This window comes from Bradyrhizobium macuxiense (genome assembly GCF_007993935.1).
Classification (GTDB): Bacteria; Pseudomonadota; Alphaproteobacteria; order Rhizobiales; family Xanthobacteraceae; genus Bradyrhizobium; species Bradyrhizobium macuxiense_A.
This window is the reverse complement of the sequence record NZ_VITY01000010.1, coordinates 1-57,431: the sequence shown is the minus strand read 5'-3', so window position 1 is coordinate 57,431 and position 57,431 is coordinate 1. Positions and strand designations below refer to the sequence as shown.

The window sequence follows — 57,431 nt, the reverse complement described above, 5'->3', positions numbered from 1 at the left end:
CAGCTGGAGTGGAAGGCGACGCCGGCGAGAACGACGATGGTTCCGGGAATCGGGCCGATCGAGGCGCGGTCCCAGATTGCGCTCATCTCGGTGAGTGGCAAAGGATGGATCGCCAGCTTGCCGTAATAGGCGATGGCCTGGATCGCGAAGATCCAGCCATAGGTTCGGCGCAGCCGCCGGCCGACCGCGCGGGCAAAGCTGATGTGGTAGCTGGGGCGGCGATAATCGTTGGCCAGCAGCTCGGTCCAGGCCGCATTTGGCGATGGATCTTCGCCGCGGATCATCGGCGCGTAGAAATCGGTTTCGAGCAGCCGGGCGCGAGCGCGCCAGACATTGAAGTAGCGGTAGCGCCGCGCCTCGAACAGCAGGAAGACGGTGACCAGCAGGCCGACCAGCACCATCGGCAGGGGCGAGGCCTCCGCGTTGCTGTAGGTGGCCGACAGCGCGATTCCGGTGGTGACGACAGCCCAGTTGGTCGAGCTGTCGAGGCGGGTGCGCCAGACCGTGCTTCGGTAGACCTCGCCGCGATAGAGGTGGGCGAGCGCGCCGATCTCGGCGGCAGTGAATTCGAGCCTGCCGGCCTGTGCCGGCTCCGGCTCGCGCGGCTGGGGCGACGGCATGGCGGCCTCCGGCGAAGCTGGCTTGCGATCGCAGAGCATAACGCCAAATCAGCGCGGCGTGCGAGTCCGTTACGCTGCAGCGCTTGCCCGACTGGATCAGCGCCACCGGCCGCATCGCTGGGCTCAGACGATCCGCGAGGTCTTGTTGCCCCAATAGCGGTCGCGCAGCAGGCGCTTGTAGAGCTTCCCGGTCGGCAGCCGCGGCAGCTCGGCCTCGAAATCCACCGAGCGCGGCACCTTCTGGCGCGACAGCGAGCCTGCGCAGAAGGCGATCAGCTCCTCGGCCAGCTCCGGCCCCGGCGCGATGCCCTCGGCCGGCTGCACCACCGCCTTCACCTCCTCGCCGAGATCGACATTGGGTACGCCGAACACCGCGGCATCCGCGACCTTGGGGTGGGTGATCAGCAGGTTCTCGCATTCCTGCGGGTAGATGTTCACGCCGCCGGAAATGATCATGAAGGTGGCGCGATCGGTGAGATAGAGGAAGTTGTCGTCGTCGACATAGCCGACGTCACCGACCGTGCTCATGCTGCCGTCGGCCGAGCGCGCCTCGCTGGTCTTGGCCGGATCGTTGAAATATTCGAACGGCGTGGCGGTCTTGAACCACACCGTGCCCGGCGTGCCCTTCGGGCAAGGCTGCATGTTCTCGTCGAGGATATGCAGGTCGCCGAGCAAGACCCTGCCGACGGTGCCGCGATGCGCGAGCCATTCCTCGCTGTTGCAGGCGGTGAAGCCGAGGCCCTCGGTCGCGCCGTAATATTCGTGGATGATCGGGCCCCACCATTTGATCATGTCGTCCTTGACCAGCGCCGGGCAGGGCGCGGCGGCATGGATCGCGATCTCGAGCGTCGACAGGTCGTAGCGGGTGTGCACCTCCTCGGGCAGCTTCAGCAGGCGCGAGAACATCGTCGGCACCAGCTGGCTGTGGGTGATGCCCCATTTCTCGACCAGCGCCAGATAGCGCTCGGGATCGAAGCTCTCCATGATGACGACGGTGCCGCCCATCCGGATGGTCAGATTGACTGCGGCCTGCGGCGCCGAGTGATAGAGCGGCGCCGGCGAGAGGTAGACCATGCCCTCGCGGTAGTGCCAGAGCTTGGTCAGGAAATCGAACAGCGGCAGGTTCAGCGACGGCGGCTGCTCGGGCAGCGGACGCACGATGCCCTTGGGTCGGCCGGTGGTGCCGGAGGAATAGAGCATCGCGGTGCCGGCATATTCGTCTGCGATCGGCGTCGACGGCAGGCCCGCGGTGGCCTGCAGCAAGCCGACGATGCGATCACTTTCACTGTCGCCGTCGACCACGATGCAGAGCTCGACCTGCGGGCACTCCTTCAGCGCCTCACGCGCGATGTCGAGCTTCAGCTTCGAGGTGATCAGGATCCGCGACTGGCTGTTGGTCAGGATGTAGGCGAGCTCACCGGCGGTGAGGTAGGAGTTGACGCAGGTATAATAGAGCCCTGCGCGCTCGCCGGCGCCGCAGGCCTCGAGGTAGTGGTTGTTGTTCTCCATGAAGATCGAATAGTGGTCGAGCCGTTGCAGGCCCTGCTTGCGGAACAGATGTGCGAGACGGTTGTTGCGCGCCTCGAGCTCGCGATAGGTGACGATCTCGCCGGTCCCGGCCATGATGAAGGCGGGTTGCAGCGGGCGCAGGTAAGCATGCTTGCCGGTGTACATTGAGCTCTATTTCCCCCTCACTCGCGACTCGATTTTGTTCTAGGCGGCCATCACCAGAATCTCGCGGACCTGGGACGGGCTGTCGATCTTGCGCGGATTGCGCGGCACCCAGGGCGTGCGCATCGCTCCCGCCGCGATGCGGTCGAAATGTTCGGCGCCGACCTGCACCTCCTTGAGGCTGCGCGGCATGCCGAGGTCGCGGATGAAGCGGTCGAGCACGTCGCCTGCGTCGGCGCCCGGATGGCCCATCGCGGCCGCGACCAGTGCCTGGCGGTCGGTATTGTCGCGCTTGTTCCAGCGCATCACCGCCGGCAGCATCACGCATGAGGTGTAGCCGTGCGGCACGTCGAATTCGGCGCCGAGCACGTAGCCGATGCCGTGGCTCGCGCCCATCGGCACGCCGGAGGCGAGCGGACCGGTCGAGAGCCAGGTGCCGATCTGGCAATCCATCCGTGCTGAAATGTCCTTCGGGTTGGCCTTCACCCGCGGCAGGCCGGCCGCCAGCATCTCCAGCCCCTTGATCGCCTGCGCATCGCCGTAAGGATGCGCCTCGCGCGAGCAGATGCCCTCGACGCAATGATCGACCGCGCGGATGCCGGTCGACAGGAACAGCCAGTCCGGCGTGTGCACCGAGATATCCGGATCGAGGATGGTGGCGCGCGGCATCACCAGCGGATGGCGCAGCATCTCCTTCTGCCGCTTGGCCTCGTTGGTGACACCCGCGATCGACGAGAACTCGCCGCCCGCGATCGTGGTCGGCACGCTGATCTGGCGCACGGCCGGCGGATTCATCTCGGGCGAGACGCCGCCACGGGTGCGGATCGTATCGATGCCGTCGGATGTCGTGACATTGTTGGCGAGGCATAGCTGCACGGCCTTGGCGCCGTCGGTGATCGAGCCGCCGCCGACGGTGACGATCAGGTCGGCCTTCGCATCGCGCGCCTGTTCGGTTGCCGCGATGACCGCGGCGCGCGGCGTATGCGCCGGCATCTTGTCGAAGGTGCCGACGCAGCGGGACCCAAGCGCCTCGCGGATTTTTTCGATTTCGTCGGTCTCGCGGTTCAGCGTTCCCGATACCATCAGGAAGGCGCGCTGTGCGCCTAACCGGTCCAGTTGCTCGACGATGGCCTCACGGGCGGGCCGCCCGAACACGACCTCGTCCATGGCGCCGAATACGACACGGCCTCGATGCACGCGCCTCTCCCTCAAAATGGTCCGCCTTGCCGGCGGTCGTTTGGGCGGAGGTTAGCGGAGGAAAGCGGGGCCGTCATCAGGGACCTCGGTTGCACGGTCGAAGGCTCCGCATCCACCGCCGTCGTCCTGGCGAAAGCCAGGACCCATAACCACCGCGTTCGGTGATGAACGGGATTGTGGCTCCAGCGTCGCGCAGCGATGCTCGGTTGGGGTAATGGGTCCTGGCTTTCGCCAGGACGACGCCGAGTTTGTCGCACCGCCGGTGAATCATACGTCCGGATTCTCGCGACATGATTTGCCTGAGTCTTGCGTTTACTTGTCCTCTCCTCTCGCAGAGGGCGCAAGGAGAGCCGGGTGCCGATCGCGCATGACGGCGCGAGCGGGCGTCCGGCAGAAACCTTGACCGCATCGTCACGACGTGTGTTACACGTCGACAGCAACAGGGACGTGCGCATGACCACCGTCGATCTCGCGAAGCTGCATATTGATGATTTCACCCCGCACCAGGATGCCGGGTTCGAGATGCAGGCGGCGGATCGCGTCGTCGAGTTGAAGCTCGCCAAGGTCGAGCCTGCGGGCAACAGCGGCCGGCCGGGCGGTGCGTTCTCGCTGCTGTTTGTCGGGCCGAAGGGCGCATGGCTGCCGCAGGCGATCTATCCGGTGCGGCATCCCGCGCTCGGGGTGATCGAGATCTTCCTGGTGCCGATCGGCCCGCTCGGCGACGGCAACGGCTATCAGGCGATCTTCACCTGACGCTCGGTTTCTCGGCCTGCACGCCAGCGCATCAGATCGTAGACGCCCTTGTCTTCCTCGGTGACGAAGCCGAGCCGGCGGTAGAGCCGCATCGCCGGGTTGAGCTTCTCGACATGGATCGAGACGTCCTTGCCGGCATAAGCCGCCTCGTCGATCGCATCGCGCAGCAACGCCTCGCCATAGCCCTTGCCGCGATGCGCCGGCATGAAGGCGATGTCGATGATGCGGTGCTGGCTCGGCCAGCGCTCGATATAGAATCGGCCGATGTCCTCATCCGCGCGCGCGATCACCAGCCAATCGGCGTTCGGATAATATTGCTGGTAATGCGCGTGCTGGGCGCGGAATTGCTGGTCGAGAAAGGCCGCCTTGTCCGCCTCGCTCCACGGCACCGGCGCCAGTTCCTCGATGCGTGTCGAGGCATAGAGCCGGCCGAGGAACGGCAGATCGGCCTCCGCCAGGCGGCGAAAGCAGCAACCGGAGTTGGCCGCACGCGCCCAGCCGAACGCAGGTGCTGCAGACGCGGCTACGGGCACCTCGAACGCCAAGACGGCCTCAGCTTCTCGGCGGGTAAACACCCTGCAGCGCAATGCAGAAGTTCAAGGTAAGGTAAGGCTGCATGTTGTTGTGCGGCTGGCTGTTGCCGGACAGCCCCACTTCCTGCGCAGACATGGTGACCGTATTTGCGGGGGCCGTATAGGCATTGCCCTGCGCAGACTTGCCGAATGAATTGTTGGTGGGAATGTCGGAGTTGGCCGGGAGGTTGGCCGGCACACTCTGAACCGTGTGGGTATGGCTGGGGATTTCCGTCTGCAGCAGGCTGACCGTTTCCTCGCCGCCGGTCTCGCCGAGGTCATGGAGTGAAAGGCCGGGGCCCTGACCCGGATGCATCGGCGCTCTTCCGGCCATGTTGGGCAGGGCGAAGTTGCTCTTGCCGTCACCTCCATAGGTGGTGCCGAGCAACGAGAACAGCGCGGTGTTCTGCGAGATCGGCAGAATCTGTCCGGCGCAGAATGCCCAGCCCACTGGCGCGAAATTGAAACCGAAAATGCGGATCTCGGCGACGAAGGGATCAGCCATGTTGTCGCGCTCCTAGGTCTGGCTCGGGAATATGCCGAAAAGCGAAATGATGAAGTCGACGCATAGATAAGGCTGAAAATTGTCGTGCGGCTGACTGCCCCCCGTGCTGGCGAGGAACTGGGTTGCCATCGGCACGGTGGGAGTGGCGCTGATAAACACCTTCTCCTGCGGAGACCTGCCCACGACGTTGTTCGCGGGATTTGGCGAGTTGGCGGTGCCGGTCGAGCCGAGGAAGGCGTGGCCGTGCTGCGGGATCTGACTGACCGTCAGGGTCACATTCTCGGCGCCGCCGCTCGCCGCGATCGGAAAGCCCGAGCCGATATGGATCGGAACGCGTCCGCGCAGATCCGGCAGTGCGAATGTATTTTGGCCGTCGCCACCGTAAGTGGTTCCGATCAGATTGAAGAGCGTCTCGTATTCCGAGATCGGCAAGAGGTTGCCGTCGCAGAACATCCAACCGGCCGGCGCGAAATTGCCGGCGAACATGCGAATTTCGCCCACATATGGCTGTGCCACCAGCGCCTCCTCAATTCTGGGACGGGAAAATGCCCTGCAGGGCGATGCTGAAATTGATCGTCAGGTACGGCTGCATGTTGAGATGCGCCTGACTGCCGCCGACATTGCTGATGGTCGCCGGATTCAAAGCGGACAGGTTCGATGCGGGGCCGTAGAGCAGGTTCGGCGAGGAATTGCCCAACAGATTGCCGCCCGGCAAGTCGACTCCTGCAGTGGTGCTGGATCCGCTCGCCAGGTGCGTGTGCTGCGCCATCTCGCCGAGCGTCAGCGTATGCGACTGCTCGCCTGCCTTCTCGCCGAGCGTATGGCTTCCCATGCTGATCGGAACGCGACCTTGCAGATCGGGTAGCCCGAAGTTGACGCGTCCATCTCCGCCGAAGGTCGTCCCCAGCAACGAGAACAGTGCCTGATTCTGATTGATCGGGAGCAGCTGCCCGTTGCAGAACGCCCAGCCCTTGGGCGGGAAGTTGAACGACATCATGCGGATTTCGGCGAGAAACGGGTCGGCCATAGGTCCTCCGCCAATATGTCTTACGATTTGTGAAAAATTCGAGAGAATGACGTCGCGTCGATAAGGTCTGCACGATAGCGTGTTTTGCAGCAAGTGCAACCTCAGCGATTGTCGATCCTTTGCGATTTTTTTGTTTGCTGCGTGAGCCGGTCGCGGCAATCGACGCAGCGGCATCGCTGGCACGAATCGGACATGAGGAGCGCGGGCATCATGATTTGGTGATTGACGCCGTTCTAGTCTGAATGTTTCTGCAAGAATTTCAGCAGCAAAAAGACGACGCCTGCCGAACAGGTTCGGCAGGCGTCGTTGTCGTCGGCAGGATGCCGGATCAGATCACCAGGTCATGATGCGTATGATTGTCGATCGTTCCGCCCATGGCCGCCAACACCGTCTCGTGGCCGGTCCACCACGGGGTGGCGGCATCGGAATGTTGGCTGAAAAGATCCGACAAGGTCTGCGTGTTCGCGCCGAGACCCAACTGCCCTGAGCCGCTTTGCGACGTCGAAGTCAACGACGAGAAGTCGAAGCTGTCGCGATTGTTGATCGCCGGTGCGCCGGTCCCCTGCTGATTCGCGGATGTAACACTTTGCGTCGGCATCGTGAGCTCCGAGGCGGCGCTGGCCCTGGCGGCGTCCGCGGCGGTCGGCAACAGCCGTACGCCTGTCTCCAGGAAGGCGTACATCAGCGTGCCTTGATCGCTCGGAGCAAACTTGTCCTCCAGACCAAGCTGCTCGCCCATTTCATGGATAACGGTGGTGAGCAGGTCCATATGACCGGCAGCCGCCGTGGTGGGATCGGTGACCAGTGTGGACGCGGATATGGCGTGAGCGAATTCGAAATTGTCACCCGGAGTTGGATCGACGAACCAGCCGTGCCCGTCAGCACTGATGTCAATGGTGACGTGCCCGGCCGTCGACTGGCCGAGCCAGCCCGACGTGATGTCGGCGACGTCGTAGGTGACATGTTGCAGCTGGGCGACCTTGTCGGGAGAAAGCCCGGCGGCGGCCCAGTCGGCGATCGCGGCGGCGACAATCTTGTTGAGTTCCGCCTGGGTGAGATTCATCTCGCCCGTGCTGCCGTTCGCGCTCGCCACGCCGCCGGCCGCGGCGAACAGCGCGGTGGGATTGGACGGCAGGATCGTGTGCCCACCATTATGGCCGATGGGAATGACGCCGGAACCGGGCGAGTTAGCCTCGAGCGTGGAGTTCTGCGGCGTGTTGCCGTTGGCGTTCCAGGTCGTGTTGGTGTCGGTCGTGAATCCCTCGAGATAGAGGTGTGAGCCGGCGCCGCCGGTGTTCTCGTTGACGAAAGCCACGTTGCCGTTGGGGCCCGTGATTCCCGTCACCGTATTGTTGTGGATGTTGGCGGTGATGGTGGTGGCGTCATTGGCGTTGGCGCCGGGCACCAGCAGGATGCCGTCGTTGAACGAATTGGCGTTGAGGTTGGCGCCCGTCATGGCGATCAGGTTGTTCGCCAAGGTGAGGTCGAGCGAAGCCTTGTTGTTGGTGGTGCCGCCATCGCCTTCCGCGAACGCGACGATGCCCGCATCCTGACCGGCGTTGTTGATGGAGTTGCCGCTGGCTTCGATCGACGCGGTGGCGTTGTCCTCGATGTCGAAATCGAGCGGGCTGCCGGCCCGGTTGGTGGTGCCGTTGTTGGCAATGTTGGTGTTGTTGTCGACATGGCCGTTGATCACGGCGCTGTTGATGCCGAAAATCTCGACGACCGGCCCGCCATAGCCGACCAGGTTGGTGTTGCGGTCGATGTTGAAGTTCAGATGCGCGGTATCCTGGGCGTTCAGTCCGACGGCGCGGCTGGCCACCGATCCCGGCGTGAAGCTGTTGCCGTCGCCCGGCACGCCGCCATCGGTGATGTTGACGTTCATCGTTGACGTGCCGCGGGCAAAGGTGTCGATGCCGGCCGTTTTCAGGTTGGTGAACGTGCTGTCCGAGACGTTGAGATTGATGACCGCCGAACCGGTGCTGGTCATCTGCAGGCCATCCGACCCGTTGGTGGAGTCCGCGGTATTGTGGAACGTGCTGCCGGTGACGTTGAGCGTCAGGGTGCCGGTGTTGTTGCGGATATCGACCAGATTCTCGCCCGCGGTGGCATCGCCGGGCACGAAGCCGAAGGTCGAGTTGGTGATGTTGGAGGTGCCGCTGAGGTTGAAGAGCCTGACATTGCCTTCCTGGACCTCGTCGCCGAAGCCCACGACCGAGCTGTTGCTGATCGTCAGATTGGAGACGTTGATGCCGTTGATGCCGGTCTGGACGCCACCGGCGCCGCCATTGCCGTTGACGTTGAGGTGGTCGAACGTCACGCCCGACACGCCATTCATGTTGATGCCGGCATCGGCTCCACTGTTGAACGTCGCGTCGTCGGCATTGTTCACCGTTCCCTCGCCGCTGTCGGGATTGGTGAAGTTCATGTAGGACAGCGACAGCGCCTTGGTGTTGGTGAACAGCGCGCCCTGCACGTTGTTCTGAATGGTGCCGCCTGAACCTGCGGTCGAACCGTCGCCGGTCACGGTCAGGCCGCCATTGCCCGCGCCGGTGCCGGTGTTGTTGAGGATGATGCCGTTGGCCGCACCGTTGGCGGAGATGTCGTGGAAGGTGAGGCCCGAGCTGCCGATGTTCGTGTTGACGACGTCGAGCGCAGTGCCGGTCGTCGACGTGATGGAGTTGGAGGTGCCGGTGACGGTGATGGTGCCGCCATGGGTGAAGTTCATGCCGGCGCCGCTGGCCGTCTTGATCACGATGTCGGACATCGTGACGGTGCCGACATTGTTGCCGTCGTCGCTGATGCCGATGCCAGTACCGGCCGAGGTGTCGATGCTGACGCCGGTGATGGTGTGGCCCGACGTGCCGAGCAGGTCGATGCCGTTGTCGGCGCCGGTGACATGGATCACCGGATCGGTGCCGGAACCGGTGTTGGCGGTGACCACCTGCCCGGTCACCGGATTGGTGAATTGCAGGGTGTGGCTGCCGCCGATCAGATTGACGCCGTTGGCGAGATTGATGCCGTTGGCTTCGCTGTAGGTGCCGGTGCCATGCTCCAGCACGACGTAGTCGCCGGAGCCGGCCGGATTCGCCGCGTTGAAGGCGGCGATCGAGGTGTAGGGGTCGGCCTGGGTGCCGAGGTTGTGGCTGCCCGCGGCCGAGTTGTCGATGTAGAACACTTGGGGGACGACACCGACATGGAAGGTCTGATTGCCCGATGAGAGCGGCCCGCCGGTACCGGTGTGGCCGTTATCGTTGACATTCAGCGTGACGGTGTCGGTGCCGGTGAAGCCGTCGTCGCTGTTGTAGGTCAGCGTTGCCAGCGCGGTGTTGACCTGTGCGATGGTGCCGGTGAGCGTGACGGTGTGGCTGCCGTTGTTGGTGAAGCTCGAGAGCCCCGAAGTATCGAACGACAGCGCCGCATGACCCGAGCTTATCGTCGCGGTGACGGTGCTGGGGTCGGAATCGACGTCGGCGACCGACAGGCCTGATATCGCGAGATTGGTGTGCGAGATCGCGGTGCCGATCGAATTGTCCGCCGGCACCGTCGCGGTCGGCGCATCGTCCACCGCGGTGACGCTTCCGGTCGTCGATCCCGTCCCGGTGTCGTTGCCTCCATTGGCGGTGCCGCCGTCGTCGTGCACGGTCAAAGTATAGGACCGCGCGGTGGTGTCGGGATTTTCGCTGGTGTTGTTGAACTGGATCAGGTCGAGCGCCGCATTGTAGTGCGCGAGCGTGTCGGTGCCGGTGAAGCTGATCGTCTCGGTGCCGGCCGTGCTGGTGATGTCGAAGTGGATTCCGCCGATATCGCCACTGCTGCCGGCATGCCCCGCGATCGAGAGCGCGTCCAACGGCTTCAGATTGTTCAGCACGAAGGTCGCATCGGTCAGGTTGTTGCCTTCGGCGTCGGTGATCGTCAGGTTCGGTGTGATCGTGACCGGCGTCGAGTTCGCCGCCGGCGTGCCGTTCGGCGGCTCGGTGAAGCCGGTGATGGCGCCGAAGGAAATCACCGGCGCGTCGTTGACCGGCGTGACGTGGATGGTCGAGGTCGAAATATTGCTGTCCAGCGAGCCGTCATTGACCGTGAAGCTGACGGTGCGATCCGCCCCGGAGGGGTTGTCGCTCGAGTTGAAATAGGTGATGGAATCGAGCGCGGCTTTGTAGTTGGCGACGCTCGAGGAGCCGGTCAGCGTCAGCACGCCGATCGCGGCATTGTACGAGCCGGTGATGCCGTTCTGGTTGACGAAGCCCAGCACGTCCTGACCCGCGGCGAAGCCGCCGGTGATCGCTACTGTCGCGCTGCTCATGTTGGCGCTATCGACGTCGGTGACGTTGACCGATGCGTCGATCACGCTCGCGGCCTGGTTCTCGATGTAGTTCAGCGTGCCGCCGGCTGATGTCACCGGTGCATCGTCGACCGGGGTGACGTTGATGGTGTCGGTGACTGCCGTGGAGTTCGCCGAGCCGTCATTGGCTGTTATCGTGACGGTGCGGGCCAGGCCCGACGGGTTATCGCTGGTGTTGAAATAGGTCACCGAGGCCAGCGCGGCCTGGTAGTTGGCGACGCTGGAGGTGCCGGTCAGCGTCAGCGTTCCGGTCGCGGCGTCGAACGATCCCGTGATGCCGTTCTGGTTGGTGAAGCCGAGCACGTCCTGGCCGTTGGCGTAGTTGCCGGTGATCTGCACCGTCGCGCCGGCCAGCGTGGTGTTGTCGACGTCGGACACGGTGATCGCCGGGTCGAACGCGGTCGCGGCCTGGTTCTCGGTGTAATTCAGCGTGTGGCCGGCCGTGACCACGGGCGGGTCGTTGACCGGCGTGACGTTGATGGTGTCGGTGACCGGCGAGCTGTCGAGCGTGCCGTCATTGGCGGTGATCGTGACGGTGCGCGGCGCGCCCGACGGGTTGTCACTGTTGTCGAAATAGGTCACCGAGGCCAGCGCGGCCTGGTAGTTGGCGACGCTGGAGGAGCCCGTCAGCGTCAGCGTGCCCGTCGCGGCGTCGAACACGCCGCTGATGCCGTTCTGGTTGGTGAAGCCGAGAATGTCCTCGCCGTTGATGTAGCCGCCGGTGATCTGCACCGTCGCGGATGCCAGGTTGGCGTCGTCGGCGTCGGTCACCGTGATCGTCGAATCGATGACGGTCGCAGCCTGGTTCTCGGTGTAGTTCAGCGTGTGGCCGGCGGTGACGACCGGCGCCTGGTCGACGACGACGCTGATGGTGAAGGTCTGCTGGCTGTGCAGCGTCCCGTCGCTTGAATCGACCGTGACGTCATAGGAGGGGCTGGCGGGATTGAAGACGATCTTGCTGGGATCGGCGACCGTGACCTTGCCGGTGTTCGGATCGATGGCGAAGCCGCCGCCGGAGGTGTCGTTGACCAGCGAATAGGTCACGGCTGGGCCGTTCACGTCGGTCGAGGACGCCGTCAGGTGGACATAGCTGCCTGCCGGAGCGCCGACCGCGACCCGGTTGGCGCTGACGTCGCTGTCGACCGGGGTCGACGGTGCGACGTCGGTGACGCCGATCGTGAATGTCTGCGAGCTGGTCAGCGTGCCGTCGCTGGCCGTCGCCGTCACGGTATAGGCATGGCCGGGAGCGGTTTCGTAGTCGAGCTTGGTGGAGTCGGCGACGGTGATCACACCTGTCGTTGCGTTGATGGTGAAGCCGCCGCCGGAGGTGTCGCCGGTCAGCGCATAGGTCACGGCCGGGCCGTTGACGTCGATCGCCGACGCGGTGATGCCGACGGTTGAGCCGTTGGCGGCGCCTTCGGCGATCGAATTGGGGGCGACGTCGCTGTCGACCGGGGTCGACGGCGCGACGTCGGCGACGGCGATGGTGAAGGCCTGCGAGCTCGACAGCGTGCCGTCGCTGGCCTGCGCGGTCACCGTGTAGGTATGGGTTGGGCCGCTGCTCTCGTAGTCGAGCTTGGTCGGATCGGCGACGGTGATGACGCCCGTTGTCGCGTTGATGGTGAAGCCGCCGCCCGAGGTGTCCCCGATCAGGGAATAGGTCACGGCGGGACCGTTGACGTCGGTCGACGATGCGGTGACGCCGACCGTGGTGCCGGCCGCCGCGCCTTCGACGACGCTGTTGGCGGTGACATCGCTGTCGATCGGAGTCGACGGCGCGGCGTCGGTGACGGCGATGGTGAAGGTCTGCGAGGTCGCGAGCGTACCGTCGCTGGCCTGCGCGGTGATGGTGTAGCTGTGGGTCGCGCCGCTGGTCTCGTAGTCGATCTTGGTAGGATCGGCGACGGTGACGACGCCGGTGGTGGCGTTGATGGTGAAGCCGCCGCCCGAGGTGTCGCCGACCAGCGAATAGGTCACCGCCGGGCCGTTGATGTCGATCGCCGACGCAGTGATGCCGACGGTGCTGCCCGCGGCCGCGCCTTCAGTGACCGTGTTGGCGCCGACGTCGACGTCGACCGGGGTCGACGGTGCGACGTCGGTGACGGCGATGGTGAAGGTCTGCGAGCTGGCTTGCAGGCCGTCGCTGGCCTGCGCCGTCACCGTGTAGGAATGGCCGGCGCCGCTGGTCTCAAAATCGATCTTGGTGGGATCGGCGACGGTGATGACGCCGGTCGTGGCATTGATGGTGAAGCCGCCGCCGGAGGTGTCGCCGATCAGCGCATAGGTCACCGGCGGACCGTTGACGTCGGTTGAGGACGCGGTGACGCCGACCGTGGTGCCGGCGGCGGCGCCTTCGGCAACTGCGTTGACGGTGGAATCGGTATCGACCGGTGCCGACGGCGGCGCATCGGTGACCGCGATGGTGAAGGTCTGCGAGCTCGTCAGCGTGCCGTCGCTGGCCTGTGCGGTCACGGTGTAGGAATGGCCTGGGGCGCTGGCCTCAAAGTCGAGCTTGGTCGGATCGGCGACCGTGATGACGCCGGTCGTGGCGTTGATGGTAAAGCCGCCGCCGGAGGTGTCGCCGGTCAGCGAATAGGTCACGGCCGGACCGTTGACGTCGGTCGACGATGTGGTGACGCCGACCGTGGTGCCGGCAGCTGCGCCTTCGACTACGGTGTTGGCGGCGGCGTTGCTGTCGACCGGGGTCGACGGCGCGACATCGGTGACGGCGATGGTGAAATTCTGCGTGCTGGTCAGCGTGCCATCGCTGGCTTGCGCGGTGATGGTGTAGGCGTGGCCGGGTGCGGTTTCGAAATCGATCTTAGTGGGATCGGCGACGGTGACGACGCCGGTCGCGGCGTCGATGGTGAAGCCATGGGCATCGCCGACCAGCGAATAGGTCACGGCGCCGCCGTTGATGTCAGTCGAATGCGCGGTGATCCCGACCACGGTGCCGACGGCAGCGCCTTCGGCCACCGAGTTGGCCGTGACATCGGTATCGGTCGGTGCCGACGGCGGTGCGTCGGTGACGCCGATGGTGAAGGTCTGCGTCGACGAGGTCGCGCCGGCGGTTGCGTGCACCGTGATGGTATAGGCGTGGCCGGGCGCGCTCTCGTAGTCGAGCTTGGTCGGATCGGCGACGGTGACGACACCGGTATTGGGATCGATCTTGAAACCGCCGCCGGAGGTATCGCCGGTCAGCGAGTAGGTGGTTGCCGGACCGTTCGGATCGACCGCGGACGCGGTGATGCCGACCAGCGCGTCGGCGGCGGCGCCCTCGACGACGCTGTTGGCGGCGGGATTGACGTCGACCGGCGTGGAGACCGGAACGTCGTTGACATTGATCGTAAAGCTCTGCGAGCTGATGCCGCCATGGCCGTCGCTGGCCTGCACGGTGATGGTATAGGCATGGCTCGGCGCGGTCTCGAAGTCGATCTTGGCGGAATTGGCGACAGTGACGATGCCGGTCGTGGGATCGATCTTGAAGCCGCCGTTGGAGGAATCCGCCGTCAGCGAATAGGTGACGCCGGGGCCGTTGACGTCGGCCGACGATGCGGTGATGCCGACCAGGGTATTGACGGCGGCGCCTTCGTTGACGGCGTTGGCGGCGGCGTTGCTGTCGACCGGTGTCGACGGCGGCGCGTTGCTGACCGCGATCGTGAAGCTCTGCGACGCGACGAAGATGCCGTCGGTTGCCTGCACATTGACGATGTAGCTTCCGCCGGAGCTTTCGAAGTCGACCTTGGTGGGATCGGAGACCGTTACCACACCGGTGTTCGGATCGACCTTGAAACCGCCATGGGAGGAATCGGAGGTCAACGAATAGGTGACCGGAAGGCCGATCAGGCTGTCGCTATGCGCGGTGACACCGACCGTCGTGTTGACTGCAGCGCCTTCAACGACCGTGTTGGTGCCGGAATTGGCATCGGTCGGCGGCGCCAGGAAGCCGGACACCGGCGGCCATGGCGTGCCGGGAGGGCAGCCGATGTAGAGATATTGCAGACCATACGTGTCGGCGAATGCCTGTGCGGCCGGATCCAGAACGATATTTCCGCTCGGATCGAGGTGAAGCTCGGGACGCGTTAAACCACCGATTGTATAGGCAGGTATGGTCGTCATGAGCGCTCCTGCGACCGGCGTGGAAGCCGATCAATAAATTACAATTGTTGGGGACGATGACGTGTGAAGCCGTTCACACGTTGAAGTTGACCGCCCGCGACCGGGGTTGGCACCGAGTCGCCTGCAACATGGGAAAACCGCGATGCCCGCGGAGCCGTGACATCAGCAAGGTCAAATGCGCTTGCCATTTACGTAGTCGCCTTCACACACTCGCGCCGCGACAAAACACAATGAATGTTCGAGAAAAATGCGGCCGGCCAACAAAATTCATGCTTTGGCAACCATGACCGTATTGGCGATATTTCCGAGTGTCAATGTGTGTCGGGATGACAACCGCGCCGTTAATGATGATTTCTGCCGTGCAGCGGGAGGTAGAGTGACGGAACCCGGCCGGTCTTGCCGGCTGCGGTGCGGAGGCTTCTGTGCCAAAAGTCGAATCGGGGGCGGTGTGACGAATCTGTGAAGCAAATTCGCGTTGTGATTGATTCCGGACGATCTGTCTGTGACCTCGCGCCTCGGATAGGCCAGCGAATCTGCCCCTTTTCGTCGTCACGGTTTCGCGAGCGTGTCGTAAGGCTTTCAGACTCCGCAACTATTTGCTTGATCCGGCGGCCATCTTGAACAGACTGGGGTGCGGCTACATCTGTGACGTCCGCTGCCGCGGCATCGCGGTGGTCCATCAGCGTTGAATCACCGCAAATTCAATTGCGACTTTCGTAGCCCTGCTTTGGTCGGCGTGCTTCGTGGTCATTTGGGGGAGAGTGAATTGAGTTCGATTGACAGAGCGGAGCGTCCGGCTCCGGTGACCGGCGTCGGGCCTCATTCGCTTCGCCGCCATGCATCGCTCGGCCTTTGGCGCGGCCTTGCGCCGCTCGGCCTGCTGGCCGCGCTGACGCTCGGTGGCTGCGACAACAAGAGCGCGCAATCGCAGGCCGCGCCGCCGGCGCCGCCGGTGACCGTCGCGCAGCCGGTCAAGCGCACCGTCACCGATTGGGACGAATTCACCGGCCGGTTCGAGGCGATCGAGGAGGTTCAGGTCCGCGCCCGCGTCGGCGGCTTCGTCAACAGCGTCGAGTTCAAGGATGGTGCGATCGTCCATGCCGGCGATCTGCTCTACATCATCGACCCGCGGCCGTTCGAGGCGGTGGTGCTGCAGGCCGAAGGCCAGCTCGCCGACGCGCGCGCCAAGGGGGAGCTTGCCAAGCGCGATCTCGAGCGCGGGTTGAACCTGGTGCAGACCAGCGCGGTCTCGGAGCAGGTCGTCGACCAGCGCCGCCAGGCGCTGCAGGCGGCGCGTGCCGCCGAGACGCAGGCCGAAGGCACGCTGAAGGCAGCGCAGCTCAACGTCGAATTCACCCACGTGCTGGCGCCGATCACCGGCCGCGTCAGCCGGCATCTGGTGACCCCGGGCAACCTGGTGCAGGGCAGCGAGGGCGGCGCGACGCTGCTGACCTCGATCGTGTCGCTCGACCCGATCTACATCTATTTCGACGTCGACGAGGCCACCTATCAGCGCAACAGCAAGCTGTGGTTCGAAGGCCGGCGGCCGAGCTCGCGCGACACCGCGAACCCGGTGCAGGTGACGCTGACCGGCGAGACCAAGCCCTCGCATGAGGGCAAGATGGACTTCCTCGACAACCGCCTCGACGTCTCCACCGCAACGCTGCGCAGCCGCGCGGTGATCCCGAACAAGGATCTTTCGATCCTGCCCGGCCAGTTCGGCCGCGTTCGCTTGATCGGCTCCTCGCCCTACGAGGCGCTGCTGATCCCGGATACCGCGATCGCCACCGACCAGTCGCGCAAGATCGTATTCGTGGTCAAGGACGACAACACGGTGGAAGCGCGGACCGTCGAGCTCGGTCCGCTCGATGAGGGCCTGCGCGTGATCCGCGAGGGCCTCAAGCCTGAGGACCATGTGATCGTCGACGGGCTGCAGCGCGCCCGCGTCGGCGCCAAGGTGACGCCGAAGATGGCGCAGGCGGCTCCGGCCGACACCAAGGCGCCGGCCGGCGACAAGCCCGCGGCAGCAGACAAGCCCGCGGCAGGTGCGAAGCCATGAATCTCGGCAGGCTCTCCATCAACCAGCCCATCCTCGCGATGGTGCTGTCGATCGTGCTGCTGATCGTCGGCGCGATTGCCTATCCGACGCTGCCGGTCTCGGAGTATCCGCAGGTGGTGCCGCCGACCGTCGTCGTCACCACGCAATATCCGGGTGCCTCGGCGCAGACCGTGTCCGACACCGTCGCAGCTCCGATCGAGCAGGAGATCAACGGCGTCGAGGACATGCTGTATCTCTACAGCCAGGCGACCTCGAACGGCCAGCTCACCATCACCGCGACCTTCAAGCTCGGCACCGACCTCGACAAGGCCCAGGTGCTGGTGCAGAACCGCGTCGCGATCGCGCAGCCGCGGCTGCCCGAGGAGGTGCAACGCAACGGCGTGACCACGCGCAAGAACTCGCCCGACATCCTGATGGTCGTGTTCATGCTGTCGCCCGACGACACGTTCGACCAGCTCTATATTTCCAACTACGCGCTGCTGCAGGTCCGCGACCAGTTGTTGCGGCTCGACGGCGTCGGCGACATCCAGATGTTCGGCGCGCGTGACTACTCGATGCGGCTGTGGCTCGATCCCGACCGGATCGCCAATCTCGGTCTGACCTCGACCGAGGTGCTGGCGGCGATCCGGGCGCAGAACCTGCAGATCGCGGGCGGCCAGATCGCCGAGCCGCCGATCGCCGACCGCGCCTTCCAGCCGAACCTCGTGTTCACCGGCCGCCTCAAGGACATCAGGCAGTTCGAGGACATCGTGGTGAAGGCCGGCTCCGACGGCCGCACCGTGCGGCTGCGCGACGTCGCCCGCGTCGAGCTCGGTGCGCTGTCCTACGCCACCAACAGCTTCCTGCTGCGCAAATCCGCGGTCGCGCTGCTGGTGACGCAGCGGCCGGGATCGAACGCGCTCGCCACCGCCAAGAGCATTTCCGACACGATGGAGCGGATGAAGGCGAGCTTCCCGAAGGGGCTCGACTACAACATCGGCTACAACCCGACCGAATTCATCGCCCAATCGGTCCATGAGCTGATCAAGACGATCTACGAGGCGATGGCGCTCGTCGTCATCGTGGTGCTGGTGTTCCTGCAGGGCTGGCGGCCTGCGATCATCCCGATCATCGCGATCCCGGTGTCGCTGGTCGGCACCTTCGCGGTGATGGCCGCGCTCGGCTTCTCGATCAATAATCTGACGCTGTTCGGCCTGGTGCTCGCGGTCGGCATCGTGGTCGACGACGCCATCGTCGTGGTCGAGAATGTCGAGCGGCATCTCGAGCACGGCATGTCCAGGCGCGACGCTGCGCTCAAGACCATGGAGGAGGTCGGCGGCGCGCTGGTCTCGATCGCGCTGGTGCTGTGCGCCGTGTTCGTGCCGACCGCCTTCCTCGGCGGCATCTCCGGGCAGTTCTTCCAGCAATTCGCCGTGACGATCGCGGTCGCGACCGCGATCTCCTGCTTCTGCTCGCTGACGCTGTCACCGGCGCTGGCCTCGCAGATCCTGGTCCCGCACGAGGAGAAGCGGCCGCCGGCGCGCTGGAACATCATCGCCCGCGGCTGGGACAGCTTCACTGCGCTGTTCAACCGCGTGTTCGACCGGCTGGCGCACGGCTATGCGGCCGTCGCCGACTTCGTGATCCGGCATACGGTGGTGATGCTCGCGATCTACCTCGCGCTAATCGGCGGCGCCGGCTGGCTGCTCGCGACCACCTCGCAGGGCTTTATCCCGGCGCAGGATCGCGGCTACGTCATCATCTCGGCGCAGCTGCCGGGCGCCGCGTCGCTGGCGCGGACCACGGCTGTGGTGCGCGAGATCGAGCGGATCGCGCTGGACACGCCGGGCATCGTTCGCGTCGCGGCCTTCGCCGGCTTCTCCGGCGCGACACGCACCCAGGCGGGCAACGCCGCGGCGCTGTTCCCGGTGTTCGACGAGCCGGAGGCGCGCCTGAAGAAGGGGCTGACGGCGACCGCGATTACGGCCGAGCTGCGCAAGCGGCTGTCGGTGATCCAGGGCGCTTTCATCATCGTGATTCCGCCGCCGGCCGTGCCCGGCATCGGCACCGGCGGCGGCTTCACGATCCGCGTCCAGGACCGGCAGGGGCGCGGGCCCGAACTGCTGGCATCCGCGACCGATGAACTGGTGCTGGCCGCGCGCAAGTCGCCGAGCCTGACCTCGGTGTTCTCGCCGTTCTCCGCGAACACGCCGCAATTGTTCGTCGATATCGATCGCGTGAAGGCGCAGAAGCTTGGCGTCCCGATCGCCAACATCACCGACACGATCGAGACCTATTTCGGCTCGACCTATGTCAACGACTTCAACCTGTTCGGGCGCACCTATCACGTCACGGCACAGGCCGATCTGCCGTTCCGCAAGGAGACCACCGATCTTGCGCGGCTGCGCACCCGCAACGCCAACGGCGACATGGTGATGCTCGGCAGCGTCGTGGACTTCAAGAACATCTCAGGTCCCGACCGCGTCGCACGCTACAATCTGTACTCGGCCTCCGAGCTGCAGGGTGAGCCTGCGCCGGGCGTCAGCTCGACGACGGCGCTCAACACCATCAAGAAGCTCGCCGACGAGACGCTGCCGTCGGGCTTCTCGTTCGAGTGGACCGACCTGTCCTACCAGCAGGTCAACGGTGCCAATGCGGGCCTCTACGTGTTCCCGATCTGCGTGCTGTTCGTCTATCTGGTGCTCGCTGCGCAGTATGGCAGCTGGACATTGCCGTTCGCGGTGATCCTGATCGTGCCGATGTGCCTGTTCGCGGCCACGATCGGCGTGCGCATCATGGGCCAGGACGTCAACATCTTGACCCAGATCGGCTTCGTGGTGCTGGTGGGCCTCGCCGCCAAGAACGCGATCCTGATCGTCGAGTTCGCGCGCGACATCGAGCTCGAGGGCCGGCCGCGGCTGGAGGCGGTGATCGAGGCCTGCCGGCTCCGCCTGCGGCCGATCCTGATGACGTCGTTCGCCTTTATCCTCGGCGTGCTGCCGCTGGTGCTGTCGACCGGCTCGGGCTCGGAAATGCGCCAGGCGGTCGGCGTCGCCGTGTTCTTCGGCATGCTCGGCGTCACGCTGTTCGGCCTGGTCTTCACCCCGATCTTCTACATGGTGGTGCGCAACCTCGCGGAAGGAAAGAACGAGGGCAAGCCGAAGGAAACGGCGGCCGTGGCGGGGTAGTGGCGCGAAAACCGCGGAGCTTATCTCCGTCACCCTGAGGAGCGCGGAACGTGCGTCTCGAAGGGTGCACGGCCCCACTGGTGGCCGTTCATCCTTCGAGGCTCGCTCCGCTCGCACATCAGGATGACGGGGGAAGTGTTGCGCGTGCGGAGAGCCCATACTTTTGGCTGATCGGACAGAGACGGAAAGAGATGGGCAGGCGCGGGGTTATAAAATAATGTCGCGCCGATTTTTCCTGATGAGAAACTGCTGGGAGAGCATAACAATGAAGTCGGGATTTTTGGCCGCGGTCGCGGCATGCAGCCTGATGCTGGCGGCGCCGGCGATGGCCCAGGGCGTCAAGATCGGCATCCTGAACGACCAGTCCGGCGTCTACGCCGATTACGGCGGAAAGTATTCGCTCGAAGCGGCGCGCATGGCGGTTGAGGATTTCGGCGGCGAGGTGCTGGGCCAGAAGATCGAGATCGTGACCGCCGACCATCAGAACAAGCCGGATCTTGCGACCGCGATCGCGCGGCGCTGGTACGAGGTCGAGAACGTCGACATGATCACCGAGCTCACCACCTCATCGGTCGCGCTCGCGGTGCAGGAGCTGTCGAAGGAAAAGAAGAAGATCGACATCGTGGTCGGCGCGGCGACCTCACGCATCTCAGGCGACGCCTGTACGCCGTACAGCTTCCATTGGGCCTATGACACCCGCGCGCTCGCAGTTGGGACCGGCGGCGCGCTGACGGAAGCGGGCGGCAACACCTGGTTCTTCCTGACCGCCGACTACGCCTTCGGCTACGCGCTGGAAAAGGACACCAGCGACATCGTCGCGTCGAAGGGCGGCAAGGTGGTCGGCTCGGTCCGCGTGCCGCTCAACTCGTCGGACTTCTCGTCCTTCCTGCTGCAGGCGCAGAGCTCGAAGGCGAAGATCATCGGGCTCGCCAATGCCGGCCTCGACACCACCAACTCGATCAAGCAGGCGGCCGAGTTCGGTATCGTGCGCGGCGGCCAGAAGCTTGCCGGCCTGCTGATGACGCTGTCGGAGGTGCACGGTCTCGGCCTCGAGGCGGCGCAGGGCCTCGTGCTCACCGAGGGCTTCTACTGGGATCACGACGATGCCTCGCGCGCCTTCTCCGAGCGCTTCTTCAAGCGCACCAGCCGGATGCCGAGCATGATCCATGCCGGCACCTATTCGGCGACGCTGAGCTACCTCAAGGCGGTCAAGGCCGCCGGCACCAAGGACAGCGATGCGGTCGCGGCCAAGCTGAAGGAGCTCCCGGTCGATGACGCCTTCGCCAAGGGCAAGGTGCTCGCGAACGGCCGCATGGTGCACGACCTCTATCTGTTCGAGGTCAAGAAGCCCTCGGAGTCGAAGAAGCCGTGGGATTACTACAAGCAGCTCGCCGTGGTGCCCGGCGACAAGGCTTTCTTCACCGCCAAGGAAAGCGGCTGCCCGCTGACCAAGTGACGCGGAGCTGACGTATCACGTAGCTCGTGGAACAACACAGGTGTCGTCCCTGCGAAAGCAGGGACCCATAACCACCGCACTCGGTTGTTGCGCAAGGCTGGAGCCCCAGCCATCGCAAAACTCGGCCCTGTGGTTATGGGGTCCTGGCCTTCGCCAGGACGACGGAAGTGCTTGTGGCGCGATCGCGCCTTCAATGCGCCAGCCGCCACGCCGCGCCGCCGATCGCGCCGACCCACAGGACGATCGAGGCTACCGCCTGGATGGCGAAGCCGGGGCTGCGTTTCGCCACCGCCTCGCGATAGCCGATGAAGTAGACTATGCGGCCGACCACCCAGATCGCGCCGATTGCCGCCGCCGCGGCATCGCCGACATAGATCGCGAACAGCCAGAGCGACGGCAGGAAGATCGGCATCCACTCCAGCGTGTTCATCTGGATGCGGAAGATGCGCTCGAAATCCGGATTGCCTGAAATCGCCGGCAATTTGACGCCATAGGTGACGCGGGCGCGTGCGACCTGCGTCGAGGTGAAGAAGTAGAACGCAACGGCAAGGCAGGTGACGATGGCCGTGTAGTGGTACATGTCAGGCGTGTCCTCTTGTCCTGCTGGCCCCGATGTCATGACGCGGCTGCGCCGCGCGGTGTGACAGGCAGGGCTGTTTTGGGCGGCGCCGATCTTCCGTCGACGTCCTAGTATCCCGTCATCTCAAGATAGCCGATTCCGGCATGGCTGCCTGTAAAGCGGATCGGGCCTTCCCAATAGGGGAAACTGGTTCCCATCCAGGCCTTCGGATTGACCGGCGTGGTTTCGATGGCCAGGCCGCGCGCCGGCAGAGCGACGCGCCACGAGGTCGGCAGCTTGCGGCCGTCGATCTCCGCGGTCGCCGTCGGCGTGATGCTGTTGCCACTGGCGGCGATCTCGGCCGAGCGGCCATCCGGCGTGATCCAGTTGCCGAACAGGTTTTCGCGGCCGTCCTTCTGGCGCAGCCGGTACAGCATCAGCTTCTCGTCGCCGGGCAGGTGCAGCGAGAACCAGTCCCAGCCGGTTTGATCCGCCGCCAAGGGCTGGCTGCTCCATTCGCGGTCCATCCAGGCGACGCCGGTGACGTCGACCGGCCTGTCGTCGATCACGATGCGGCCGGACGCCTTGTAGAACGGCTGGCTGTAGTAATAGGAGGCCTGTCCGCGATCCGACTTGCGGCTGTAGCCATGGTCGCCCTGCAGCACCAGCGCGCGATCGGCGTCGAGCCGGAGCGCAGTTGAGAAGTCGGCGGCCGAGGCCTTCAACTCGAGCGGCGCGACACGTTGCGCATCGAAGTCGTTCAGTCCCTGCATCTCCCAGGCGTCGATCCAGGCACGGAACGGGGGCGCCTCCACACCGGCCTGCCCGACGCCGCCGCGCGCAAACGTCTCGCTGAAGCGATGCGTGGTGGCGCTGGTGACGGCGGCATGGCCCATCCATACCTGCTGATTGGCCCAGCCTTCGCTCGGCCCGCCCGGCTTCATGGCCTGACGGAACAGCGTCCATTGCGCGCCATAGGCCGCGCCGCCGGCATCCGACAAATTCGCGGTGACGTACCACCATTCGATCCGGAACTCCGGATGCGGGCCGTGATCGACGGGGAAAATGAACGGCTTGCCCGGCGTGACGGCGGCAAAGCCTTCGGCATGCTCGCCCAGCCCGGCAAAGCCCTGCGCGAACGTCTTGCCGGTCAGCGCAAGCGCCAATGCGCCGCCGGCAAAGGCGCGCCGCGTGATGGTGCCGCTAGCGCTCATTGACGAAGGTCCGGATCAGGGTGGCCGGCTGCATGCGGGCCAGTCTAGCAACCGGCAGCGCCGCGGCACAGAGCGCTGCGGCCATCGCCACCGCGAGCAGCTCGATCAGTTGCAACGGGAAGACGTGGAACGGCAGCCGCCAGCCGAACGCCTTGACGTTGACGATCGCAAGCAGGCACCACGCCACCAGCAGGCCGAGCGGCAGCGCGAACAGCGCGGTGATCAGCGCGACCGCCATGGTCTTCAACAGTTCGAGCGCCGCGAGCCGCCGCCGCGTCAGGCCGATCGCCCATAGCGGCGCCAGCTGCGGCAGCCGCGAATTGGCCAGCGTGAGCAGGCTGGTCAGCAGCGCGATGCCGGCGACGCCGAGCGTGAAGGCGTTGAGCGCCGCGGTCACCGAGAAGGTGCGGTTGAACACCCGCTTCGACTCCCGCTTCATCGTCGCCTGGTCGGCGACGTTGCGGTCGTCGAGGCCGAATTTCGCCTGCAACGCCGTGATCAGCGGCGCGATCTCGTCCGGTGCGACGCGGAGCCCGAGCCGGGTCTGCGGCGTCTGCGGGAAGCGGCGCGTCAGCGCCGCGAAGTTGACCGCGATCTGGCCCTTGGGGTTGCCGTAATCGGCATAGATGCCGACGATCTCGAGCGGCCAGTTGCCGCCGGGCGCGGGCACCTCGATGTGATCGCCGATCGCAAGCTTCATCCGCCGTGACAGCTGCTCGCTGACGAGGCAGGTGTCGCCGGGACGCAGCCTGACCCAGGCATTCGCGGTGCTCTCGAGCAATGGCCAGTTGTCGCGATAGGTGGCGTGATCGGGCAGACCGAGCACCTCGATCGGCGCCCCGCCAAGCTGGGTGTCGGCACGGCCGCCGGGCAGGATCGCCTCAACTTCGGGCCGGTCGTGCAGCCAGGCCTTGATCTGCTTGGCCTGCGCGTCGCTGGCGGCGCTGATATAGACGTCGGCGGCAAGCCTTCCGTCGAGCCAGACCAGGAAGGTGCGGCTAAAACTCTCCACCATTGTGCCGACGCCGACATTGACGGCGAGCGCGAGCAGCAGCGCCATCAGCGCCAGCGACAGGCCGGACAATTGCTGCCGGCTGTCGGCCCAGAACCAGATGCCGACCGGCGCGCGCGCGCTGCGCTGGCCGAGCGCGAGCGCGATCTGCAGCACCATCGGCAGGATCAATGCCGCCCCGAGCATCAATGCGGCCAGCACGGCAAAGCCCGCGATCAGGGAATCGCCGAACTGAATGAGCACTGCTGCGACCGCGAACACCGCGAGCGCCGCCGCGCTCTGGAACATCAGCCAGCGCCGCTGCGCCTGCTGCCAGGCCTGCGGCTGCGCGGTTGCCAGCACCGGCATCCGGATCGCCTTGGCAAGGCTGGCGGCCGCGGCGGCCAGCGCGCCGAGAATGCTGATGGCGATGCCGGCGAACCACCAGACGGGTTTCAGCGAAAGCTGGCCGGGAATCTGCGCGCCATAGAGCCCGCGCAGCGACGCCGCGACATCGGGCAGCAAGGCCGCCGCGATGACGTAACCGCAGACCAGGCCGATCAGCCCGGCGACCAGCGCCAGCGACACCAGCTCGATGACCAGCACGGTGTTGAGCAGCCGCGCCGAGACCCCGCAAGCGCGCAAGGTGCGCAGCATCGGCAGCCGCTGCTCGAAGGCGAGGCCGATCGCGGAATTGACGATGAACAGGCCGACAAAGAACGACAGCAGGCCGAACGCGGTGAGGTTGAGGTGGAAGCTGTCGGTGAGGCGTTCGAGATCGCTCTCCGCGCTCGGTTCGACCAGACGCAGCTTGTCACCCGCTACGCTTTCCAGCGTCGCATGCGGCGCCTTGGATTTGCCGACCAGGAGGCGCGCCACCTGGCCGGGCATTTTCAGAATGTCCTGCGCGATGCCGATATCGACCACCAGCGCGCCGGGCGCCAGCTCGGCCTGCACGCGCAGCGGCGGCAGGCTCGTGCCATTGGCTTGTGGCCGGTCGCCTTCCTTGAGGCCGAGGTCGCGCAGCGTCTCGCCCGCCACCAGCATTTCGCCGGGCGGCGTGACGAAGGCTTGCAGGCTGCCGCGTCCGACCGCCGGCGCGTTGCCGACCTCGGAGGGCAGCGTCACCGGCTCGACGCCGAGCAGCCGGAAGCTGCGCCCATCGATCTGGACGCGGCCCTCCAGCATCGGCGACACCGGCCAGCCGGCGCGGCGCAGATCGACGAACAGCTGTTGCGGAAAGGTGGTGCTGTCTTTGCTTACGAGCATCGCGGTGCGCGAGCCGCCGAAGGTCGCGGCGGCGCGGTCATAGGCGATGCGGGCCTGCTGGTTCAGCGCCTGCACGCCGCTCCACAGCGCGGTCGCCGAGATCAGCCCGATCAAAAGCGTCGCGAGCTGCATCGGATGTCGCCGCCAATGGCTGAGCAGCACGGCGAGGATCCACAATGGGCGCCTCACGCAATGACTCCGGCATGCAGGTTGACCTGGCGATCGAGCGTCGCGGCGAGGCGCGCGCTGTGGGTGACCATCAGGAAGCCGCAGCCGGTGCGAGCAACCAGATCGCGCGCGAGATGCAGCACCTCGTCGGCGGTGTCCTCGTCGAGATTGCCGGTCGGCTCGTCGGCGAGCAGCAGCAGCGGCTTCGGCGCCAGCGCGCGGCCGATCGCGACGCGCTGCTGCTGGCCGCCGGACAATTGCTCGGGATAGCGCCTGAGCAGGTTTTTCAAGCCGAGACGCTCGACCAGCTCGTCATGCCAGGCGGCATCGTGGCGGCCGGCGATGCGCGACTGGAACACGAGATTGTCCGCGACCGACAGACTCGGGATCAAATTGAACTGCTGGAACACGAGGCCGAGCCGGTCGCGGCGCAATTCGGCGCGGCCCGCGTCGTTGAGCCCGGAGACGTTGATATCGGCGAGGGCGATCTCGCCGCCGTCGGCGGCATCTAACCCTGCGATCAGATGCAGCAGCGTGCTTTTGCCGCTGCCCGACTCGCCGGTCAGCGCCACGCTCTCGCCGGTCGCGACAGTGAGGTCGACGCCGCGCAGCACGGCGACGTCTTCCCCGGCAGAGCGGTAACTCTTGGTCAGGCCGGTGACGCGAAGCACCGCGGCGGTCTGGTCAGGTGGAGCGATGGCGGTGCCTCATTGCGGCTTCTGGTATTTCAGGACGAACTCGTCGATCGGCACCGGGGCCTTGAAGACGGGAATGTCCTTCGGGTCCTCTGCATGATGCAGGAAATCGCCCTCGGCCACCAGCTTGAAGCCGGCCGCCTCGATCTCCTGCTTCAAGGTGCTCTCCTCGATCCGGTGCAGTGTCTTGGCGACATTGGTGCCGTCGCCCGGCTTGGCCGAGTGGTCCGCGATGACGAGGTAGCCGCCCGGCTTCAGCGCGGCGAACATCTTCTTGTTCATCGCGGCGCGATCGACCGGCAGATAGCTGATGTCGTGATAGAAAAAGAAGAAGGTGATCATGTCGAGGTTTTTGACGTCGGGCGGGATCGGGTCGTCATAGTCCCGCACCACGTGGATCACGTTCTTCATCGCGGGCGACTTCGCGCGGGTGTCGAACTTGTCCTTGACGAAGCGCTCGAGCACCGCAGCCGAATCCTGGGCGTAGACCTTGCCCGACGGGGCGACGGTGCGCGCCAATAATTCGGTGCTGTAGCCGGCGCTCGCCGCCATGTCGAGGATGGTCATGCCGGGCTTGACGCCGGCAAAGGCCAGCATCTTGGCCGGCAGGCGGCGCTGATCGACCTGGCGATCCGCGTCGCTGCGATCGGGCGCGGCGACGATCGCGGCGTAGTCGGGACTGGCGGCGTCGTCTGCGCGGACAGCGGGCATGGCGAGCAGCGTGGCGGTCGCGAGCGCAGCGCAGGCGACCGAGCGAAGCATCAATCTGTTCATGAAATAACCCAACCTTTGATAACCTTGGCTTTTGCTGTCCCCGAGCATAGCAGCGCCTCCATGACAGATCACCGCTTCGCGGCCGCGCCGACGCGATCGTGATCGGCCGTTACAGCTGTGCGGGGTCGTGCGACCCCGGGAAAATGCGTTGTTGCGTTGCCCGGCGAGGCGTGGCTAGCATCGCCGATTGGGGCCGATCTTACGAAGCCAAAAAACGAAACGACGGGGAGCCAGACATGACGACGCAACCGACGCCCATGGGGACGTCGAAGGGGACCGGGACGCCGAAGGGCGCCTGGACCATCACCTTCCTCCTTTTCCTGTTCATGGTGGTGAACTTTGCGGACAAGATCGTGGTCGGGCTAGCCGGCGTGCCGATCAGGAAGGAGATGGGCCTCACCCCGGAGCAGTTCGGCGATCTTGGCTCGGCCTTCTTCTATCTGTTCTCGATCTCGGCGATCGTGGTCGGGTTCATTGTCAACCGCGTTGATACGCGCTGGGTGCTGCTGATCCTGGCGGTGATCTGGTCGCTCGCGCAATTTCCGATGATCGGCACCGTCAGCCTCACGACGCTCACGATCTGCCGCATCATCCTCGGCGCCGGCGAGGGGCCGGCCTTCTCGGTCGCTGCGCACGCGATCTACAAATGGTTTCCGGACGAGAAGCGCACGCTACCGACCGCGATCCTGTCGCAGGGCTCGGCGTTCGGCGTGATCCTCGCGGTGCCCGCGCTGAACTGGATCATCGTCAATCACAGCTGGCATCATGCCTTTGGCGCGCTCGGCATCGTCGGCCTGCTCTGGACCGTCGCCTGGTTCGCGCTCGGCAAGGAAGGGCCGCTGGTGTCGACGACTGCTGTCGTCGCCGACGAGCCGCGGATTCCCTACTGGAAGCTGTTGACCTCGCGCACCTTCGTCGGCTGCGTGATCGCGACCTTCGGCGCCTATTGGGCGCTGTCGCTCGGGTTGACCTGGTTCACGTCCTTCATCATCGAGGGACTTGGCTTCTCGCAGCAGCAGGCCGGCTTTGTCTCGATCCTGCCCTGGATCTTCGGCGCGACGATCGTGATCCTGACCGGCTGGATCTCGCAGTTGATGCTGGCGCGCGGCTTCACCACCCGTGGCGCGCGCGGCGTGCTCGGCTCGGTGCCCCTGATCATCGGCGGCGCCATTCTAGCGACCTTGCCCTACGCGCCGCAGGGCGGGCTGATGATCGCGTTGCTGGTGATCGGCTCCGGCCTGTGCGGCTCGATCTATGTGGTGTGTCCGCCGATGCTCGGCGAGTTCACGCCGGTGTCGCAGCGCGGCGCGATCATCGCGATCTACGGTGCGCTGTACACGATCTCCGGCATCCTGGCGCCGATGGTGATGGGCAGTGTGATCCAGCACGCGGCGACGCCGATGGCGGGCTACATGTCCGGCTTCACCATCAACGCCGCGATCATGGTGGGCTCCGGCCTGCTCGGGCTGTTGCTGCTGTGGCCGAACACCGAGCGCGCGCGGCTGACCGGGCAGGCTCAGCCCGCGGACACGATCAAGGGCGCAATGTCGCCGACGTAGGGCATGCTCGCCTTACCCTCCTCTGGAGGGGGAGGGTCGACGCGAATGAAATGCGCGGCGGGGTGGGGTGATCTCTCCATTCGGGCACTGCCCGTGTTGAGAGATCACCCCACCCCGTCTCACATTTCGCTGCGCTCAACGTGATCCGACCCTCCCCTCCAGGGGAGGGTGCGTCGCGGCCTCTATCTCAATTCAATCCCCGCGCGCCACGGACCAGCCTGCCCGGGCGTGCGCCGGTGGCCTTGCCGTCGCGTTGGGTCACGACACCCGACACGATGGTGGCGTCGTAGCCGTCGACCTGCTGCAAGAGGCGGCGGCCGCCGACCGGGAGGTCGTAATGCACCTTCGGCGGATGCAGATGCAGCCGGTCGTAGTCGATCACATTGACGTCGGCCTTGAAGCCCGGCGCGATCACGCCGCGATCGGTGAGGCCGACCGACAGCGCGGTCTTGCGCGACTGCGCCGCGATCACGAACGGGATCGACAGCTTCTCGCCGCGGCGGCGGTCGCGGGTCCAGTGCGTCAGGAGATAGGTCGGGAAGCTGGCATCGCAGATGATGCCGCAATGCGCGCCGCCGTCGGACAGGCCCGGCACGGCGCTGGGTTCGCGCAGCATCTCGTGCACGGCATCGAGATTGCCGTCGGCATAATTCAGGAACGGCACATAGAGCATGCCGCGGCCTTCGTCGGTCAGCATCGCGTCATAGGCGAGCTCTTCCGGCTGCCGGCCCTGGCGGCGCGCCTGCGGGCCCAGCGCGTTCTCCGGCGGTTGCTCGTAGTCCGGCGGATTACCGAGCAGATACATCTTGTCGTAGTTCGGCCGGAAGAACAGCGGATCGTCGGTCGCCGTCGCGCTCTCGCGCAGGATCGCGGCGCGCACCTCAGGCCGGCGCAGATGCGCCAGCCGCTCGGTCAGCGGCAACTTCGCGATCTCACGGTAGCTCGGATGGGTCTGGAACGGGTTGCGCGACAATTCGAGCCCGAGCAGCAGCCCGACCGGCCGCGCCGCGATCTGGGTCGTAATCGACAGGCCGCGGGCGGCGGCTTCATTGATGGTGTCCATGGTCTGCCGCCAGCGCCGCGGCGCCTTGTCGGCCTGGGCGACCGAGAACGAGATCGGGCATTTGGTGTTCTCGGCGACCCGCAACATCATCGGCAGGTCTTCGTGGACGGTGCTCTGGTCGAGCACGAATTGCAGCACGCTGCGGCCGACGCCGTGCATCGCGCCGGCGATCGCGGTCAGTTCATCCTCGCCCGCTTTCAGCGTCGGCGTGTAGTCGCCGGTCGAGGTGCGATGATTGAGCGTGCGCGAGGTCGAGAAACCGAGCGCGCCCGATCGCACCGCGTCGCCGGCGAGCGCCGCCATCTGTTTGTTGTCCTCCGGCGTTGCCGGATCGCGGCGCGCGCCGCGCTCGCCCATCACATAGACGCGCAGCGCGGCGTGCGGCAGTTGCGCGCCGATATCCATGTCGAAATTGCGCTTCGACAGCCATTCCATGTAGTCGGGGAAACTCTCCCACGCCCAGGGAATGCCGGCGGAGAGCACCGGCTCCGGAATGTCCTCGACGCCTTCCATCAGCTGGATCAGTCTGTTGTGGTCGCTCGGCCGGCACGGTGCGAAGCCGACGCCGCAATTGCCCATGATCGCTGTCGTGACGCCGTTCTGCGACGAGGGCGTGATGTCCTGACTCCAGGTCACCTGGCCGTCGTAATGGGTGTGGACGTCGACGAAGCCCGGGGCGACGAGCTTGCCGCGCGCGTCGATCTCTTCCTTGCCCTTGGCGGAGACCTTGCCGACCTCGGTGATCTTGCCGCCGGAGATCGCGACATCGGCTTCATAGAGATCGCCGCCCTTGCCATCGGCAATGTTACCGCCGCGGATCACGAGGTCTGGGGTCGAGGTCATGGCATTTCATCCCAAGGCTGTTTTTGATTGTCCGGCATCATGGGTGAGCCCTTGATGCTGTCAACCATCGCCGATGAAGCTCTGGGATGCGCTGGCAGTTCGTCGCGCCTTGGCGTTGCCGCCCGGCGGAAATTTGTTCCCGCCAGGCAAGCCGCCGCGGGGCTAGCGCGCGCCGAAGAACGCTGTCTTCTGGGTCTCCTCGGCCTGCAACCTGGCGCGCACGCGCATCAGGTCCTTCCAGCCGATATAGCCGACCAGGCGCTGGTCCTCGCGCGAGATCACAGGCAGATGCGAGACATTGACCTGCATCAGGCGGTCGGCGAGCCGGTCGAGATATTCGTCCGGGTAGGCGACCGTGATCTTGCTGCCGGCCAGCAGCTGCTTGAGCGTCGCGGTGCGATGCTTGCCGGCGCGGCGCCAGCGCAGCACCGACGGTGGGTCGATCACCCCGAGCACGTGTTGGTTGGCATCGACAACGGGGAAGCTCGGATGGCCGGTCTTCGGGTTGGTCAGGAAGGCGGCCGCGCCGTGCAGCGTCATGGTATCGGCGACCGTCTCGACCGCCCTGGTCATGACGTCGCGCACGCGCGTCAGCGCGAACGGATCGACGCGATACTCGCGCACCAGATGGTGGCCGCGCCGCGCCACCTTCTCGGTGAGGATCGAGCGCCGCATCAGCAGCACCGTGACGCCGTGCGCGCAGCAGCAGGCCGCGATCAGCGGCAGCAGCACATGGGTGTTGCCGGTGAGCTCGACCGCGAAGAAGGTCGCGGTCAAGGGCGAGCGCATCGTGCCGCCCATCGTCGCCGCCATCGCCAGCAGTGCCCAGAAGCCCGGGCTTGCGGCCGGCAAATAGCCGCTCAGTGCCGTGCCCATCGCGCCGCCCATGATCAGCAGCGGCGCCAGCACGCCGCCCGACGTGCCGGAGCCGAGCGCGACCGACCAGATCACGGCCTTCACCACAAGCAGCAATAGCGCGGCCTTCAGCACCACGTCGCCGCTCAGCATCGACGCGAGGTTGTCATAGCCGACGCCGAGCGCCTGCGGCTCGATCAGGCCGCCGAGGCCGACGACCAGACCGCCGATCAGCGGCCACCACATCCAGTGGATCGGCAGCTTCAGGAACAGGTCCTCGAATCCGTAAACCAGCTGGGTGAGCACGCCCGACAGCAGCCCGGAGAGGATTCCGATCAGCATCCAGGCGCCGAGCTGCAGCACCGAGATGTCGACACTGCCCGTGAACGGAAACAGCGGCGCCGGCATGTGCAGGAAGGTGCGCCCGACCGCCGCCACCACGGCGGCGACGGTGACGGGAATGAAGCTGCGCGGCGTCCATTCGAACAGCAGCAGTTCGACCGCGAGCATGATCGCCGCGATCGGCGTTCCGAACACGGTGGTCATGCCGGCGGCGGCGCCGGCCACCAGCAGGGTCTTGCGCTCGTTGTCCGTCACCGGGAGCATCTGCGCGATCAGCGAGCCGATCGCGCCGCCGGTCATGATGATCGGGCCCTCGGCGCCGAACGGGCCGCCGGTGCCGATCGAGATCGCCGACGACAACGGCTTCAGGATCGCCACCTTGGGATCGAGCCGCGAACGGCCGAGCAGGATGGCTTCGATGGCTTCCGGGATGCCGTGCCCGCGGATCTTCTCGCTGCCGAAGCGCGCCATCAGGCCGATGATCAGCGAGCCCGCGACCGGCACCAGCACGGTCCAGAGGCCGAGCGGCGAGTTCTGCAATTTCAGGTCGGCGAAGCTGAACTTGCCGAAATAGGCGATGTTGGTAGCGAGCTTGATCAGCTCCAGCAGGCCAGCGCCGGCCAGCACGCCGGCGGCGGAGACAAACACGGCGATCGCCGAGATCACCACGACGCGCGGATCGGTGGTGAAGTCGCTCAAGAGGTGGCTCGCCTTGTCGCCGATCTTGGCACTGGTCTTGGCGCTGGTCTTGGCAGCGGCGCTCGATTTGGTGGAAATGACGCTCATCGGTGGCGTAAGGCTCGCGTGTGAAGTGGACGGGCGCGTCATATCGTATTGCGATATAATTACAAGCGGGAGGATCGAATGGCAGCGATGAAGAGACCCTCGAAATCGCCGGCCAAATCCCCGATCAAGGCCCGAAAACGGGTTCCCAGCCAGGCCGATTACGAGGCGCTGTCGCAATTCCGCTATTTGATCCGCCGATTTCTGGAATTCAGCCAGGATGCCGCGAAGGCCGCGGGCCTGACGCCGCGGCAGCATCAGGCCTTGCTGGCGATCCGGGGCTATCCGGGCGGCGGTCCGGTCACGATCGGCGACCTCGCCGAGCGGCTGCGGCTTCGCCACCACACCACGGTCGAGCTGGTCGATCGCCTCGCCGAAGCCGGGCTGGTCGAGCGCGTGCTCGATCCCGCCGACCAGCGCCGGGTGCTGCTGAAACTAACCGGCCTTGCCGCCGATCATCTCGCCGAACTGTCTGCGGTGCATCTCGATGAGCTGTCGCGGATCGAGCCGCTGTTGAAGCAGGTCCTGTCGCGACGATCGGGATGAATGCGTCGTGTACGACGCTGCGCGCGGCGGGCTTCCCTCGCCCTTTGGCTGGCGCAGTAGCCACAAACAACTTGACCGGGTAATTTTAGATTAAATACGCAGCTAAATGCACGCTGCGATACGACGGTGCGCCTTGCCAATGTCATGAAACCTTCATAAACAAAACCGGGGGCGATATCATTGAATGGACGGCGGCCGGTCGTGACCGATGCGGGCACTGCCATTGCTGTCGGGCATGGCGATCAGACGGAATTCGAGCTCAAGCTCCTTGCGCCGCAAGGAAGCCTCGAGAAGCTACGCGAGGCGCCGTGCATCGTGCAGCATGCGCGCAATCGCGGCGCATATCACCGGCTGGAAACGGTGTATTACGACACGGCCGAACGCCTGCTGTTTCAGCATGGCATGTCGTTGCGCGTCCGCCACAGCGGCAAGAGCTTCATCCAGACGCTGAAGCTTCCCCCCAATGCCGCGCAGCCCCTGATGCGGCGCCAATGGGAGATGCCTGTTGAGGGCATGACCCCCGATCTTACGCTATTTCCCGCCGACGAGGTCGGTGATCCCGTTGCGACGCTGGGCAACGATGCGCTGGTGCCGGTTTTCGAGACGAAGGTGCGCCGGCACGCCCGACAGCTCGATCTGCCCGATGCGTCGGTTGAAGTCGTATTCGACGAGGGAACGATCGAGGCCGCTTCGCGCCAGGAGGTGCTGTCGGAAATCGAGATCGAACTGAAGAGCGGCAATGCCGGCGTCCTGTTCGATCTCGGTACGCAGCTGCTCGACGCGGCGCCGCTGCAGATCGGCACGCGAAGCAAGGCGGAGCGCGGCTATGCGCTGGCGTTCGATGTCGCGCCATCCGCAGTGAAGGCCGAGTTGTCGGGCATCACCGCGGAGCTTGTGGTTGACGACGTCATCGCACTGCTGGTGGGCTCGTGCTGGCATCATCTCCTGAAAAATCACGCGGTGGCCGAGCAGGGGACCGACCCCGAAGGCGTGCACCAGATGCGCGTGGCGTTGCGGCGCTTGCGGACGATCTGCGCGCTGTTCCGGCGCGACATTCCATCGCCGGCATTTCTGACCGTCAACGCCGAAGCAAGATGGCTGATGCGGCAGCTCGGCAAGGCTCGGGATTGGGACGTGTTCGCCGAAACGACGATCACCCGCCTGGTCAAAGCGGTTCCGGATATCGATCTCGATGGCCTCCGCCAGGCGGTCGAACAGCGTCAGAAGTCGAGCTACGGCGCCTTGCATGGCGTCCTGGCCGATCCCCGTTGCAGCCGCTTTCTGCTCTCGCTGGGGCAGCTGGTGGAGCGTCGCAGCTGGCGCAACGAGATCGACAGCGAAGCGCTGGCGATCCTGTCGCAGCCGATGCCGGTGCTTGCCGATCGAATTCTGCAGCGGTTGCATCGCAAGACGTTGAAGCGTGGTGCGCGCTTCCGGCGGCTCGATATCCACGCGCAGCACAATCTGAGGATCAACCTCAAGAAGTTGCGCTATGCGGCGGAGTTCTTCCTGCCGCTTTACGCCGCCCACGCGCCGGCGAAGCGCTACGTGAAGCGGCTCGCCGGGCTGCAGAACAGCCTCGGGCGGGTGTGCGACATTGGCAGCACGCGCGTGCTGCTCCACACCATCGCGCAGGACGACCAACCTGCGCTGCATCTCGGCATCGGCGCGATGGCCGGCTGGCTGGCCCGCGATCAGATCGCGGTGGCAAAAACGCTGCGCAAGAGTTGGCGGCGGTTCAAGACGACGCCCGTATTCTGGGGCCGGTGAGTCCTAACGCGCCTTGGCCTGGATTGCACCCGCGGAGGCCTGCGGCTTGTGCTCGGTGACCGACGCGAGCAACACGGTCAGCACCATGAACACCACCGACGCGCCGAACACCCAGTGCGGCATGTGCTGGTCCATGATCCAGCCGAACAGCAGCGGGCTGACGATGCCGCCGAAGTTGAAGCCGGTTGAGACGATGCCGAAGGCGCGGCCGGCGGCGCCGGGAGGCGCGGCGTTGCGCACCATCATGTCGCGCGACGGCGCGATCACGCCGCCGAGGAATCCGGCAAGCCCCATCGCGAGCGTCAGCACCACCGGCGGCAGGTTCATCAGCGCGATCAGCAGCACCAGCACGGCATTGACCGCGAAGCAGGCCGCGGCGAGCTGGCTGTGGCGATGGGTCCAGTCGGCGAGATAGCCGCCGGCGAGCACGCCCGCGGCGCTGGCGCCGAGGAACGCGGTCAGCGCGATGTTGGCGGTCGAGAACGATGCGCCGTAACCGCCCATCAGCGCGACCACGCCGAAATTGTTGATGCCGGAGGTCGACAGGCTGAGCAGCGTGAAGAACGCGGTCAGCACCATCAGCGCCGGCGTGACCACGCTGGCCTTCGGCGCCGCATCGTCCTTTGGCTTGTTCTTGTTGGCGCCGGCATCGGGAATGCCGAGCACGATCAGGAACAGCGCCACCAGCGGTCCGACCGCGCCGGCCACGATCAGCGCGCCGGGGCCGCGGATCGAGGCGACAAGCGCTGCCATGATCGCAGGCGCCACCGCGCCGCCGAGGAAGCCGGCGAAGGTGTGGATCGAGAAGGCGCGGCCCATCCGCGCCTCGTCCATATGGGCCGAAAGGATCGCGTAGTCGGCCGGATGATAGACGCTGTTGGCGAGGCCGAGCAGCACGGCGCAGACGATCAGCGACGTGTAGCTCAGATGCAGGCCGAGCCCGATCAGCGCGCAGCCGCCGACGGTCAGCCCGATCAGCAGGATCTTGCGCGCGCCGATATGGTCGGCCAGGTAGCCGATCGGCGCCTGGGTCAGGCCCGAGACCACCGCAAACACCGTCAGCGCGAATCCGAGTTCGACATAGCCGACGCCGAGCTGCTGCTTCAGGAACGGGAACAGCATCGGCAGCACGAAGATATGGAAATGGCTGACCCAATGGGCGACCGAAATCCCGGTCAGGGTGCGCAGCGCGCTGTCGGCTTTCGCTTGCTGCGGTGCGGCCAGGATATCGACCATTGCTGATACAACCCTATTCCATAGCGTTTTCGAGCGACGTGGTGCCGGTTCGCGTAAAGAAAACGCGTCAAATAAGAAGCAAAGCCCGGCAGGGGGGGCCGAAAATAGAGGCTGGCCGCTAATTGTCCATGAACGCAGGCGCATGGCTGCCCCCGGCGCGGGCGTGCCGGATCGACACATGCGGCATTAAAGGCGGCGACAAAGTGTGGCCGCGCGGTGATGATCGGCCATGATCGACGCCAAAAAGCCGCTCCGCGTGCTGATGTCGGAGGGCTCCAGCACCTCCGGCCGCGAGGCGATCACGATCCTGGGGCTGGCCGGCCATCACGTCGAGGTCTGCGATCCCTCGCGCTGGTGCCTGGCCCGCTATTCCCGCTTTGTCCGCAAATACCACCATTGTCCGCCGCTGCGGTCGGATCCGGCCGGCTACCTCGGCTTCGTCGAGCGCCTGCTGACGTCGCGGCATTTCGACGTGCTGCTGCCGACCCATGAGCAGGGCTTCCTGTTCGCCCGTGCCGCGGCGCGGCTGACATCGCATGCCGGCCTCGCGCTGCCGGATTTCGCCTCCTATCGCGAAGTGCACAGCAAGGCCGGTTTCAGTCGGCTGCTCGATCAGCTCGGCCTGCCGCAGCCGCCGACCCGGATCGTGCGCTCGGCCGAGGAGCTGCGCGACGGCCTGCGGTTTCCATCCGTGGTCAAGACCTCGGTCGGGACCGCGAGCCGCGGCGTCTGGTTCGTGCGTGATGCCGGCGATCTCAACCGCGCGCTGTATGACCTCGAATCCGCCGGCGATCTTGCCGGCGAGGTGCTGGTGCAGGATCTCATCACCGGCACGGTCGAGAAGGCGCAGTCGGTGTTCTGCCACGGCACGCTCATTGGCTTCCACGCCTACCGGCAGATTGCGGCCGGCGTCGGCGGCGGCGAGGCGATCAAGGAGAGCGTGAGCCGGCCGGCGATCGGCGCCGCGCTCGAGAGGATCGGTGCGCATCTCGGCTGGCACGGCGCGCTCTCGGTTGATGTCATCATGCCGCTCGACAGCGCAACGCCGCTGTTGATCGACTGCAATCCGCGGCTGGTCGAGCCCATGAACGCGTACCAGTCCGGCACCGATCTGGTCGATCTCTTGCTGCGCCTCTCGCTCGGCGAGACGCCGGCGCCGCTGGGGGAGAGCCGCGCCGGCGTGCGGACGCATCTTGCGATGCAGGCGCTGCTCGGCAGCGCATCGCGCGACGGCACGCGGCGCGACCTGATCCGGGAGTGCGGCCGCATCGCCGCGGGCGAAGGGCTCTATCGGGGAAGCGCCGAGGAATTGACGCCGCTCCGGCTCGATTGGCTCAGCGCCGTGCCGCTCGGGATGACGGCCGCGCTGCTGCTGGCCTCGCCGCCGATCGCCGCATCGCTGGCCCGCGGCGGCTTTGGCGCGCATCTGCTCGATCGCGGGAGTATTGCAAAGATCGAGGGCGAGGATTTTTTGCACGATCCCTCAGCACGTCGTCCCGGCGAAAGCCGGGACCCATAACCACCGCAGCAAGTTTGGCGGCATGCTGGGGCGGCACCTTACGCAACAGTGCGCTTCAGGGGTAATGGGTCCTGGCTTTCGCCAGGACGACATCGTGGCTAGCCCTACAACGGCTCGTCGTCATTGCCGTAGCGGTCGAGCTTCGGCGTGGCGATATCGCCATCCTCGTAATAATCGTCGTCCTGCGATGCTGCGGGCGGCGGAGGCTTTTTCGACTTGTCGTCGAACTTGTCGTTGCTCCCGGCGCTGCCCTTGCTCTTCTTTCCAGCCTTGGCCATGCGTTTCCCCTGCGCGGGTCAAATCGTCTGCCGCAACACTACTCCAGTTTGCGGGCGCATGTAATGTGAGAGGAGGCGCGGCGCGTCACACCCGCCGCGCCGGTAGCTCAGACTATCGCGCCGGCCACGGCTTTTGCCGAGTATCGCTTGTCTGCTGATCGCTGTAAGAGCATGGATCCAATGAGCGTGCAGGATTTTGCCTTGGCGGCCGAGGTCGCAGCGCGGCGCCGGTGGGGCGCCACCGCGGCGCTGCTCGCGCTCGTGGTCCTGCTGCTGGTGCTCTCGCTCGGCATCGGGCCGGTGCGGCTGTCGCCGTTTGCGGTGATTGAGGCGCTGTTCGGCGGCGGCAGCGACGTGGCGCAGGTGATCGTGCGCGAGATCCGCCTGCCGCGCACCATTCTGGCGTTCGCGATCGGCGGCATTCTCGGACTATCGGGCGCGGCGCTGCAGGGCCTGCTGCGCAATCCGCTGGCCTCGCCGTCGCTGTTCGGCGCGCCGCAATCGGCGGCATTCGGCGCGGTGCTGGTGATCGCGCTCGGCCTCGCCGATGTGCGCTCCTACGCGCTGCCGGTGGTGGCGATCATCGGCGCGTTCGGCTCGGTGTTCGCGCTGCTTGCGATCGCCGGCCGCAATGCCGGGCTGTTGATCCTGATCCTCGCGGGGCTCGCGATCTCGAGCTTCGCGGGAGCTGCGACGGCGCTGGTGATGAACCTCTCGAGCAATCCCTTCGTGGTGCTGGAGATCGCGTTCTGGCTGCTCGGCTCGCTGGAGGACCGCAGCTTTCAGCACGTGGCGCTGGCGCTGCCCTTCATCATCGCGGGCGGTGCCATCCTGCTGAGCCAGGCGAGCGCGTTCCGCGCGCTGACGCTCGGCGAGGAAGCCGCGCAGAGCCTCGGCGTCGACGTCGGACGGCTGCGGCTCTTCGTCATCACCGGCGTTGCGCTCGGCGTCGGCGGTGCGGTCGCGGTGACCGGCACGATCGGCTTCATCGGTCTCGTCGCGCCGCACCTGATGCGTCCGGTGATCGGCCACGATCCGGGGCGGCTCTTGGTGCCGAGCGCGCTCACCGGCGCGACGTTGCTGCTCGCCGCCGATATCGCGGTGCGCATCATCCCCTCGACCTCGGACATCAAGGTCGGCGTGCTGACCTCGATCATCGGCGTGCCGTTCTTCCTCTATCTCATCATGCGCGAACGCCGCGCGCTTGGCGGAGGCGTGGCATGACGCTGCTCTCTGCCACCGACCTCAATGCGTCGCTCGGCAGCCGCAAGGTGCTGCACGAGATCTCGCTGTCGCTCGCTGCGGGCCATCTGGTCGCGTTGGTCGGGCCGAACGGCGCCGGCAAGACCACGCTGCTGCGCGCGCTCGCCGGGCTGATCCCGTCCGACGGCGAGATCAGGATTGGCGGCGACGCGCTGGCATCGCTGCCCTTGCGCGAGCGCGCCAAGCGCTTCGCCTATCTGCCGCAGGGCCATATGGCGCATTGGCCGTTGCCGGCGCGCGACATCGTCGCGCTCGGCCGCTATCCGCATGGCGCGACCGATCCGGCGCGTCTGTCGCAGGCGGATGTGGAGGCGGTGCTGCGGGCGATGCGGGCTGTCGATGTCGAGGCGTTCAGCGATCGCCGCGTCACCGAGCTCTCCGGCGGCGAGCGCAGCCGCGTCGCACTGGCCCGGGTGCTCGCGGTGGAGGCGCCGGTCATCCTCGCCGACGAGCCCACCGCCTCGCTCGATCCGCGCCACCAGATCGACGTGATGCAGAAGCTGCGCAATGTTGCCGACACCGGCGTGCTGGTCATTGTGGTGACCCACGATCTCGGGCTCGCGGCGCGCTTTGCCGATCATGTGCTGGTGCTGTCGGAGGGGCGGCTGGCGGCGCAGGGCGCGCCGACTGAAGCATTGTCGGAGAGCGTGCTCGCGAGCGTGTTTCGGGTCAACGCCTACCGCGCCGAATTTCAGCGTGAAGCCGTCATCGTGCCGTGGGCGGACATCTGATGCGCTGGCGCCTCCGCGCGTTCGCTTCACCTCTCCCGCTTGCGGGGGAGGTCGCTGCGCTCGAAGAGCGCGGCGGGTGGGGGCTCTCTCCATCTAAGGAGTGTCCATTGCGGCACGACCCCCACCCCAACCCTCCCCCGCAAGCGGGAGAGGGGGCGCAGCTCTCGCGCGGGCACCATCTTGTGTCACCTTCGCTTACCCTGATGCTCTCAATGCTGGTGTGGCTCATCTCAGCCAGCGCCTCGCTCGCCGCCGGACCACGCATCGTCTCGATGAATGTGTGCAGCGACCAACTCGTGCTGTCGCTGGCCGATCCGGACCAGATCCTCGGTCTCAGCCGCTTCGCGCGCGACGCCTGGCAATCCTGGGCCGCAGAGAAGGCACGAAACTATCCGCGCCTGTCCGGCGGGGCCGAGGATGTGCTGCTGCTCAAGCCCGATCTCGTCGTCGTCAGCCTGTTCGACAAGCGCGCGACCCGCGACTTGCTCAAGGCCCATGGGTTGCATCTGGTCGAATTCACCGTGCCGCGCACGCTGGACGAGGTGAGGGACCAGATCCGGGCAATGGGCGACGTGCTGCAGCATCCGGACCGGGCAGAGGCCGAGATCGCGCGCCTCGATGCGGCCATCGCCCGAGCGCGGACGGTAGCGAGCGCGCATCACTATCGCGTGCTGCCGCTGGAGCGGCGTGGCTTTGTCTCCGGTGACAGCAGCCTCATCAGCTCGTTGCTGACGGCGACGGGACTGACCAATGCGGCCGGCGAGCTCGGCCTTGGCGCGGGCGGGTTTGCTTCGCTGGAGGCGATCGTCAAGCTGCGGCCGGATTTCATCCTGGTGTCGGAGGCCGGCGATCGCGCCGAGGATGAAGGCCGCGCCTTCCTGCTGCATCCGGCGCTGGAACGCTTCTATCCGGAGAACAAGCGCATCGTGCTGCCGGAGCGGCTCACGGTGTGCGGCGGTGTGATGCTGGCGGAGGCGCTTGACCGGTTGACGGAAGAATTGCGGCGCGTGACGCGGTAAACTGCGTAGCCCGGATGGAGCGAAGCGCAATCCGGGACCAGCCGCGCAGGCTTCGAGAATCCCGGATTGCGCTGCGCTCCATCCGGGCTACAAGATCATCCCATCACGACAGGCCCGCCGGCCTTCTTCCAGGCGTCGATGCCGCCTTCGATATGCGCTGTATTCGCCAGCCCCGCCTTCTTCGCGGCGGCCACCGCCATCGCGGAGCGCTCGCCGAAGGCGCAGAAGAACACGACGCGGCGGCCGGTCGCGGCGGCGACTTCGCGCAGCATGCCGCCGGGCTGCAAGGTAGCGCAAATCCCCGGATAGGGCGCGTGCATGGCGCCGGCGAGCGTGCCGTGCTTGGCGCGTTCAGCGCTCTCGCGCAAATCGACCAGCAGGATATCGGGCCGGCCAAGGCTTGCGATGGCGTCGCGCGCATTGAGGGCAAGGCCTTCCTTGGCGAGCTCGTCCTGGTGCAGGCCGACATGCATGTTGGCGGGCACCACGACGTCCATCAGCTTTGGGTTCGGCAAATTGAGGTTGTTCATCAGCTCGACATAGTCGTCGATCGATTTCACCTGCAGCCGCGGATTGTAGCGCTTCTCCTCGCCGATCGTGGAGACGGTGTCGCCCTTGTAGTCATGCGCGGGGAACACCATGGTCTCCTCGGGCAACCTCAAGAGGCGATTGAAGATCGAATCGTACTGCGCCCGCGCGCTGCCGTTCTGGAAATCAGTGCGGCCGGTGCCGCGGATCAGCAGCGTGTCGCCGGTGAAGACGCGGTCGCCCATCAGGTAGCTATACGAATCGTCGGTGTGGCCGGGCGTGTACATCGCCTCGAGGCAAAGGCCCTCGATCGTCACTCTGTCGCCGTCGGAGACGCGCATCGACACCACGTCGGCCTTGCTCTGCTCGCCCATGATGGTGATGCACTGGGTGCGGTCGCGCAGCTCGCCGAGGCCGGTGACGTGATCGGCGTGCAAATGGGTATCGACGGCCTTCACAAGCCTGAGGTCGAGTTCCTGCAGCAGCTTGCAGTAGCGGTCGGCCTTCTCCAGCACGGGATCGAGGATCAACGCCTCGCCGCCGGCGCGGCTCGCGAGCAGATAGCTGTAGGTGCCGGACACGCTGTCGAAGAGCTGGCGAAAGATCATGACGGCTTTACCTGTTCTCCGGGTCGAGTCACAGGGAGGATATTATTCCATAGATGGGGTGCATTCAAAGCAAATCCATCCCCGTGCGACTCCGTATCCGTCGCCTTCCAATCTACCCCCCGTCACCCTGAGGAGGCTGCGTAGCGGCCGTCTCGAAGGGTGGACGGCCCGGCAGTTTCCGCGAAGCTATCGGCGTGTGGAGGCGGTGGGGCCGTGCACCCTTCGAGACGCGCTGCGCGCTCCTCCAGCGACAACGGCAAAGCCGTTGCGCGGGGTGACGGATCGTATTTCGGGCGCGGGGCTGACGCGGCAAACCAATAAGAGAAGCCGCCTACGGCCTCACGTAACTCCAGCCCTGCTCCTGCAGCTCCATCAGATGCACCACCCCCGACGGTACGATGGTGGCGTCGGGGACGACTGAGATCGCGTGGCCTTCGGCCTTCTCCATGCCCTGCCTGGTGTTGCCGCAGGCAGAGAACTGGATCTTGCCGGGGAAGACGAAATCCTTCAGCCGCCTGATGCGGTCCTGCACCGGCGAGGTATCGCTGCGCAGCATGTGCAGGCCGGGACCGTAGGTGACGATGTCGATCTCCACGTCCTCGTTCTTCGCACGGTAGTATTCGATCACGTTGGTCGCGTTGTTGAGCGCGAGATTCATGACCTGCGGATCGTTCTGGTCGACCTGGATCGCGATGCGATGCGGCTTGTCGGCGGCGAGTGCGCTCGCTGCGAAGGCAAGCGAAAACAGCGCGGCGGCGGCGAAACGGCGAAGCATGGGAAGCTCACTTGAAGAGGCTCCGCTGTTAACCCGTCATTGCGAGGAGCGAAGCGACGAAGCAATCCATTCTATCCCTGCGACGAAACATGGATTGCTTCGCTTCGCTCGCAATGACGGTAGGGGTGTTACGGACGGACCAGCGTGTAGCCGTTCTCGGTCAAGAGCAGGATTTGTGCGACGCCGACCTGCACAGGCGTGGCGGCGGCGATGTAGTCCGGCCGCTTGCCGGTGTCGCGCTCGATGGTGTCGACGGTGTTGAGGCAGATGTCGACCCGCGCGCCCTGCGCGACCAGGCTCTCGACCAGCTTGCGGTTGGCATTGTCGGGCCTGAGCAGGTCGATGCCGGGGCCGAAGGCAACGATCTCGACCGCGACCTTGTCGGGGTCGTAGTGCTTCATCAGATTGCTGGCGACGCTGAGGACGAGGCCCTGCTTCTTCGGATCGTTGTCGGACAGCTGCAGCACGACCTTGTGCTCGGCGAACGGCTTGTCCTGCAACGGCGCGAGCTGGGCGCGGGCGAGCGGCGTCGCCAGCGCGAGCGCCGCAAGGCCAAACGCCGCGATGAGCGCGCGCCGCGTCATCCGTGCCTCGCAATACCCAAATTGTCGTCGACGCCTTTCAGCGTCACGCCGGGCTCGTCGCGGTTCGGCGGCCGGCCGGCGCGCAGATGCTTGGCGACGACGTCCCAGACCGGCGCGCCGTTCTGCTGATTGACCGAGGCCCAGCCTGCCACCTTGTAGTGCTTGCCGGCCTCGAGATGCTTGCCGTTGCCGAGCTTCAGCTCGGAGATGCGCTTGCCGACGCTCTCGCCGGGCGAGCAGGTGTAGGCGAGGCCGCCGACGCGGACCATGTCGCCGCCCTGCTGATAGTAGGGATCGGCGTTGAACAGATTGTCGCAGACGTCTTCCAGCACGTCCTTGATCTGGCTGCCGGTCATCGTCGCGACGTAGGTCTCGGGATAGGTGATCGCGGTCTCCGACAGCACGTCTTCCATGGTGATCGGCTGGCCGGCCAGCGTGGTGAGGCCCCAGCGGAAGCCGGGTGATAGCGCGATCTCGGCGTTGAGCTCGTTCAGCAGCGCATCGCAGATCAGCTGGTCGACAGTGCCGGAGAAATTACCGCGGCGGTAAAGCAGCCGGTCGGCGGTGCCGAGCTTGTCGCTCCATTCGTCGACATGCGGATCGCGCATCTTGTCGATCAGCGCCTGCATCGCCGGATCGGGCTTCAACAGCTCGGCGAAAACAGGCAGCAGGCGGTAGCGGATATTGGCGACCTTGCCTTTGGCGAGGTCGAGATCGAGCACGCCGATGAACTTGCCGTTGGAGCCCGCATTGGTGACCAGCGTGACGCCGCCGGCATTGGTCACCGTGATCGGAATCGGGATCGCGTCATGGGTATGGCCGCCGAGGATGACGTCGATGCCGGTGATGCGGCCGGCGAGCTTGAGGTCGACATCCATGCCGTTATGCGACAGCAGGATCACCGCCTCGACCTTGTCGTTGTTGCGGTGGCCGTCGACCAGCTTTTGCAGCTCGTCGTCGCGGATGCCGAATTTCCAGTCCGGGACAAAGCGCTTGGGGTGCGCGATCGGCACATAGGGGAAGGCCTGGCCGATGATCGCGACGCGATGGCCGCCGATCTCCTTGATGATCGACGGCTTGAACACCCGCCCCGAGGCCGGATCGAACGCCTTGGCGTCGTTGAACGCGGCTTCCTCGGTCAGGAACACGTTCTGCGCCAGGAACTCGCCCTTGAAGCGCGAGAGATTGTCGCGCAGCACCTGCTCGCCATAGGTGAATTCCCAGTGCCCGGTCATCGCCTCGATGCCGAGCAGATTGGCGGCCTCCACCATGTCGGCGCCGTTCATCGCATTGGCAAGGCCGGTGCCCTGCCAGAGGTCGCCGCCGTCGAGCAGGATCGAGCGCTTCTCGCCGACATCGGCGCGCAGCTTGTCGACCAGCGTCTTCAGATGGGCAAAGCCGCCGAGCCGGCCGAAGCGGCCGGCGGCCTTCTCGAACTCGACGCAGGTAAAGGCATAGGCGTCGGCGCTGTCGGGCCGGATGCCAAAGCGGTCGAGGAACGCCTTGCCGACCAGGTGCGGCGGCTGGCCGGCCATCGCGCCGACGCCGATATTGACGCCGGGCTCGCGGAAGAACACCGGCTTCAGCTGCGCATGGGTGTCGGTCAAATGCAGGATGCGGGCGTTGCCGAAGCGCTCGAGGTCGTAGACGCTGGCGGTATCGGCGCTGCGCGCGAGGCGGGGCAGGCCGGCCACGAGCGTCGCGGCGGCCGAAGCTCTCAGGAAATCCCGGCGGCGGATGATCATTACTCTCACGACATCGGTTCGTGGCCACGCGGACGGTGGCAGGGCTCTCTCCCCGCGCAACCGGGGTCTACCCCGGTTGCGCATCGTAAATTCGCGCAAGTCGGGCAGGCCCGACTTGCGTCGGGGGAGAGTTGGAGAGAGGGGTAAGCCACGAACACCGCCCGTGCGGCTTACCCCTCTCCCTAACCCTCCCCCGCAAGGGAGGAGGGAACCCATCCGCCTGCGCGTCCCTAACTCTTGAGTGTCAACGAACTTCCATGTCCTTCCAGCGTTCCTTTTCGCTGGTGGCCTGGAAGATCGATGCCTTTGCCAGCGCCTCGGCCTCCTTGGCCTGGGCGACTGCGGTGTCGAAATCACCAGCCTCACCGGCCTTTTTTGCGGCGGCGAGCGTCGAAGCCGTGGTGGTCCACTGGTTGCGCAGGGAGCCGGCTTCCTTGTTGGCGGCTTCAGCCGCGGCATAGGCCGCCTTGTAGTCGGCTTCGGAGGCGGCGAGGGCGCCGGTTGCAGTTGCGAGCAGCAGGGCTGACGCAGCAAAGATCGCTTTGATGGCAGCCCTCATGGCCGTGCTCCCGGACCCGAAATCGGCAGGCCATTGCTGACATAGGACAAATAATATTCGAGGTTGCGGTACTCGTCGTCCTGCGGATTGAGCGGCACGCCGCGGATCTGGCTGTTGCAGGTGGTGAAGCGGCGGCTGGTGGTGCCCATGCCGCTCCATTCCGAACGGTAGATCGGCATCGCGTTCAGGATACCGAGCGCCGGCGCCAGCACCTCGGCGCGGATCCGTTCGCCCGGGCTCTGGATGTGGCAGGTGGCGCAGGAGAAATTGAGCTGGCCGCGGCGGGTGTAGAAATACTCCTTGCCCTTCTGATAGGCATCAAGCGCGCGCGGATCGTTCGGGATCTTGATGTCCATCGGCTTGCCGCGCGAGGTGAAGGCCATGTAGGCGGTCAGCGCCGCCATGTCGTCCTTCACATAGGAGAACGGCGCCTCGCCATTGGCCTCGCGGCAGCGATTGAGCGCGAGCTCGAGCGTGACGACCTTGCCTTCCTTCTCGTCGAAATAGGGATAGTTCTGGCGGATGCCGATGCCCTTGTTCGGGAAGCAATCGGCGTAGGTTTTGCCGTTCTTGAACGGCGTCGAGAACATCTCCTTGCCGGCTTCGAGCGAGAACTCGTAGGGCGGAAACTGCTCCTTCTCTTCCCACTGCTTGTGCAGGTCCTCATTCATCGAATAGGGACCGTTGACGAAATCCTCGAGCTTGAGCTTGGGGAATTTGGTGGTGAAGAATTTCTGGAACGCGGCCTTGTCGGCGGCGGGATCGACGCTGTCGGCCGCGTGCGCCGGCGCAAGCGCCAGCATGCCGAGCGCGAGCGTCGCGATGGCTGCGAGGCGCCGCGTCATTGTATCTTCGCCGTGGTCGTGTCGGTCGCGCCCTTGTTGTCGACCCAGCTGACCTTCAGATCGTCGCCCTTCTTGCCGCCCTTGAAGGCGAACTTGACGTAGGGGTCCTTCGACACGCCGCCGCCCCAGTCGGCGACGAACACCGGCTTGCCGTCATACTCGAAGGTCAGCACCTGGATGAAATGCGGCGGAATGATCTCACCCTTGGCGTCCTTGACGAAACCGGAATCCATCGGATGCTGGATCAGCGCCTGAACCTCGGTGGTGTCGCCGTTCGAGGTGGCGCGCACGCGAATGCTCGATGCCATCGGTATTATCCTTTAATTGAATTCAGCCGCCGCAGCCGCCGACGGTGACCTTGATTTCCTTGCTTGCGCTGTAGAGCCTGCCGCCGGCCTCGACGATCACGGTGACGTTGCTGGTCTTGGCCATCTTGATGCGGTTGGCGACGCTCGGCAGCGTGCCGGCCGGGATCTTGTAGGACGCGATCAGCGAGATCGGGTTCTCGCTCACCAGGAACGCGATCGAGGTGACGTCCGATAGCGTCGTGGTGGCCGAAATCGGCACCACGGCGCCGTTCTCGGCGATCTCGGGCGCGTCCATCTTGACCTTGTCCGAGGGCTCGGCGGTCTTGCCATAGAGCGCCTTGATCGCGTCAGCCTCGTTCTTCTGCTTGAACGCCTCTTCCGGATATTTGTCGTTGGCGGCGGCGAGCGCCTGCGGCACGTCGAACGGAATGACGCCAAGGCCGATCAGCGCGGCGACACCCGCGCCCTTCAGCACCAGGCGGCGGTTCGCAAGAAATTCGCTGGTCGTGATGTTCATCGAAAAAATCTCCTCAAGCTGATGTCGCCGCGTCACAGCGTCTGCAGGAAGTTCACCACCGCGTTGATTTCCTTCTCGCTCAAGATCCGGTTTCGGCCGAACGGCGGCATCACGGTCTGCGGGTTGCGCTTGGTCTCGTCGGTCACGATCGCGATCAATTCGTCGCGGCTGTATTTCGCCTTGAGGCCGGTCAATTCGGGGCCGATGGTGCCGGGCAAGTCGCCGCCCTTGATGACATGGCAGGTCAGGCAGTTGCCCTTGCCGCGGTCGAAGGCGAGCTTTTGTCCCTCGGCGGCGGATTGGGCCTGCGCGGGCGCGGCCATGGCGGCGCCCGCCAGCAGCGCCAGGACGAAGGCTGGCTTAACGAAAGTGGCGATCAAGGACGTTTCCCGGGCTTCAATCTCGATGATCCCATCGCAATATAAAGAGTGGAAAGCACAAAGGCCATCGGCTGGCAACACGGAGAATAGGCGCGTTGCGACGGGGTTAATGGAAGCGTGGTGGTCCGCACAGACGAGATAACACCCGTCACCCTGAGGAGGCCGCAACGCGGCCGTCTCGAAGGGTCGACGGCCCGACCGGTGGCCGTGCATTCTTCGAGGCTCGCTCCGCTCGCACCTCGGAATGAGGGGAAGCAACAGTGTTGCCCTTTCGGTTCCGATTTTGCCGACTGCGGTTGCACCGTCTACATTCGGCTAACACAGGAGAAGCGGCGTGGCGGAGTTCGTGGTGGAGTTTGGTAAGGACGGCAGCCCGGTTGAGGCGGACGGGCGGCTCGACGCGGCGGCGTTCCACCGCAATCACCAGCCGATCTGGGCGGTCCTCAAGAAATACCTCGCCGGCCAATCCGGCGACGTGCTGGAAGCCGGCAGCGGCACCGGCCAGCATGTGGTCTATTTCGCCGGCCAGACGCCCGACATCACCTGGTGGCCGAGCGACCTCCATACCGCGCATCTGCGCAGCATCGAGGCCTGGCGCGCGCATGCCGCCCATGCCAACATCCAGCCGCCGCAGCCCATCGATCTGTCCGATCCGGCCTGGTCGCCGGCACCGTCGGACGGCAACGGTCCGGACAAACTGCTCGCGATCTTCTGCGCCAATGTGATCCACATCGCGCCGTGGCGCGTCGCCGAGGGCCTGTTCGCCGGCGCCTCCAGGCATTTGCGCGCCGATGGCCGGCTGTTCCTCTACGGTCCGTTCAAGCGCGGCGGCAAGCACACCGCGCTCAGCAACGCCGTGTTCGATACGTCGCTGCGTGAACGCGATGCTGAGTGGGGCGTGCGCGACATCGCCGATGTCGAGGCGCTCGCGGAGCGCGTCGGGCTGAAGCTCGCAGGCAGCTTCGAGATGCCGGCCAACAACATGATCTTGATGTTTGTGCGATCGTAGGGTGGATTAGCGAAGCGTAATCCACCATCTTGCGGTCTCCGGAGAGAGCGTCGGCGGGTTACGCTGACGCTAACCCGCCCTACGGATCATCGCGTCAGTCGTAAGCCAAACACCACCCGTCGCCGCGCAGCCAGCAGCGCTCGTCGGGAAGCTCAGCATCACGATAAAGCCGCGTCACCTTCTGCCAGCCGCCGCTGGCGAAGGCTTCGGCCAACACCTTTTCCGACGCCTCGTCGCGGCCGCCGTCGCAGGGAATGATCGCGACCGGCGATATCCAGGCGGCCTGATAGCCTGCGCCCTCGCGCCGAACCCGGAACACCGCGCCGGATCGCGCCACCTGCTCCGGCGCGCCGCCCTTGAATCCCTCATCTGACGTCAGCGGCAGGATCAGGCGGCCGCCATCGGCGAGGCCGTCGAGCCATCGCACGGCGGGTCGGGTGCAACCGGCATTGACGTAGATCACGTCGGCCGAATCGAACGGGACCAGCGTGCCGTCGCCTGCGATGATCTCGACATTGGCGCAAGCTTTGAGATTGGCGCGGGCGCGCGCTGCGAGCTCGCCGTCGTATTCGATCCCGGTCACGCGTCCGGACGGCCCGACCAGATGCGCAAGGATCGCGGTGTAATAGCCGGTGCCGGTTCCGATATGCACCACATGCTCACCGGCGGAGGGCGCGGCCTGATGCATGAGATAGGCGTGCAGCGAGGGCTGGCCGTTGTTGAGACGGCGCTCGGGCCGCAAGGCGATCAGATCGTTGGTGTAGAGATAGACCGGATCCGCATCGGGCGTCGGCACATAGTCGCGGCTCCACCACCTCAGCATCATCCATGGCCCGGGGCCGACGAAGTCTTCGCGCGGAATCGCGGCGAAAGCCGCCGCCACGCGCGGATCGACGATGTTGGCGGCGGCCATGATCTGCTTGGCATAGGCTCCGCGGACAATGCGGAGTTCGGCTTGGGGGTCCATCGCGGTGCTCCCTCTCAATGTGCTATTTGACAATGTGTTATTTGACACACCGAGGTGTGTGAAATAGCATACCTGGACGACGGAGGCCAGAATGAAGAGACGGCTCTATCCGGCCGTGCTGGAGCGCGGACCGCGCGGCGCGTTCGGGGCATGGTTTCCGGATTTTCCCGGCTGCGTTGCCGGCGGCAAGTCGCAGGAAGAGGCGATCGAGCGCGCCGAGCATGCGTTGGCGCAGGCGGTGGACGGCTGGGTCGAGCAGGGCCACGCGCTGCCGGAGCCGACCCCGATCGAGCGGATCGTTCCGCCGAAGGGCTCCGACGTCGCCGCCTTCTTCATGGTCGGCGTCGATCCGCCCGATCCGTCCGAGCGCGTCAATGTCTACTTGCCGAAAAGCCTGATCACGCGGATCGACAAGCGCGCCGCCGAGCTCGGCATGAGCCGTTCGAGCTTCTTCGGCTTTGCCAGCTCGCTTGCGCTCGAATGGCCGGGCGGCTACCCGCGCGGCGCCCCGATCGCGCCGCGCTCCAAAGTTCACAAGACCGGCGCGCTGCGCGCCGAGAAGCGTCCGGGCAGGAAGCCGGCGCGATAAGTGACGCACGTTGGAATACACTGACGTCGTCCTGGCGAAAGCCAGGACCCATTACCCCAGATGCTGGTTGTCGAACGCAGCTGGGCCGCGATCCTTCTCACAACAGGATTCGGTGGTTATGGGTCCTGGCTTTCGCCAGGACGACGCCGGAGTTGTGGGTCCCCTCGTGCGCCTCCCGCATGGCCTACGTCCGTTTGCGCCGGTTGATCGGCCGGCACCCGCTCTCCATAGTGCCCGCGATTTGGAGGCTCCCGCCGGGGCTTCAGCGCGGGATTGCCGATGATCGACGTGACAGCTGCGGATGAGGCGAGCGACGACGCGCGGGCGCGCGGCAATGTGTGGCGGCTTGCGGCGGCGCAGGCGCTGACCGGGGCCAATTCGGCCGTGATCTTCGCCACCGGCTCGATCGTCGGCGCGTCGCTGGCGCCCGATATCTCGCTCGCGACGGTGCCGCTCTCGATGTATGTGCTCGGCCTTGCCGCGGGCACGCTGCCGACCGGCGCGATCTCGCGCGCCTATGGACGGCGCGTCGCCTTCATCGTCGGCACCTTCTGCGGCACGCTCACCGGCGCGCTCGGCGCCTGGGCGATCCTGCATTCATCGTTCTGGCTGTTCTGCGGCGCGACCTTCCTCGGCGGGCTCTACGGCGCCGTCGCGCAGTCCTATCGCTTTGCCGCGGCCGACGGCGCCAGTGTCGCGTTCCGGCCCAAGGCGGTGTCCTGGGTGATGGCCGGCGGCGTGTTCGCCGGCGTGCTCGGGCCGCAGCTCGTGCAATGGACCATGGACATCTGGCCGCCCTATCTGTTCGCGTTCTCCTTCGTGATGCAGGCGCTGGTCGCGCTGGTGGCGATGGCGGTGCTGTCGGGCGTCGACGCACCGAAGCCTGCGGCGGCGGATCTGCACGGCGGTCGTCCCCTGCTCGAGATCGCCAAACAACCGCGCTTCATCGCCGCGGCACTATGCGGTGTGATCGCCTATCCGATGATGAACCTGGTGATGACCTCGGCGCCACTCGCCATGAAGATGTGCGGGCTGTCGGTCAGCGATTCCAATTTCGGCATCCAGTGGCACATCGTGGCAATGTACGGCCCGAGCTTCTTCACCGGCTCGCTGATCGCGCGGTTCGGCGCGCCCGCCATCGTTGCGCTCGGCCTGGCGCTGGAGGCGGTGGCCGCGATGATCGGGCTGTCCGGGATCACGGCGCCGCACTTCTGGGCCACGCTGATCGTGCTCGGCGTCGGCTGGAATTTTGCGTTCGTCGGCGCCTCCGCGCTGGTGCTGGAAACGCACCGGCCGCAGGAGCGCAACAAGGTGCAGGCGTTCAACGATTTCCTGGTGTTCGGCATGATGGCGATCGGCTCGTTCTCGTCGGGCCAGCTGCTCGCGCATTACGGCTGGAACGCCGTCAACATGGTGGTGTTTCCGCCTGTTCTGCTCGGGCTCGTCGTGCTCTCGTTCGCTTCATTCGCCAAGCGGCGCGCGAAATTGCGTGCGGTGGAAGAAATCCCGGACCCAAGCATCTAAAGCTTTGTTTTGAGCATGATCTCCGCGCAATCGCTTCGCGTTTGTCGCGAGGGAAAACCGCTTCGCACTTTTCCGGATCAAGCTCCTGCCAATTGCTGACACTTCGATCCGTTTCGAAGTGACCGGCTTGCACGGCTCCTTACATCGTGAGAACGGATAAACCCGGTCATGACGATGTCGGAAGCAAGAGCAAGAAATGGACGCATCCTCACCCACGCTGCCTGACGAATCCTCGCTCGGTTACGAAGGCTGGCGCATCGTCGTCGTCTGCTTCCTGCTCGCGACCTTCGGTTGGGGGCTGGGTTTCTACGGGCAGAGCGTCTATGTCGCCGAGCTGCAGCGGCTGCACGGCTGGCCGGCGTCGCTGATCTCGTCGGGCACGACGTTCTTCTATCTGTTCGGCGCTGCGCTGGTCGCCTTTGTCAGCGAGGCGATCAAGGCGTTCGGCGCGCGCAGCTGCCTGATCGCCGGTACCTTCGCGATGGCGGTCGCAGCGGTTGCGATCGGCGAGGTGCGCGCGCCGTGGCAGCTCTATCTCGCCGATGCGCTGCTGGCGTTCGGCTGGGCCGGCACCAGCCTCGGCATCATCACCAACACGCTCGGCCTGTGGTTCGACAAGAAGCGCGGCATGGCGATCAGCCTGGCGCTGAACGGCGCGAGCTTCGGCGGCATCGTCGGCGTCCCGCTGTTGGTGGCGGGGATCGGCTATTTTGGCTTCTCCGGAGCGATGATCGCGGCTGCGGCTTTGCTGATCGTGGTGATGGTGCCGGTCATCCTGATCTTCGTCGGGCAGCCGCCGGTGCATCTGCACGCGGTGACGGCTGCTGCGACCGATGCGCCGTCGGCGACCCAGGTGCGCGCCAATGCGCTGCGCGACATCCGCTTCCTCTCGGTCTCGATTGCCTTCGCGCTGGTGTTGTTCGCCCAGGTCGGCTTCATCGTGCATCTGATCGCCTATCTCGACCAGGTGATCGGCCGCGAGCGTGCGACGGTAGCGATGGCGCTGCTGACCGCGATGGCGGTAGTCGGCCGCGTCTCCTTTTCTTTCGTGATCGACCAGCTCAACCAACGGCTGGCGTCGGCGCTGTCCTTTGTCAGCCAGGCGATCGCGCTCGCTCTCATCATCAACGTGCACAATGACTTTGTGCAGATCACCGCCTGCGCGCTGTTCGGCTTCTCGGTCGGCAATCTGATCACGCTGCCGGCGCTGATCGTGCAGCGCGAATTCGATCCGCGCGCCTTCGGCGTGCTGGTCAGCCTGATCACGGCGATCAATCAGATCACCTATGCGTTCGGCCCCGGCGTGGTCGGCCTGCTGCACGATCTCTCCGGCAGCTACACGCTGCCGTTCTACGGCTGCATCGGCCTCGAGCTGATCGCGGCGGTGACGATCATGACGAAGGGAACGAAGTAGCAAGTAGCCCGGATGAAGCGCAGCGAAATCCGGGAACGGTATTGCCTCGTGGAGTGAACCCCGGATTTCGCTCCGCTGCATCCGGGCTACGAAATTGTCCGGATCGCGGAATTACGCCGCACGCTGCTTCAGCAGCTCCTCCAGATCCAGCCGCCGCGTGAACATCGAAAGCTTGCCGTCGGCGCTGCGCGGCCATTCGGCTTCGGGCCGGTCCCAGTAGAGCTCGACGCCGTTCTCGTCGGGGTCGCGCAGGTAGAGCGCCTGGCTGACGCCGTGGTCGCTGGCGCCGTCGAGCTGGATGCCGGCCGACAGCACCCGATGCAGCGCGTCGGCGAGCGCCGGGCGGCTCGGATAGAGAATGGCGGTGTGGAACAGGCCGGTGGTGCCGGGCGGCGGTGGACGGCCGCCCTTGCTCTCCCAGGTGTTGAGGCCGATGTGGTGGTGATAGCCGCCGGCCGAGATGAAGGCCGCGTCCGCGCCCATCCGCTGCTGCAGTTCGAAGCCGAGCACGCCGCAATAGAAGCCGAGCGCCCGCTCGAGATCGGCGACCTTGAGGTGGACATGCCCGATCCGCGTGCCCGCGATGATGGGGGGATTTTCTGGCATGACCTGGCTCCGTTGGCATCAATGCCGTGCCATCGGGGGCAAGGCTTCACCTCCTGATATAGTCGGGATTTGCCGGGGCCGGAGCGATCCATCCGGAAACGCAGCGTTTCCGAAAGGCGCCACGGCCGGGCCGGGTCTAGCAGAGCTCCGACAGCTCGCCGCCGGGCAGCTGGAACTCGAACGTGTTCAGCGTCATCGACACCATGGTGTAGTAGCCGCAGAGACCGATCACCTCGACCAGGCCGCGCTGGCTCAGCACCTCGACCGCCTCGTCATACAGTCCCTTGGGCAGGCCGTGACCTTCGTGCAGCGCCTTGGCGACGTCGTAGATCACCCTGGCCTTGGGGTCGTCGAAGGTCGGCGTCCGGCGCACGCGAATGTCCTCGATGATCTTCGGATCGAGGCCGCCCTTCAGCGCAAGGCGCTTGTGGGCATACCATTCGTAATGTGCGGTCCAGTGCCGCGCGGTGACGAGGATCGCGATCTCCGACAGCTTTGGCGGAAAGATCGTGTCGAAGCGCAGCACCTCGCCGAGCCGGGTGGCGTGCCGTGCCATCTCCGGGCTGTTCAGCCAGGCCATCATCGGCGCCGGTGGCGCGCCGCGCTTGCCGGCGATCGACTCGTCGTAGGTTTCTTTCTGGGCGGCGTTCATTTCGCTAGGCGAAAGCAGCTTCAGCCGCATGTCCGTTTCCTCTTGTTTTTCAATCGTTACCCCTTCTCGGCGATACACCCGATCGCGCAAGCTGAGTAGCGACGCCAGAGCATGGCGCGGCCGCGAGGCATATTGAATTCGGCGGCTGCGTAGGTCTAAGGTCGAATCCAATTCGTCGATTTTGACTGGAAACGCACCATGGCTGACCTCGAGAAATTCCGCGCAGAGACCCGCGCCTGGCTGGAGCAGAATTGCCCGGCGGAGATGCGCAAACCGATGACCTCGGATGGCGACACCTTCTGGGGTGGCCGCAACGCGAAATTCTCGTCGGACGCGCAGCGGGTCTGGTTCGAGCGGATGCGCGACAAGGGCTGGACCGTGCCGCATTGGCCCCGGGAATATGGCGGTGGCGGCCTCGACGGCGAGGAAGCCAAGATCGTGCGCCAGGAGATGGCGGCGATCGGGGCGCGCCAGCCGCTGACCTCGTTCGGCATCTCGATGCTCGGACCGGCGCTGCTGAAATACGGCACCGAGGAGCAGAAGAGGGAGCATCTGCCGAAGATCACAGCGGGTCTGATCCGCTGGTGCCAGGGCTATTCCGAGCCGAACGCCGGCTCCGACCTCGCCTCGCTGCAAACCCGCGCGGTCGGCGACGGCGATGATTACATCATCAACGGCCAGAAGATCTGGACCTCCTACGCCAACTATGCCGACTGGATCTTCTGCCTGGTGCGCACCGATCCGGCCGCGAAGAAGCACGACGGCATCAGCTTCATTCTCTTCGACATGACGTCGAAGGGCGTATCGACCAAGCCGATCCTGCTGATCTCCGGCTATTCGCCGTTCTGCGAAACCTTCTTCGACAATGTCCGCGTGCCGAAGTCGCATGTCGTCGGCACCGTCAATCGCGGCTGGGATGTCGCGAAATATCTGCTGCAGCATGAGCGCGCGATGATCTCGGGCATGGGCGAGCGCGGCGTCGGCCGTCCGCTCGGCCAGATCGCGGCCGACTCGGTCGGCGCGGACGCGCAAGGCAAGCTCGATGACGCGCAGCTGCGCAGCCAGATCGCGAATTTCGAGGTCGACGAGGCCGCGCTCGCCGCGGCCGCGGAGCGCGCGGTCGATCTCGCCAAGGCCGGGCAGTCGCATCCGGCATTCTCCTCGGCGATGAAATATTACGGCACCGAGCTCAACAAGCGCCGCTACGAGATCCTAATGTCGGCCGGCGGCATCGACGCGCTGGAATGGGAGAGCGACCGCTCCCGCGGCGGCGCCCGCCCGCGCGCCTGGCTGCGCACCAAGGCCAACTCGATCGAGGGCGGCACCTCGGAGGTGATGCTCGGCATCGTCGCCAAGCGCATCCTCGATCTGCCGGGGGCGTAGTTGCTGCCGTCGTTCCGGGGCGTCGCGAAGCGACGAACCCGGAACCTCGAGATTCCGGGTTCGATGCTGTCGCATCGCCCCGGAATGACGAACTCGGAAATTTTCTGCTTAGAACGTTAGATCGGATTCTCCATGGCCCTCGTCCTCACCGAAGAACAATCCATGCTGCGCGACAGTGCGCGCGGTCTCATCAGCGACAAGGCGCCGGTGGCGCATCTGCGCGGCCTGCGCGATGCCAAGGACACCACCGGCTTCTCGCGCGAGCTCTGGACAACCTTTGCCGAGATGGGCTTCTCCGGCCTGCTGGTGCCGGACCAGTTCGGCGGCAGCGGGCTCGGCTGCGTCGAAGCCGGCATCGTCATGGAGGAGATCGGCCGCACCTTGATGCCGTCGCCGTTCCTTTCGACCTCGGTGCTCGCGGCGTCGGCGCTGGCGCGCGGCGGCAGCGAAGCGCAGAAGGCGCAGCATCTGCCGAAGATCGCCAACGGCTCGCTGCTCGCGGCGCTCGCGATCGATGAGGGTGCCAAGCATCGGCCGCTGCAGACCAAGTTGCAGGCGACGCGCTCCGGCAACGGTTTCAAGCTGTCCGGCGACAAGGCGTTCGTGGTCGATGGCCACACCGCGGATCTTCTGATCGTCGCGGCGCGCAGCGCGGGCAGTGCCGGCGACAAGAACGGGCTGACGCTGTTCCTGGTCGATCCCAAGGCGAAGGGCCTCGCGGTCGAGCGCACCGCGATGGTCGATTCGCACAACGCGGCGCGCATCGTGTTCGACAATGTCGAGGTCAATGCCGACAGCGTGCTCGGCGAGGTCGATCAGGGCTTTGGGCTGCTCGAGGGCGTGCTCAATATCGGCCGTGGCGCGGTCGCGTCCGAAATGGTCGGTCTCTCCGACGAGGTGTTCGGCCGCACCGTGACCTACCTGAAGGAGCGCAAGCAGTTCGGTAAGGCGATCGGCGAATTCCAGGCGCTGCAGCACCGCGCCGCCCAGCTCTACATCGATATCGAGATCACCCGCGCCGCCGTGTTGAAGGCGCTGCAGGCGCTCGATACGGATGCCGAGAAGGCCGCCACCGCGGTCGCGGTGGCAAAGGCGCGGGCCGGCACCACCGCCACGCTCGCCGTGCAGGAGGGCGTGCAGATGCACGGCGGCATGGGCATGACCGACCAGTTCGACATCGGCTTCTTCATGAAGCGCGCCCGCGTCTGCCAGGAGCTGTTCGGCGACAGCAATTTCCACACCGACCAGCTCGCCAGCGGCAAAGGCTACTAAGCCGACGCGTCAGCGCCGCGTAACAGCGCCGCACAGCGCCGTCGCCACACAACACACTGTCATCGCCCGGCTCGACCGGGCGATCCAGGGCGGATTCAACCGCTCGTCGCAACACTCCAGCAAAGGAGGTTGCGATGGAGAAGCGTGTGGGGGCAGACCGTGCTCGAGAGGTCCTACGAGAGGATTATAGGCCGTTCT

46 protein-coding genes (1 of these 46 running past the window's edge) are annotated in these 57,431 nt (G+C 65.6%); 17 read left to right on the top strand and 29 right to left on the bottom strand.

Annotated elements, in window-relative coordinates; translation table 11 throughout:
- The 3 genes from FBZ93_RS25325 to FBZ93_RS25315 form a co-directional block, all read right to left on the bottom strand.
- Positions 1-659, bottom strand: partial view of a DUF2270 domain-containing protein gene (locus FBZ93_RS25325; protein ID WP_146989508.1) — the 5' portion only. It extends 79 nt beyond the left edge of the window; only the first 659 of its 738 coding nucleotides appear in the window; it begins with the start codon at positions 657-659; the stop codon falls past the left edge of the window.
- Positions 660-743: 84 nt separating this feature from the next.
- Complete coding sequence (locus FBZ93_RS25320) at positions 744-2,294, bottom strand: AMP-binding protein (RefSeq protein WP_146989506.1); 1,551 nt, start codon at positions 2,292-2,294, stop codon at positions 744-746.
- Positions 2,295-2,333: 39 nt separating this feature from the next.
- Complete coding sequence (locus FBZ93_RS25315) at positions 2,334-3,488, bottom strand: iron-containing alcohol dehydrogenase (protein WP_167529211.1); 1,155 nt, start codon at positions 3,486-3,488, stop codon at positions 2,334-2,336.
- A gap of 453 nt (positions 3,489-3,941) precedes the next feature.
- Here FBZ93_RS25315 and FBZ93_RS25310 point away from each other — a divergent pair, with 453 nt between their 5' ends.
- Complete coding sequence (locus FBZ93_RS25310) at positions 3,942-4,241, top strand: DUF6916 family protein (RefSeq protein WP_246667638.1); 300 nt, start codon at positions 3,942-3,944, stop codon at positions 4,239-4,241.
- Here the strand turns inward: FBZ93_RS25310 and FBZ93_RS25305 are convergent.
- The 5 genes from FBZ93_RS25305 to FBZ93_RS25285 all read right to left on the bottom strand — a co-directional run bounded on the left by FBZ93_RS25305 (position 4,223) and on the right by FBZ93_RS25285 (position 14,809).
- A complete protein-coding gene (locus FBZ93_RS25305; RefSeq protein ID WP_246667637.1) occupies positions 4,223-4,786 on the bottom strand; it encodes a GNAT family N-acetyltransferase in 564 nt (187 codons plus the stop codon). The genes FBZ93_RS25310 and FBZ93_RS25305 overlap by 19 nt on opposite strands.
- Before the next feature lie 7 nt (positions 4,787-4,793).
- Positions 4,794-5,318 (bottom strand): phage tail protein, encoded by a 525-nt coding sequence (locus FBZ93_RS25300; protein WP_146989503.1) that lies wholly within the window; start codon positions 5,316-5,318, stop codon positions 4,794-4,796.
- A 12-nt stretch (positions 5,319-5,330) separates the two neighbouring features.
- Positions 5,331-5,834, bottom strand: a complete 504-nt coding sequence (locus FBZ93_RS25295) for a phage tail protein (RefSeq protein WP_146989501.1) — start codon at positions 5,832-5,834, stop codon at positions 5,331-5,333.
- Between the two features lie 10 nt (positions 5,835-5,844).
- On the bottom strand, positions 5,845-6,345 hold the full coding sequence (locus tag FBZ93_RS25290; protein WP_146989499.1) for a phage tail protein: 501 nt from the start codon (positions 6,343-6,345) through the stop codon (positions 5,845-5,847).
- Between the two features lie 328 nt (positions 6,346-6,673).
- Positions 6,674-14,809, bottom strand: coding sequence for a beta strand repeat-containing protein (locus FBZ93_RS25285; RefSeq protein ID WP_146989498.1), 8,136 nt, complete (start codon positions 14,807-14,809; stop codon positions 6,674-6,676).
- An 802-nt stretch (positions 14,810-15,611) separates the two neighbouring features.
- On the opposite strand from FBZ93_RS25285, the gene FBZ93_RS25280 reads away from it, so the two are divergent.
- The 3 genes from FBZ93_RS25280 (at position 15,612) to FBZ93_RS25270 (ending at position 21,491) form a co-directional block, all read left to right on the top strand.
- Complete coding sequence (locus FBZ93_RS25280) at positions 15,612-16,868, top strand: efflux RND transporter periplasmic adaptor subunit (RefSeq protein WP_146989948.1); 1,257 nt, start codon at positions 15,612-15,614, stop codon at positions 16,866-16,868.
- A complete protein-coding gene (locus FBZ93_RS25275; RefSeq protein ID WP_146989496.1) occupies positions 16,865-20,035 on the top strand; it encodes an efflux RND transporter permease subunit in 3,171 nt (1,056 codons plus the stop codon). Before FBZ93_RS25280 ends, FBZ93_RS25275 begins: the two co-directional genes overlap by 4 nt.
- A 265-nt stretch (positions 20,036-20,300) precedes the next feature.
- Complete coding sequence (locus FBZ93_RS25270) at positions 20,301-21,491, top strand: ABC transporter substrate-binding protein (RefSeq protein ID WP_146989495.1); 1,191 nt, start codon at positions 20,301-20,303, stop codon at positions 21,489-21,491.
- A 190-nt stretch (positions 21,492-21,681) separates the two neighbouring features.
- Here the strand turns inward: FBZ93_RS25270 and FBZ93_RS25265 are convergent, their stop codons facing one another.
- The 5 genes from FBZ93_RS25265 to FBZ93_RS25245 all read right to left on the bottom strand — a co-directional run bounded on the left by FBZ93_RS25265 (position 21,682) and on the right by FBZ93_RS25245 (position 27,161).
- Entirely contained in the window at positions 21,682-22,071 is a 390-nt protein-coding gene (locus FBZ93_RS25265; RefSeq protein ID WP_146989493.1) for an MAPEG family protein, read from the bottom strand.
- Between the two features lie 107 nt (positions 22,072-22,178).
- Positions 22,179-23,264, bottom strand: a complete 1,086-nt coding sequence (locus FBZ93_RS25260) for a lipocalin-like domain-containing protein (RefSeq protein WP_146989491.1) — start codon at positions 23,262-23,264, stop codon at positions 22,179-22,181.
- A complete protein-coding gene (locus tag FBZ93_RS25255; protein WP_146989489.1) occupies positions 23,254-25,713 on the bottom strand; it encodes an ABC transporter permease in 2,460 nt (819 codons plus the stop codon). The genes FBZ93_RS25260 and FBZ93_RS25255 overlap by 11 nt, the downstream gene beginning before the upstream one ends.
- Positions 25,710-26,363 (bottom strand): ABC transporter ATP-binding protein, encoded by a 654-nt coding sequence (locus FBZ93_RS25250; protein ID WP_146989487.1) that lies wholly within the window; start codon positions 26,361-26,363, stop codon positions 25,710-25,712. Before FBZ93_RS25250 ends, FBZ93_RS25255 begins: the two co-directional genes overlap by 4 nt.
- A 36-nt stretch (positions 26,364-26,399) precedes the next feature.
- Positions 26,400-27,161: a class I SAM-dependent methyltransferase gene (locus FBZ93_RS25245; RefSeq protein ID WP_146989485.1), complete on the bottom strand. Its 762-nt coding sequence runs from the start codon at positions 27,159-27,161 to the stop codon at positions 26,400-26,402.
- Positions 27,162-27,397: 236 nt separating this feature from the next.
- On the opposite strand from FBZ93_RS25245, the gene FBZ93_RS25240 reads away from it, so the two are divergent.
- Positions 27,398-28,720 carry an MFS transporter gene (locus FBZ93_RS25240; protein ID WP_146989483.1) on the top strand — a complete coding sequence of 441 codons (1,323 nt, stop codon included), beginning with the start codon at positions 27,398-27,400 and terminating at the stop codon, positions 28,718-28,720.
- Between the two features lie 187 nt (positions 28,721-28,907).
- On the opposite strand, the gene FBZ93_RS25235 is transcribed toward FBZ93_RS25240, so the two are convergent.
- Together FBZ93_RS25235 and FBZ93_RS25230 are read right to left on the bottom strand one after the other, a co-directional pair.
- Complete coding sequence (locus tag FBZ93_RS25235; RefSeq protein ID WP_146989481.1) at positions 28,908-30,626, bottom strand: N-acyl-D-amino-acid deacylase family protein; 1,719 nt, start codon at positions 30,624-30,626, stop codon at positions 28,908-28,910.
- A gap of 162 nt (positions 30,627-30,788) precedes the next feature.
- Positions 30,789-32,609, bottom strand: a complete 1,821-nt coding sequence (locus FBZ93_RS25230; RefSeq protein ID WP_246667636.1) for a chloride channel protein — start codon at positions 32,607-32,609, stop codon at positions 30,789-30,791.
- 78 nt (positions 32,610-32,687) lie between these two features.
- Here FBZ93_RS25230 and FBZ93_RS25225 point away from each other — a divergent pair, with 78 nt between their 5' ends.
- Both FBZ93_RS25225 and FBZ93_RS25220 read left to right on the top strand, forming a co-directional pair.
- Complete coding sequence (locus tag FBZ93_RS25225) at positions 32,688-33,152, top strand: MarR family winged helix-turn-helix transcriptional regulator (RefSeq protein WP_146989479.1); 465 nt, start codon at positions 32,688-32,690, stop codon at positions 33,150-33,152.
- A gap of 201 nt (positions 33,153-33,353) precedes the next feature.
- Positions 33,354-34,922: a CYTH and CHAD domain-containing protein gene (locus FBZ93_RS25220; protein ID WP_146989477.1), complete on the top strand. Its 1,569-nt coding sequence runs from the start codon at positions 33,354-33,356 to the stop codon at positions 34,920-34,922.
- Positions 34,923-34,925: 3 nt separating this feature from the next.
- On the opposite strand, the gene FBZ93_RS25215 is transcribed toward FBZ93_RS25220, so the two are convergent.
- Positions 34,926-36,158, bottom strand: coding sequence for an MFS transporter (locus FBZ93_RS25215; RefSeq protein WP_146989475.1), 1,233 nt, complete (start codon positions 36,156-36,158; stop codon positions 34,926-34,928).
- A 229-nt stretch (positions 36,159-36,387) separates the two neighbouring features.
- Between FBZ93_RS25215 and FBZ93_RS25210 the strand changes: the two genes are divergently transcribed.
- Positions 36,388-37,677, top strand: a complete 1,290-nt coding sequence (locus tag FBZ93_RS25210) for a hypothetical protein (protein ID WP_146989473.1) — start codon at positions 36,388-36,390, stop codon at positions 37,675-37,677.
- A 104-nt stretch (positions 37,678-37,781) separates the two neighbouring features.
- On the opposite strand, the gene FBZ93_RS40755 is transcribed toward FBZ93_RS25210, so the two are convergent.
- Positions 37,782-37,955: a hypothetical protein gene (locus FBZ93_RS40755; protein WP_167529210.1), complete on the bottom strand. Its 174-nt coding sequence runs from the start codon at positions 37,953-37,955 to the stop codon at positions 37,782-37,784.
- A 180-nt stretch (positions 37,956-38,135) separates the two neighbouring features.
- Here FBZ93_RS40755 and FBZ93_RS25205 point away from each other — a divergent pair, with 180 nt between their 5' ends.
- The 3 genes from FBZ93_RS25205 to FBZ93_RS25195 all read left to right on the top strand — a co-directional run bounded on the left by FBZ93_RS25205 (position 38,136) and on the right by FBZ93_RS25195 (position 40,968).
- Positions 38,136-39,179, top strand: coding sequence for a FecCD family ABC transporter permease (locus FBZ93_RS25205; protein ID WP_146989471.1), 1,044 nt, complete (start codon positions 38,136-38,138; stop codon positions 39,177-39,179).
- Positions 39,176-39,949, top strand: a complete 774-nt coding sequence (locus FBZ93_RS25200) for an ABC transporter ATP-binding protein (RefSeq protein WP_146989469.1) — start codon at positions 39,176-39,178, stop codon at positions 39,947-39,949. Before FBZ93_RS25205 ends, FBZ93_RS25200 begins: the two co-directional genes overlap by 4 nt.
- Before the next feature lie 203 nt (positions 39,950-40,152).
- Complete coding sequence (locus FBZ93_RS25195) at positions 40,153-40,968, top strand: ABC transporter substrate-binding protein (protein WP_146989467.1); 816 nt, start codon at positions 40,153-40,155, stop codon at positions 40,966-40,968.
- Positions 40,969-41,063: 95 nt separating this feature from the next.
- Here the strand turns inward: FBZ93_RS25195 and FBZ93_RS25190 are convergent, their stop codons facing one another.
- The 9 genes from FBZ93_RS25190 to soxX form a co-directional block, all read right to left on the bottom strand.
- The gene (locus tag FBZ93_RS25190) at positions 41,064-42,104 is read right to left on the bottom strand and encodes an MBL fold metallo-hydrolase (RefSeq protein WP_146989465.1); all 1,041 of its coding nucleotides are present in this window, start codon (positions 42,102-42,104) and stop codon (positions 41,064-41,066) included.
- A gap of 331 nt (positions 42,105-42,435) precedes the next feature.
- Positions 42,436-42,879, bottom strand: a complete 444-nt coding sequence (locus tag FBZ93_RS25185) for a DsrE family protein (protein ID WP_146989463.1) — start codon at positions 42,877-42,879, stop codon at positions 42,436-42,438.
- 128 nt (positions 42,880-43,007) lie between these two features.
- Positions 43,008-43,463, bottom strand: a complete 456-nt coding sequence (locus FBZ93_RS25180; RefSeq protein ID WP_146989461.1) for a hypothetical protein — start codon at positions 43,461-43,463, stop codon at positions 43,008-43,010.
- Positions 43,460-45,208, bottom strand: a complete 1,749-nt coding sequence (soxB, locus tag FBZ93_RS25175) for a thiosulfohydrolase SoxB (protein WP_146989944.1) — start codon at positions 45,206-45,208, stop codon at positions 43,460-43,462. Before soxB ends, FBZ93_RS25180 begins: the two co-directional genes overlap by 4 nt.
- 244 nt (positions 45,209-45,452) lie before the next feature.
- Positions 45,453-45,767 (bottom strand): hypothetical protein, encoded by a 315-nt coding sequence (locus FBZ93_RS25170; RefSeq protein ID WP_146989459.1) that lies wholly within the window; start codon positions 45,765-45,767, stop codon positions 45,453-45,455.
- Positions 45,764-46,570, bottom strand: coding sequence for a sulfur oxidation c-type cytochrome SoxA (gene soxA / locus FBZ93_RS25165; protein WP_246667650.1), 807 nt, complete (start codon positions 46,568-46,570; stop codon positions 45,764-45,766). The genes FBZ93_RS25170 and soxA overlap by 4 nt, the downstream gene beginning before the upstream one ends.
- Before the next feature lie 38 nt (positions 46,571-46,608).
- Positions 46,609-46,920 carry a thiosulfate oxidation carrier complex protein SoxZ gene (gene soxZ / locus FBZ93_RS25160; protein WP_050419904.1) on the bottom strand — a complete coding sequence of 104 codons (312 nt, stop codon included), beginning with the start codon at positions 46,918-46,920 and terminating at the stop codon, positions 46,609-46,611.
- 22 nt (positions 46,921-46,942) lie between these two features.
- A complete protein-coding gene (soxY, locus tag FBZ93_RS25155; RefSeq protein WP_146989455.1) occupies positions 46,943-47,437 on the bottom strand; it encodes a thiosulfate oxidation carrier protein SoxY in 495 nt (164 codons plus the stop codon).
- Positions 47,438-47,469: 32 nt separating this feature from the next.
- Entirely contained in the window at positions 47,470-47,760 is a 291-nt protein-coding gene (gene soxX, locus FBZ93_RS25150; protein ID WP_146989942.1) for a sulfur oxidation c-type cytochrome SoxX, read from the bottom strand.
- Between the two features lie 391 nt (positions 47,761-48,151).
- Here soxX and FBZ93_RS25145 point away from each other — a divergent pair, with 391 nt between their 5' ends.
- Positions 48,152-48,826: a DUF938 domain-containing protein gene (locus FBZ93_RS25145; protein WP_146989453.1), complete on the top strand. Its 675-nt coding sequence runs from the start codon at positions 48,152-48,154 to the stop codon at positions 48,824-48,826.
- 94 nt (positions 48,827-48,920) lie between these two features.
- Here the strand turns inward: FBZ93_RS25145 and FBZ93_RS25140 are convergent, their stop codons facing one another.
- On the bottom strand, positions 48,921-49,793 hold the full coding sequence (locus FBZ93_RS25140) for a protein-L-isoaspartate O-methyltransferase family protein (protein WP_146989452.1): 873 nt from the start codon (positions 49,791-49,793) through the stop codon (positions 48,921-48,923).
- Positions 49,794-49,884: 91 nt separating this feature from the next.
- On the opposite strand from FBZ93_RS25140, the gene FBZ93_RS25135 reads away from it, so the two are divergent.
- The 3 genes from FBZ93_RS25135 (at position 49,885) to FBZ93_RS25125 (ending at position 53,320) form a co-directional block, all read left to right on the top strand.
- Positions 49,885-50,382: a type II toxin-antitoxin system HicB family antitoxin gene (locus FBZ93_RS25135; protein WP_146989450.1), complete on the top strand. Its 498-nt coding sequence runs from the start codon at positions 49,885-49,887 to the stop codon at positions 50,380-50,382.
- Positions 50,383-50,661: 279 nt separating this feature from the next.
- The gene (locus FBZ93_RS25130; RefSeq protein WP_146989448.1) at positions 50,662-51,906 is read left to right on the top strand and encodes an MFS transporter; all 1,245 of its coding nucleotides are present in this window, start codon (positions 50,662-50,664) and stop codon (positions 51,904-51,906) included.
- 196 nt (positions 51,907-52,102) lie between these two features.
- A complete protein-coding gene (locus FBZ93_RS25125) occupies positions 52,103-53,320 on the top strand; it encodes an MFS transporter (RefSeq protein ID WP_146989446.1) in 1,218 nt (405 codons plus the stop codon).
- Between the two features lie 111 nt (positions 53,321-53,431).
- Here FBZ93_RS25125 and FBZ93_RS25120 read toward each other — a convergent pair whose 3' ends face one another.
- The gene (locus FBZ93_RS25120; RefSeq protein ID WP_146989444.1) at positions 53,432-53,926 is read right to left on the bottom strand and encodes a VOC family protein; all 495 of its coding nucleotides are present in this window, start codon (positions 53,924-53,926) and stop codon (positions 53,432-53,434) included.
- Positions 53,927-54,062: 136 nt separating this feature from the next.
- Positions 54,063-54,608 carry a carboxymuconolactone decarboxylase family protein gene (locus tag FBZ93_RS25115; RefSeq protein ID WP_074130966.1) on the bottom strand — a complete coding sequence of 182 codons (546 nt, stop codon included), beginning with the start codon at positions 54,606-54,608 and terminating at the stop codon, positions 54,063-54,065.
- Positions 54,609-54,776: 168 nt separating this feature from the next.
- Here FBZ93_RS25115 and FBZ93_RS25110 point away from each other — a divergent pair, with 168 nt between their 5' ends.
- Together FBZ93_RS25110 and FBZ93_RS25105 are read left to right on the top strand one after the other, a co-directional pair.
- Positions 54,777-55,961, top strand: coding sequence for an acyl-CoA dehydrogenase family protein (locus FBZ93_RS25110; protein WP_146989442.1), 1,185 nt, complete (start codon positions 54,777-54,779; stop codon positions 55,959-55,961).
- Positions 55,962-56,093: 132 nt separating this feature from the next.
- Complete coding sequence (locus FBZ93_RS25105; protein WP_146989440.1) at positions 56,094-57,233, top strand: acyl-CoA dehydrogenase family protein; 1,140 nt, start codon at positions 56,094-56,096, stop codon at positions 57,231-57,233.
- The last annotated feature ends 198 nt before the right edge of the window (positions 57,234-57,431 follow it).

What these genes read in the sequence shown, in the direction of transcription:
- soxA (WP_246667650.1), bottom strand. Translation starts at nt 46,570, where the DNA reads ATGCTGGCGCTTGCGCCGGCGCACGCGGCCGACAGCGTCGATCCCGCC.
- FBZ93_RS25230 (WP_246667636.1), bottom strand. Translation starts at nt 32,609, where the DNA reads ATGAGCGTCATTTCCACCAAATCGAGCGCCGCTGCCAAGACCAGCGCC.
- FBZ93_RS25235 (WP_146989481.1), bottom strand. Translation starts at nt 30,626, where the DNA reads ATGACCTCGACCCCAGACCTCGTGATCCGCGGCGGTAACATTGCCGAT.
- FBZ93_RS25285 (WP_146989498.1), bottom strand. Translation starts at nt 14,809, where the DNA reads ATGACGACCATACCTGCCTATACAATCGGTGGTTTAACGCGTCCCGAG.
- FBZ93_RS25215 (WP_146989475.1), bottom strand. Translation starts at nt 36,158, where the DNA reads ATGGTCGATATCCTGGCCGCACCGCAGCAAGCGAAAGCCGACAGCGCG.
- FBZ93_RS25135 (WP_146989450.1), top strand. Translation starts at nt 49,885, where the DNA reads ATGAAGAGACGGCTCTATCCGGCCGTGCTGGAGCGCGGACCGCGCGGC.
- soxY (WP_146989455.1), bottom strand. Translation starts at nt 47,437, where the DNA reads ATGAACATCACGACCAGCGAATTTCTTGCGAACCGCCGCCTGGTGCTG.
- FBZ93_RS25205 (WP_146989471.1), top strand. Translation starts at nt 38,136, where the DNA reads ATGAGCGTGCAGGATTTTGCCTTGGCGGCCGAGGTCGCAGCGCGGCGC.
- FBZ93_RS25180 (WP_146989461.1), bottom strand. Translation starts at nt 43,463, where the DNA reads ATGACGCGGCGCGCGCTCATCGCGGCGTTTGGCCTTGCGGCGCTCGCG.
- FBZ93_RS25200 (WP_146989469.1), top strand. Translation starts at nt 39,176, where the DNA reads ATGACGCTGCTCTCTGCCACCGACCTCAATGCGTCGCTCGGCAGCCGC.
- FBZ93_RS25240 (WP_146989483.1), top strand. Translation starts at nt 27,398, where the DNA reads ATGACGACGCAACCGACGCCCATGGGGACGTCGAAGGGGACCGGGACG.
- FBZ93_RS25225 (WP_146989479.1), top strand. Translation starts at nt 32,688, where the DNA reads ATGGCAGCGATGAAGAGACCCTCGAAATCGCCGGCCAAATCCCCGATC.
- FBZ93_RS25270 (WP_146989495.1), top strand. Translation starts at nt 20,301, where the DNA reads ATGAAGTCGGGATTTTTGGCCGCGGTCGCGGCATGCAGCCTGATGCTG.
- FBZ93_RS40755 (WP_167529210.1), bottom strand. Translation starts at nt 37,955, where the DNA reads ATGGCCAAGGCTGGAAAGAAGAGCAAGGGCAGCGCCGGGAGCAACGAC.
- FBZ93_RS25140 (WP_146989452.1), bottom strand. Translation starts at nt 49,793, where the DNA reads ATGGACCCCCAAGCCGAACTCCGCATTGTCCGCGGAGCCTATGCCAAG.
- FBZ93_RS25245 (WP_146989485.1), bottom strand. Translation starts at nt 27,161, where the DNA reads ATGAACAGATTGATGCTTCGCTCGGTCGCCTGCGCTGCGCTCGCGACC.
- FBZ93_RS25190 (WP_146989465.1), bottom strand. Translation starts at nt 42,104, where the DNA reads ATGATCTTTCGCCAGCTCTTCGACAGCGTGTCCGGCACCTACAGCTAT.
- FBZ93_RS25290 (WP_146989499.1), bottom strand. Translation starts at nt 6,345, where the DNA reads ATGGCCGACCCGTTTCTCGCCGAAATCCGCATGATGTCGTTCAACTTC.
- FBZ93_RS25170 (WP_146989459.1), bottom strand. Translation starts at nt 45,767, where the DNA reads ATGAGGGCTGCCATCAAAGCGATCTTTGCTGCGTCAGCCCTGCTGCTC.
- FBZ93_RS25110 (WP_146989442.1), top strand. Translation starts at nt 54,777, where the DNA reads ATGGCTGACCTCGAGAAATTCCGCGCAGAGACCCGCGCCTGGCTGGAG.
- FBZ93_RS25115 (WP_074130966.1), bottom strand. Translation starts at nt 54,608, where the DNA reads ATGCGGCTGAAGCTGCTTTCGCCTAGCGAAATGAACGCCGCCCAGAAA.
- soxX (WP_146989942.1), bottom strand. Translation starts at nt 47,760, where the DNA reads ATGGCCGCGCCCGCGCAGGCCCAATCCGCCGCCGAGGGACAAAAGCTC.
- soxB (WP_146989944.1), bottom strand. Translation starts at nt 45,208, where the DNA reads ATGATCATCCGCCGCCGGGATTTCCTGAGAGCTTCGGCCGCCGCGACG.
- FBZ93_RS25130 (WP_146989448.1), top strand. Translation starts at nt 50,662, where the DNA reads ATGATCGACGTGACAGCTGCGGATGAGGCGAGCGACGACGCGCGGGCG.
- FBZ93_RS25275 (WP_146989496.1), top strand. Translation starts at nt 16,865, where the DNA reads ATGAATCTCGGCAGGCTCTCCATCAACCAGCCCATCCTCGCGATGGTG.
- FBZ93_RS25210 (WP_146989473.1), top strand. Translation starts at nt 36,388, where the DNA reads ATGATCGACGCCAAAAAGCCGCTCCGCGTGCTGATGTCGGAGGGCTCC.
- soxZ (WP_050419904.1), bottom strand. Translation starts at nt 46,920, where the DNA reads ATGGCATCGAGCATTCGCGTGCGCGCCACCTCGAACGGCGACACCACC.
- FBZ93_RS25260 (WP_146989491.1), bottom strand. Translation starts at nt 23,264, where the DNA reads ATGAGCGCTAGCGGCACCATCACGCGGCGCGCCTTTGCCGGCGGCGCA.
- FBZ93_RS25120 (WP_146989444.1), bottom strand. Translation starts at nt 53,926, where the DNA reads ATGCCAGAAAATCCCCCCATCATCGCGGGCACGCGGATCGGGCATGTC.
- FBZ93_RS25195 (WP_146989467.1), top strand. Translation starts at nt 40,153, where the DNA reads ATGCTCTCAATGCTGGTGTGGCTCATCTCAGCCAGCGCCTCGCTCGCC.
- FBZ93_RS25125 (WP_146989446.1), top strand. Translation starts at nt 52,103, where the DNA reads ATGGACGCATCCTCACCCACGCTGCCTGACGAATCCTCGCTCGGTTAC.
- FBZ93_RS25320 (WP_146989506.1), bottom strand. Translation starts at nt 2,294, where the DNA reads ATGTACACCGGCAAGCATGCTTACCTGCGCCCGCTGCAACCCGCCTTC.
- FBZ93_RS25105 (WP_146989440.1), top strand. Translation starts at nt 56,094, where the DNA reads ATGGCCCTCGTCCTCACCGAAGAACAATCCATGCTGCGCGACAGTGCG.
- FBZ93_RS25265 (WP_146989493.1), bottom strand. Translation starts at nt 22,071, where the DNA reads ATGTACCACTACACGGCCATCGTCACCTGCCTTGCCGTTGCGTTCTAC.
- FBZ93_RS25310 (WP_246667638.1), top strand. Translation starts at nt 3,942, where the DNA reads ATGACCACCGTCGATCTCGCGAAGCTGCATATTGATGATTTCACCCCG.
- FBZ93_RS25300 (WP_146989503.1), bottom strand. Translation starts at nt 5,318, where the DNA reads ATGGCTGATCCCTTCGTCGCCGAGATCCGCATTTTCGGTTTCAATTTC.
- FBZ93_RS25185 (WP_146989463.1), bottom strand. Translation starts at nt 42,879, where the DNA reads ATGCTTCGCCGTTTCGCCGCCGCCGCGCTGTTTTCGCTTGCCTTCGCA.